Genomic DNA, 46,649 nt, shown 5'->3' with positions numbered 1-46,649 from the left:
AACCGCCGGAGCCGTCGGAGACGCTGGTCGGCTGAGCAAGCCCGGTCCGGTCAGTCCGGTCAGTCCGGCTTCGGCAGGGATCGCAGGCGTTCGATCTGGGTGCGGCTCAGGGCGTTGGCGCGGCGCATGTGGCGGGTGATGGCCCGCAGTTCGTCCTCGCTGTGGTCGTCCAGCAGGGTCCGCCAGGTGCGGCCCAGCTCGTCCCACACCGCGGTGACGCGTGCGACGCGCTCCGGCACCGGGGTGACCAGCACCCGGCGGCGATCGCCCGGGTCGGGCGTGCGGTCCACATAGCCGCCGCGTTCGAGCCGGTCCACCAGCCGGGTGGCCGAGCCCGTGGTGAGGCCGGTCAGGTCGGCGATCTGGCGGACCGTGAGCGGCTCGGGCTCGACGGTCAGCAGGCTCAGGGCCTGTACGTCGGTGGGGTGCAGGCCGAGGTGGTCGGCGACGGCCTGATTGAACAGCACGTACGCCGCGTGGTAGCGACGCGACTCCGCCGACAGCTCCTCGTACAGCCGGGCCCGTCGCGGGTCCGTCGTGTCCGTCGTGTCCGTCACGTGGCTCGCCTTCACTCATCTTCAGAAATCACTGCGCGACGCAGCAATCTATGCCTATTATCCTGCGTGACGCAGCTAATGCGCCACGCAGCAATTCTAGCCACCCGGGAGACACCCATGCTCACCGTCGCCGTCACCGGTGCCACCGGCGCCCAGGGCGGAGCCACCGCCCGTGCCGTCCTGGCCGCCGGCCACCGCGTCCGCGCCCTGACCCGCCGACCGGACTCGGCGGCCGCCGCCGAACTGCGCGCCCTCGGCGCCGAGATCCGCCACGCCGACTTCGGCGACCGCGCTTCCCTGGACGCGGCCCTCACCGGCGCGGACGCGCTCTTCGCGGTCACGACCCCCTTCGGCACCGACACGGCAACCGAGGTCCGGCAGGGCAGAACCCTCGTCGACGCCGCCGCTGCCGCCCGCCTCGGGCACCTCGTCCTCACCTCCGCCGCCCACGCCGACCGCGGCACCGGAATCCCGCACTACGAGAGCAAGCACGAGATCGAACGGCACCTGCGCGCATCCGACGTGCCCTGGACGGTGATCGCCCCGGCCGCATTCATGGACAACTACGCGGGCGGCTGGACGATGGCCGGGCTGCGCGAGGGCGTCTTCGGCTGGCCCATGCCCGCCGACCGGCCCTTCGCCCTGATCTCCGCCGCGGACATCGGCGCGTTCGCCGCGCTGGCCTTCAGCCGCCGGAAGGAATTCGTGGGCCGCCGCATCGACATCGCCTCCGACACCTGCACCCCGGAGGAGATCGCCACCGCCCTCACCACCGCCACGGGCTGCCCCATCACCCACCACGAGGTCGCCCTCGACCACGTCCGCGCCCACTCCGAGGACTTGGCCGCGATGTTCACGTACTTCACCACGACGGGCCTCGACGTCGACGTCCCGGCCCTGCGCCGGGCGTACCCGGAGGTCGGCTGGCAGACGTTCGCGCAGTGGGCGGCGGAGCAGAACTGGCCTGGACTGCTGAACGCACCCCGCCCCGTCGAACGTACGACCGCATAACGGGTTGCGTATGCAACGATGTTGCGGGTGACGGAGAGATCTCTCCGTCACTCCGACGTGACCGAGTTCAGGGGGACCAGTGCGGGAAGTGCCGTGTCACACGGTCGATCAGGAGCTGATCAGCAGTGCGCTCGCTGATGTCCGCAGTCGCGCGGACGGTCACTGGCGAGAGCTGTACTACTACGTGAGCCTTGATCTGCTCCAGCAGATGAGCGACGACCTGCTCGATCACGTCGCCGCACACAGCCAGCAGGACCCGGTGCTCAGTTCCTTCGTCGCACGCGAGGCCTTGGACACCGCTGCGGAATGCACTCTCGGAGTCCTCGGCATCGGCGCGTATCCCAAGGGCGACTTCGAGATTCCTCTGCCCATCGTCAACGATGCGCTGCTCAGCGAGAATTACGACTGCCCTCCAGGTGCCGCGCTCGCACCCACCGCGAGGACCTGGCAGGACGCCTTCGCGCTGTGCCTGGCCAGCGGCAGGATCTGGGACAGGGAACGGGCCATCGGTCTTCTTCTGCGTGACGACTACGCACCGGCCATCCGGGAGGGAGTGCCGTACAGCCTACGGAAGTCGCTCTCCGATCCGGCTGATCTCGTCTCCATGGACGCCCTGTGCGGCTACCTGACCGAAGCGCGTGGACACCTGCCCAGCGACTGGCCGACCGTGCCGCTGCGCATGCCGACCGCCGGGGAGCGCGCCGAGGCTGCTCGCCGACTGGACGCCTTGGGCGGGCTGTCGCCGGACCAGCGGCTGCTGCGCGTGCTTCTGGAGGACGATCCGGAGGCGTTCGAAGCAGCCCTTGTCGAACGGCTCGTCCAGTACCGCGAGAGTCAGCCGGCCGACGCGGCACCCCGGAGCCTGCTGCCGTTGGGCACGATCGCCCTTGTCGCGCTCGCGGTCCACGTACACGGGTGGGTGCCGAACATCAGATCCGGGTACCTCCCGCAAGCGCTGTTGCAGGCGCCACCGGGCGCTCCGCGGGCTCACGGCTGAAGGCCGTCCGTCAGGCCACCTGCCAGTCCGCCTCGACGAAGGCTCCCCACGCCGGTGCACCGATGACGAGCACGGGGCCGTCGGGGGTCTTGCTGTCGCGGACCGGGACGACGCCGGGGTGGCCGTCGGCGACCTCGACGCAGTTGTTGTCTCCCCCGTCGCTGTAGCTCGACTTGCGCCAGGTGGCGATGCTGAGGTCGGGGGTTTGCTTCATGATCGATACTCCTCCAGTACGTCCCTGATGAACGCGAGCGAGTCGGACGGGGACAACGCCATGTCCCGGAGCCGATCGTAGGACAACCGGTGCCGCAGAACCGCGTCCGGCTCCTCGACCAACTCACCATGGCTGTTGCCCTCGACGTAGGCAACACCGCTGCCGTCCTTCTGCCACAGCAGCGTGAGCGACGCCTCCATGTGGTGATGGACTCCGGCGGAGAAGGGCAGCACCTGAAGCACCATGTTCGGCCACTTCGCCACCGCCTCGATATGGAGCAACTGGTCCTCCCAGGTCTTCGGGAGAGCCGCGGGGCGCCGGAACGCGTACTCGTCCATGACGATACGGACACCTGGCGTCGGCTTCTGGCGCAGCAGGTACTGCCGTCCGAGGCGGGCCGCCACCTGCTCCTCGACCCAGTCGTCACCCTCCAGCGTTGTCTGGGGCCCAGACAACGCCTCGCGGGCGAAGTCCTCGGTCTGCAGAAGTCCAGGCACACCCGGCGCGTACTTCCACATGATCCGCGCCGTCGCCTCCAGCCCCATGAACTCCTTGCACCGATCCCTGAACGCGTCCAGCCGGGCCATCTTCCAGTGACCAACCAGCAGGTCACCGGCCTCGTAATACGCGTCCAGGTCCTCCATGACCGTCACCTTGGACAGCCGCTCCCCGGACTCCAACCGACTCAAGTAGCTCTTGTCGTACCCGGTTTCGTCGGCCACCTGCCCCAGTGACTTCCCGACCTTCTCGCGAAGCACCCGCAGCGTCTGCCCCAGCACTGTCCGCCCGGAAACCGGCTCCGCGTCAACGTTCTCGCCCACGTCACCCCTCCCCGTTGCCTGGCGCCCCAGGCAACACCGAACCTCTTCCGCAGCGTACGCCGGGGCTGTGACGATCGATGCACGAACGGTAATCACCGCTCGTCACCCCCCCTGCCTCTCATGGAGCGTCGACGTGCGCGCACGCATCGCCGAAGTCATCGAACCGCTACTGCTTCTGCTCATCCGGGCACTGCTCCCCGCCCAGGGCCGCCGCCGGGCGTCCCCGCCCCAACTGACCTACGCAGAACTGCCGTTGACCACGCAGTCCGTCCACCGGCGCGACGCCGAAGCACACCTCTTCTGGTACGACACACCCCTCGTCCGGCCCTACCTCCGCGAAGTGGAGGTGTTCGCGTGAGTGACGGACTCCGCCTCCTGCCGTGGAGCACCCCGGAGGGCAAACCCTGCTACCTCAGCACCGACGGCGACCACAGCCGCCTCTCCCTCCTCGCCGACGAAGTGGAGGCGGCCCAGGTGCGGTCGGGCGAGCAGGTGCTGGCCGGGGCGAGGGCCGTACTCGCAGACCGGGCGGCGGGGGAAACGGCCATGCGTTTCGCACTGGCGCGGGCCTCGGAATCGCTGGCGGAAGTACTCCGCGTCGCGGTCAGTCGCGGGACCCGGTCGAGCAGAGGCGGCTGACCGTTTCAGCTGCCACTCGAACGGGCGATCGCACGTCGTCTTCTCCGGTCATGTCCACCGTCGCGCCCAGCGTGATCGCGTTGCTTGTGTCGCCGCCCAGCCCAGCCCACACTTGCAGAGGAGGTACCGCCTTGACCGCTCTCACGCATGAGAGGCCCGAGATCATGTCCGAGGCTCCCGCTGAACCCCTGAACGGACCCGACCTGGACGAGGTCCTGTGGCAGGCATGGAGGGCCATGGAACTCCCCGAGGGCTACCGCGCCGAGATCATCGAGGGAGCCATCGAGGTGTCGCCCACAGGTCGCCTTTCCCACGCCCAGATCGTCAACCGCCTCCGCAACAGGTTGGTGAGGTTCTTGGGCGAGGGAGAACATGCTGCATATCAGGACACCAACGTCGTCCACGGGCTCAAGGCGTGGATCCCTGACGTCCTGATCGCGCCCGAAGACCTGGAGTCGCACGCTGACGAGGAAGGACTGGGCGTAGCCGCTTCAGCTGTCTCCCTCGTCGTGGAAGTGGCCTCCCCCGGCCACCGTGATCTGGAACGCGACCGCCTGCGAAAGCGTCGCGAATACGCCCGCGCCGTCATCCCCGTCTACGTCCTCATCGACGACTACGACGGCCAGGGCGCCGTCACCCTCTTCACCAGCCCGCGCCCCGACCAGGCCGACTGGGAGGACATCCACCGCGTCCCCTACGGCACCGAGGTCACCGTCCCCGAAGGCCCCGCCAAGGGATTCGTCATCGGTGAGGCCATCACCGGGCCCAAGCGGAACTGACCGCGCAGCGGCTCCGTAGGCTGGAGCCCATGCCGGAAGACTCTCCTCTGATCCAGAGCCTGCGGACGGCCGTCGCCGCCGCGCCCGCCGATGTGCCGCTCCGACTGCATCTGGCCGAACTCCTCCTGGGCGCAGGTCAGTCGGAGGCCGCCGTCTCGGAGGTCGCCGTCGCCCTGCAGCACGCTCCGGGTGACGCACAGGCCCGGCAGCTCATGAGCCGGGCCATGGGCCTGCCCGAGCAGCCCGCGACGCCTCCCGCGCAGGCCGGTCGTACGACGGCTGCGGAGCAGATGTCGCAGCCGCCCGCCCCGTCGGACCCGGCCGGGCAGCGCCCCGGTTTCGACTGGAGAGCTGCCGAGGAGCAGGTCGGGGACATCGTGCCGCCGCGGTTCGTCGAGGCAGAGGAGCCGGTGCGGGCGGACGGCGGCGGCGACCCCGGGGACGCCGAGGCGTGGGACGTCGAGAGGCCCGGGGCCGTGCGGCTCGCGGACGTCGGCGGGATGCAGGAGGTGAAGGACCGGCTGGAGGCCGCCTTCCTCGCGCCCCTGCGCAATCCCGAGCTGCGCAAGCTCTACGGCAAGAGCCTGCGGGGCGGCCTGCTGCTGTACGGGCCGCCGGGCTGCGGGAAGACCTTCGTCGCGCGGGCCGTCGCCGGGGAGTTGGGGGCCTCCTTCCTGTCGGTCTCCGTCAACGACGTGCTCGACATGTGGACCGGCAACTCCGAGCGCAACATGCACGAGGTCTTCCAGACCGCCCGTCGGCAGGCGCCGTGTGTCGTCTTCCTCGACGAGCTGGACGCCCTCGGCGCCAAGCGCAGCCGCAGCGCGCACGGCGGAATGCGCAACACCGTCAATCAGCTGCTGACCGAGTTGGACGGGATCGACGCGGGCGCGAACGACGGCGTGTTCGTCCTGGCCGCCACCAACGTGCCCTGGGACGTCGACAACGCGCTGCGGCGGCCCGGACGGCTGGACCGCACCCTGCTCGTGCTGCCTCCCGACGCGCCGGCCCGTGAGGCGATCCTCCGGTACCACCTGCGGGAGCGGCCGATCGAGAACGTCGACCTGGGCAAGCTCGCCAAGGCCACCGACGGACTGTCCGGTGCCGACCTGGCCCATGTGTGCGAGGCCGCGGCCGAGCGGGCGCTGCTCGACTCCGCCCGGACCGGGGCCGTACGGATGATCGGGATGAAGGACCTGCTCAGCGCCGCGAAGGAGGTCGTGCCGTCGAGCGAGCCGTGGTTCGCCGCCGCCCGGAACGTGGCGATGTTCGCCAACGAGGGCGGGATGTACGACGACCTCATCGCCTATCTGAAGAAGCGGCGCAAGCTGTGAGCACCGGGCTGCACCCCGCCCTGGAACGCGCCGACGCGCTGTACGCGCTGCGGCGGCACGGCGAGGCGAAGGCGCTGCTCGGGCAGCGGCTCGCCGAGGACCCGCAGGACGCCGACGCCTGGGTACGGCTCGCCCGCTGCCACAGGGCGACGGAGGAACCCGGCCAGGCGCTGGAGGCGGCCGAGCGGGCGCTGTCCGTCGATCCCGCGCACGTCGGGGCGCTCGTCCAGCGTGCCCATGCCCTGCAGTCCGTGGAGGGCCGCTTCCCGGAGAGCGAGCAGGTCCTGCGCGAGGTCATCCGCCTCGCCCCCGACTACTGGTACGGGTACGCGCTGCTGGGCCACTGGCTGTACCGCATCAGGATCCTGCAGTACAACCAACAGCACCGCACCGGGGTCAGCCGGCAGGTAGTGGCCGGATTCCTCCAGGAGTCGGACAAGCTGGCCCGGGAGGCCATCCGGCTGGCGCCCGAGGAGGTGTTCCCCTACGAAGCGGCGTGGGCGATCGCCCACCTGGGCGGTGACCAGGCCGTCGCCGCCCAGATGGACCAGGCCATCCTCCGCCTCGACCCCCACCACGCGGAGGCCCTGGCCCGGCGGACCAGGAAGGCCGCCGACACTCCCGGCGTCAAGGCCGCCGAGGCCGCCGCCCTCTACGCCGACGCGCTCGCCGCCGCCCCGGATTCCGCGCCCCTGCAGCAGGGCTTGGACCACGCCTCCTACCGGCTGCTGCGCGGAGTGCGCTGGATCGCCCTGCTCTGCCTCGGCTTCGCCGGGACCATGCTCGACCTGTGGACCAAGGACGGGGTCGTACCGCGCGAACTGCCCATCTCCCTCGGGCAGCGGCTCTGGTACTTCGTCCCCGTCGCCGCCCTCTGGGCCGTCGGCACGCTGCTGCGCTACCGCCGGCTGCGCACGGGCGTCCGCTACAACCTCCGCTCCGTGATCCGGCGCCGCCGCTGGCCCCGGATCGTCCTCGGCCAGGCCGCCTGGGCCATGCTGTGCGCCCTGGTGATCAGTCAGGTGCCGTGGACCGGGCGGACGGTGCCGCAGATCGTCTTCTGGGCGGGGCTGGTGCCGACGCTGGCGACGATCTGGTTCGACCGGAAGAAGACCACCTGAGCGCCGGCGGCAGGGCCAGCCGGGCGTACGCCCCGTCCCGCGCGAGGAGTTCCTCGTGCGTGCCCGTCTCCGCGAGGCGGCCGCCGTCGATGACCAGGATGCGGTCGGCGGCCGGGGCGAGGGACAGATCGTGGGTGATCATGATCGTGGTACGGCCCGACATCAGGCGGCGCAGGGGCCGGACGACCTGGCGGGCGGCGATCGCGTCGAGGCCCGCCGTCGGCTCGTCCAGGACGAGGACCGGGGCCGAGCGCAGCATCGCGCGGGCGATGGCGATGCGCTGCAGCTGGCCGCCGGAGAGGGCGGCGGTGCCGGGGGCGATGGGGGTGTCGTAGCCCTCGGGGAGCACGGTGATGAAGTCGTGGGCCGCCGCGTCCCTCGCCGCCCGCTCGATCTCGGTGTCCGTCGCCCCGGGGCGACCGCAGGCGATGTTCTCGCGGACGGTGCCGTTGAGGATCAGCGTCTGCTGCGGCAGCAGGGCGATCTGCTCGCGCAGGAAGCGCAGGGGGAGGCCGTCGAGCGGTACGCCGTCCAGGGTGATCGCGCCGGCCGAGGGGTCGTAGAAGCGGGAGAGGAGCTTCGCGAGGGTGGACTTGCCGGCGCCGCTCGCACCCGTGACGATCACCAACTCGCCGGGCCGGACGGTGAATTCGAGGTCCCGCAGACAGGCGCGCGGGGAGTCCGGGTAGTGGAAGGAGACCTGGTGGAAGCCGATCCAGCCGCGCACGGGCCATGCGGGGACGGGGGCGGCGGGGGTCGGTGACGGCGGGCTCGGCGTCGAGGATCTCGCCGATGCGGCGGGCACCGGCGGTGGCCGCGGTGAGCGTCAGGCCCAGTCGGCCGAGGTCGCGGACCGGCGGGTAGAGCCAGCCGAGGAAGGCGGCGAACGCGAGGAGCCGGCCGAGGGTCATGCGGTCGGCGGAGATCTCCCACACGCCCAGCCCGAGCACCACGAGCACGCACAGTGTCTCGACGACCTCGACGCACTGCTCGTACATCTCGCTCAGCCGCGCCCCGCGCACACTGGCCCGCATCCAGGCGCGGGCCTCGCGGTCCAGTCGCCGCTCCTCGTCGGCGCGCCGGTCGTAGGCCTGGGTGAGGACGATGTTGCCGAGCGACTCCGTCACCACCGAGGTGATCGCGCCGTCGGCGATCCGCTCGGCGCGGGAGGCCTGCTCGACACGGCCGGAGAAGCGGCGCGCGGCGAGCAGGAACAGGGGGCGAGGACGAAGGTGGCCAGCGCCAGGTCCCAGCGCAGCCAGAAGGCGGCGGCGGTGTAGAAGACGGCCGAGAACCCCGCCGACACGGCGCCCACGACGCCGGAGACCACCAGTTGCTCGATGGACTCGACGTCTCCGGTGAGCCGTTCGACCAGGTCGCCCTGGCGGTGGCGCTGGAAGAAGTGCGGGGGCAGGTCCTGGACATGACGGAAGACGGCCGCGCGCAGCCGTAGGACGAATCTCTCCGCGGTCCAGGTGGCCAGGGAGTTGCCGAGGTAGCCGACGAGCGCGGCGAGTGCGGCCACGCCGAGCCAGGCACCGGCCGGTCCCCAGAAGGCGGAGAGGCTGCCGGCCTTCAGGGCGTGGTCGGTCAGCTCGGCGAACAGCAGGATCGCGGCGGTCTCGGCGAGCGCGGCCACGATCACGCAGGCGATGATCGCCCCGAGCCATGCGCGGTCCCCACGGGTCAGCGGCCAGAACCGGCGGAAGGCCTCGCGGGCTTCTTCGGCTCCGGGGCGGGCTTGCGGTGCTTCTTCACCGGGGCGAGCTTGTGGAAAGACATGACGGTTCTCCTCTTCCTGTGAATTCCCGTGAATCCCTGTGAATTCTCGTGAATTACTGCGTCGCTTTCGACGTGGAAAACGCTATGGCATTCCAGAACCGAAAAAGGCCAATTCCGCTGAGACCTCAATTAAAGAACGCTGTGGGCAATTCACAGGGATATCGCGGAACCGCGGCGCCATTCGCATGGGCTTCACGGGGCGCCTGCCGTACTCTCTACGCATGAGCAGCGACGACACCGTACGAGCCTTCCCCGCCCGCTCCATCGAGACCTACTCCGCGCTCACCCCGGACCGGGCCGAGGCCGTGCTGGCCCTGCTCGCCGAGGCCGCCCGGGTCGACGGGCAGCAGCCGGTGTCCGAGCAGGGCCGGCTGCTGCTGCGCGGTGGTGCCCGCGAGGGTGTCTCCCATCTGCTGCTCACCATCGACGGCGAACTCGTCGGCTACGGCCAGCTGGAGGACACCGACCCGGTGGAGGCGCCGGCCGCCGAACTCGTCGTCCACCCCGCGCACCGCGGACACGGGCACGGCCGGGCGCTCGGCGCGGCGCTGCTCGCCGCCTCCGGCAAGCGGCTCAGGGTGTGGGCGCACGGCGGACATCCCGCCGCCCGGCATCTCGCCCAGGTGCTCGGCCTCACCCTGTTCCGCGAACTGCGGCAGATGCGGCGGCCGTTGACCGGCCTGGCGCTGCCCGACCCGGTGCTGCCGGAGGGCGTGACCGTACGTGCCTTCGTGCCCGGCAAGGACGACGCGGACTGGCTCGCGGTCAACGCGGCCGCCTTCGCCCACCACCCGGAGCAGGGCTCGCTCGTCCAGCGGGACCTCGACGACCGCAAGGCCCAGCCGTGGTTCGACCCGGCCGGGTTCTTCCTGGCCGAGCGGCGCGGGGAGTTGATCGGCTTCCACTGGACGAAGGTGCACGCCGAGGAGGGGCTCGGCGAGGTGTACGTCCTCGGTGTGCGGCCCGGTGAGCAGGGCGGCGGGCTCGGCAAGGCCCTCACCACGATCGGCCTGCGCCATCTGGCCGCCCAGCAGCTGCCGACCGCGATGCTCTACGTCGACGCCGACAACCAGCCGGCCGTGTCGGTGTACGAGCGGCTGGGGTTCAGCACGTACGAGACGGACCTGATGTACCGCACGGAGACCTGAGCACCGGCCGGCGCACCAGCGGCTCCCGCAGCTGCGCCGCCCCCACCACCACCGCTCCCGCCAGCACCCACGCCCACCTCTCGTGCGCCGCGGCCCACCTCGGGTCGGCCGGCGCCACGAACAGCGCCCAGCGGGCGGGCAGCAGCAGGGGCGCGAGGACGGCGCCGGCGAGCAGGGTGGTGGCGACCCCGCGGCCGGGTTCCGGCTCGTCGAAGTGGCGCAGGGCGACCGTGGCCGCGGCGACGGCGAGGACGCACGCCGTGGCGGCCTCCAGGGTGACGTCGCCGACCGGAGGCCGTCCGGATCCGGGCGCGAGGAGCAGTACGGCCGTCCACCACAGGGCGGCGACGGGCGCGACCAGGGCCGCCCGCAACGCGACACGCAGCGCCCGCCGCGCCGGGACCGGGGCCGTGGTGTGCCGGGCGGGGTCGTCCAGGAGGAAGGCGAGCCCGAGGGCGAGAGCGAGGACGGCGCCCCGCACGAGGACGAGCGTCTCCAGCGGACCGGGCCGGGCACCGGACACCCGGGCGAGCGCGACCGGCAGCAGCCCCACGGCACCTGCCGCACCGAGCGCCCGCCACGGCAGCATCCGCCAGACGGGAACGACCAGCGCCGCACCGGACCACGCCCGGGCGAACCACGACCGCATCAGCCCGCACACCGGTCGAGGCCCACTTCCTCGTGCACGCCCAGCAGTCGGCCCGCTCGGTCCGTCGTGACCCCCGGCGCCGTCAGCTCGCTCCAGTGCGTCTTCACGCGGGCGGCGACGTCTTGGAACGGGCGGTGGAAGAGACCGCGGACGACCTCGGTCTGACCGGCCGTCATGGTCAGCGGCTCGGTCCGGGAGAGGACGACGGCGGAGCCGGTGAGGCTGTCGTCGAGGCGCACGTTCCGCAGGACGGACTCGGGGTCGGGCTGCCAGGCGAGGGACAGCCACATGAGCGTGACCATCCGGCCGTCGCACAGTTCACCGGCCCTGCGCTCGTTGCCCGCCACCAGCACGCCCGCCACGGCCATGGAGAACTCCGGCACCCGGTTGCCGCCCCAGGAGGTGCCGACGGTCACCTGGTCGGGCCGGGTGGCCGGTTCGAGCGCCGCGTCGCCGGAGAGGCCGTAGCGGGCCTCCAGCCGCTGCCGTACGAGGAGCGGCCGCTCGTGCGCGCTGCCACCGGCGAGGGCCTGCACCCGGCCGGCCACCCGGGCCCAGTCGTCGACAAGGGGTGTCCACTCGGGGAAGGCGCAGTAGTGCGAGGGACCGCGCCGAAGGCACGTCTGGTCCTTCTCCGGGGTGAGCGAGGCACGGGTGCGGGCCGCCTCCGTCGCCGCCGGGACCCCACCGGTCTGCACGACCCCGGCCAGCACGGCCAGGACCGACACACCGACGAGGCCCGCCCGCACGCTCCGGGTCCGCCCGCCGGAGACCAGCACGGCCAGCAGAGCCGCGGTCAGGGCCAGCCCGGCGAGATACAGCGCGTGCCAGGCGGCCGGACGGCCCAGCAGATCGGAGGGGAAGGGATGGACGCCGGACGTGGTGACCACCGGCCTCAGCCACACCGGCCCGGTCTCCCCGCCGAACGGGAACGCCCCGCCCACGAACAGCAGCAGGAACACCACGACCAGCAGCGGCCCCGCGACGGCCGACGGGTACAGCCGGGCGAGCAGCACCCCGATCGCCCCGAACAGCAGCACCAGCAGCGGACCGGTCAGCAGCTCGGCGACCGAACCCCGGCCCACCGCACCGGACTTGAGGGCCTCCCAGGTGAACTGGGCGGTCACGGCCGCGGCGGTGAGCAGCGCGAGCGGCACGACGGACAGCACATGCGCGGCCGTACGGCGCCAGGGGGTGAGCGCCAGCACGGCGAAGTGGCGTTCGGTGTCCCGGCGCAGGGAGCGCAGGGCGGCCTGGTTCGCGGCCAGCATGGCCACGAGGCCGACGAGCAGCGGTCCGCCCTGGGTGGCGCGGTCGGCGTCCTGAAGGACGGGGTAGTCGTCCGAGGGGCGCAGCGTGCGCCATACGATCCAGGCGACGTACAGGGCGAAGGCGAGCACGACCGGGATGCTCAGCAGCAGGCGGCGGGCCTCGAAGCGGGCGAGGGCGGACACGGCCGCCCGGGAGTCCCGGGCCCCGGTGGACGCGGCGGCCGGGGCCGGTTTCCGCATGAGGGTCGCGGTCATGCCGTCACCTCCGCGAGGTCGTCGTCGAGGGTGAGCAGATAGCCGTCCTCCAGGGTGGGTTCGAGCAGGTCGGCACCCTCGGGCGGGTCGCCGACGTTGCGGAAGGCGCCCGTGCCGGTGCGCCAGCCCGCCTTCGCCCCGGGGTCGCGTGCGGTACTGCTCCACACCCGCCCGTCGGCCCGTGCGGCCAGCTCGGCGGGGGTGCCGTCGAAGCGGATGCGGCCGGCGGCCATGACCAGCACGCGGTGGCAGAGCATCGCCACGTCCTCGGTCTGGTGGGTGGACAGCAGCACCGTGCGGTCCTCGCCCGCGTCGGCGATCAACTCCCTGAAACGCAGCCGCTGTTCGGGGTCGAGGCCGACGGTCGGCTCGTCCAGCACCAGGAATCCGGGGTCGCCGACGAGGGCGGCGGCCAGCGCGACCCGCTGCCGCATCCCGCCGGACAGCTTCTTGATGCGCTTGCCGCGCACCTCGCCGAGGCCGACCTGCTCCAGGACGCGCCGCACCTCGCGGTGCCGGGCGGCGCGGTCGGTCAGCTCCTTGAGGATCGCCACGTAGTCCACGAACTCGAAGGGCGTGAAGTCCGGGTGGAAGCCGGGCGTCTGCGGCAGATAGCCGAGCGCGCGCCGCACCTCCTGGCGGCCGCGCGCGGTACCCGGGTCGTGCCCGAGCACCGTGAAGGCGCCGGTGTCGGCGGGCACGGCGGTGGCGAGCACCCGCAGCAGGGTCGTCTTGCCCGCGCCGTTGGGCCCGAGCAACCCGGTGACGCCCCGGCCCAGCCGCACCGACACGTCGTCGAGGGCGCGGGCGGCGCCGTAGCGCAGGGTGAGGCCGCAGGCGGAGACGGTGACGGTCATACGGAACCCCCAGGGGACTGGTCGAAACGGTCGCGGACGGCGAAGAGCAGACCGGCGGCGAGCGCGGCCACCCCCGCCGCCACCGCCTGGCCGACGGCGGTGAACGGGACGGGCGCACCGGCGCCGCCCTGGTACGCGTGGGCCGTCAGCAGCAGCGCGACCCAGGCCCCGCCGACGAGGGACGGCGCCAGCACCGGCCCGCATCGCGGGGTCAGCGCGAGCCCGGTCGCGGTGAGCGCGAGGGCCGGCAGCAGCCAGCCCAGCGCACCGAGCCCGTACCCGGGCAGCGCGAGGGTGGCCAGCCCGGACAGCCCGAGCACGGCGGCGAGCACGGCGATCGTGCGGATCATCAGCAGCCGGAAGCCGTGCACGGGGGAGACGACCGCGATCTCGTACGTCGGATCGAGCGCGGGACCGTACGACAGCGCGACACCGGCGAGCGGCAGCAGCGGGGCCAGGGCCAGGAAGAGCCTGTCCGAGTGGACGCCGTGGGCGGTCAGCACCGACATCACCAGCAGCAGCGACACTGCCGCCAGCCACGAGCGGCGCAGCACGGGCGTGGCGGCCAGCAGCCGTGCCGTGTGGTCCGCGACCCCGAGCCGCGTCAGCAGCCGCTCGAACAGGCCGGGGCGCGGCGCGTCCAGCTCGGCGTCCAGCCGCTCCCAGGACGTGCGAAGCGCCCCGGGGTCCCAGGCCTCGGCGAGCACCGCCCGGCACCGCGCGCACCCGGCCAGATGGGTGTCGGCGGACCACAGCAGCGGGGGCGCCAGGTCCCCGCGCGCGTAGGCCCGCAACTCGTCCTCGGCGACATGCCAGCTCATGCCCGTACCTCCCGCCTGCCGCAGCCCCGCACGACACCCGGCGAGGCCTCTCCGCTCCGGAACCCGATCAGGGACCCCCTCATGCCAGTGCCTCCCGCAGTTGCTTCCGGGCCCGCATCGCGCGGGTCTTGACCGTGCCCGGCGGTATGCCGAGCAGGACGGCCGCCTCACGGGTGGTCAGGCCGTCGACGACCGTCGCCTGGAGCACCGCCCGCAGCTCCGGCGAGAGCCGGACCAGGGCGCCCGCCAGGTCCCCGTGCTCCACTCCCGCGAGGACCCGTTCCTCGGCGGACGACTCGTCCCGGTGGCGCAGCCGGGCGAGCGCTTGGCGCAGCCGCCCGCGCGCCCCGTCGCCGCGCAGCGCGTCGACCAGCCGGCGCGACCCGATCCGCCACAGCCACCCGGCGGCGTCACCGTCCTCGTGGTAGCGGGCCCCGCCCCGCCAGATCGCGAGGAACGTCTCCTGCACGACGTCGTCGACGACCCCGGCGTCCGCGCACCGGCCCCGCAGGCGCGCGGTCAGCCAGGGCGCGTACCGCCGGTACAGCTCCTCGAAGGCGCGCCGGTCCCGGTCCGCCGCGACGGCCCGCAGCAGCTCCCCGTCGCTTCTCGTCTCGCTCACGTCTCCTCATCGGACCGGGACCCTCGATCGGTTCACGCGCCCCCGGCTCGCCCGTGGCCGCCGAGCCGGCGGACTCCTGCGGCCCTCCTCCTCCTGGCCGTCACAGGGCTACTGGTACGGGTCGGCTTCGTGGTACTACACCGACAGACCACCCGAAAGGCGCCACCGTGACCGCGCCCGCCCCCGGCCGGGACCGGCGAGGGCCTCAGGATGCATGACTTTCGCGACGTGGACTTCCGGGAGCCGCCCCGCGCTATCCCGCACGTCATGTCTTCGTAACCATTGATTCAGCCAAGCTTGCGACGCTCGGCCAATGACGCCCGCCGTGCCAGAGCCTTCGCCGCCCCCCGAGGGGCCCGCGCAGAACGGGGCCGTGACGCTCCCGCCCGCACGTTCCGACGCGCCCGTCAGCCCCACGGCGCGGAAGAATGGACTCATGAGCCAGCAAGACACCCAGGCATCTGTCCAGCACGCGCAGCCTCCCGTGGGCTCCATCGCGGCACACCGCCCCCACACGGTCGCCGCCACCGTCTCCGACCTGGAACCCGACATCGACGCGGACCTGGACGCGTACGAGGACGCGCAGGGCGACGGCACGTCCCTGCCCCAGGGGCGTTTCCTCGACCGCGAGCGCAGCTGGCTCGCCTTCAACGCACGCGTCCTGGAGCTGGCCGAAGATCCGAACACACCGCTGCTGGAGCGCGCGAACTTCCTCGCGATCTTCGCCAGCAACCTGGACGAGTTCTTCATGGTCCGGGTCGCCGGTCTGAAGCGCCGTATCGCCACCGGTGTCGCGACGCGCTCCGCCTCCGGGCTGCAGCCGCGCGAGGTGCTGGAGATGATCTGGGCCCGCTCGCGCGAGCTGATGGCCCGGCACGCCGCCTGCTACCACGAGGACGTCGCCCCCGCACTCGCGGAGGAGGGCATCCACCTGGTCCGCTGGCAGGAGCTGAACGACAAGGAGCAGGCCCGCCTGTTCACCCTGTTCCGGCACCAGATCTTCCCGGTCCTCACCCCGCTGGCCGTGGACCCCGCGCACCCCTTCCCGTACATCTCCGGCCTCTCCCTGAACCTGGCCGTCGTCGTACGCAACCCCGTCAGCGGCCACAAGCACTTCGCCCGCGTGAAGGTGCCGCCGCTGCTGTCCCGCTTCCTGGAGAGCAGCCCCGGCCGGTACGTCCCCATCGAGGACGTCATCGCGGCGCACCTGGAAGAGCTGTTCCCGGGCATGGAGGTCCTGGAGCACCACACCTTCCGCCTCACCCGCAACGAGGACCTGGAAGTGGAGGAGGACGACGCCGAGAACCTGCTCCAGGCCCTGGAGAAGGAACTCATGCGGCGCCGCTTCGGCCCGCCGGTGCGCCTGGAGGTCGAGGAGTCCATCGACCGCGAGGTCCTCGACCTGCTGGTCCGCGAGCTGAAGATCTCCGAGGCCGAGGTGTACCCGCTGCCCGGCCCGCTGGACCTCACCGGCCTGTTCCGCATCCACGGCCTGGACCGGCCGGAGCTGAAGTACCCGAAGTTCATCGCGGGCACCCACCGCGACCTGGCCGAGGTCGAGTCGGCGTCGGCGCCGGACATCTTCGCCGCCCTGCGCCAGCGGGACGTGCTCCTGCACCACCCGTACGACTCCTTCTCGACGTCCGTGCAGGCCTTCATCGAGCAGGCGGCCGAGGACCCGGACGTCCTCGCGATCAAGCAGACCCTGTACCGGACCTCCGGCGACTCGCCGATAGTCAACGCGCTCATAGACGCCGCCGAGGCCGGCAAGCAGGTCCTGGTCCTGGTCGAGATCAAGGCCCGCTTCGACGAGCACGCCAACATCAAGTGGGCGAAGAAGCTGGAGGAGGCCGGCTGCCACGTCGTCTACGGCCTGGTCGGCCTGAAGACGCACTGCAAGCTGTCCCTGGTGGTCCGCCAGGAGGGCGAGACCCTGCGCCGCTACAGCCACGTCGGCACCGGCAACTACCACCCGAAGACGGCACGCCTGTACGAGGACCTGGGCCTGCTCACGGCCGACCCCCAGGTCGGCGCCGACCTCTCCGACCTGTTCAACCGCCTGTCCGGCTACTCGCGCCGCGAGACCTACCGCCGCCTGCTGGTGGCCCCCAAGTCCCTGCGCGACGGCCTGATCGCGCGGATCGACAAGGAGGTCCAGCACCATCGCGCGGGCCGTCCGGCCTTCGTCCGCATCAAGGTCAACTCGATGGTCGACGAGGCGATCATCGACGCCCTCTACCGCGCGTCCGAGGCGGGCGTGCCGGTGGACGTGTGGGTGCGCGGCATCTGCGCGCTCCGTCCCGGCGTCCCCGGCCTGTCCGAGAACATCCGGGTCCGCTCGGTCCTCGGCCGCTTCCTCGAGCACTCCCGCGTGTTCGCCTTCGGCAACGGCGGCGAGCCCGAGGTGTGGATCGGCAGCGCCGACATGATGCACCGCAACCTCGACCGCCGGATAGAGGCCCTGGTCCGCGTCGTCGACCCGGCGCACCGGTCGGCCCTGAACCGGCTGCTCGACACCGGCATGTCCGACTCGACCTCCTCCTGGCACCTCGGCCCCGACGGCGAGTGGATCCGGCACGCGACGGACGCGGACGGACAGCCCCTGCGCAACGTCCAGGAGATGCTCATAGACGCCCGGAGGCGCCGGCGTGGCACAGCAACACCTTGACCCGACGGACCCCACGGCCCAGGTGGCGACGGGGGACGCTCTCGCGGCGTACCTGCGCGCCCAGGCCACGGAGTTCCTCCGCGCCCTGCGCCTGCGCCGTGAGACCGGCGGCGCGGGCGGCGGCGCCGCCGCGCGCGATCGGTCGAACGCGGGGGAGAACGGGGCGGAGCAGTCCGTCGACGCGGCCCGCGCCCTGCGCCGCTCGGCCCGCCGCATCAGCGGCAGCCTGCACACCTTCCGACCGCTGCTCGACCCCGACTGGTCCGAGGAGATGCGCCCCGAACTGGCCTGGCTCTCCGGCACGTTGGGTCTGGAGCACGCGTACGAGGCACGCCTGGAACGGCTGTTGCTGGCGCTGCACCGGCTGTCGGGGGCGGCGGTGCTCCCGTCCCAGGCGATCGACTCGGCGACCGCCGTGGCCGCGGGCGGCCGTGCCACCGGGGCGGCACCACTGCGCACACCGCCGGAAGGCGGCGGCCCTGCCGGTCCTTCGGCCGCCCCGGAGCGCGGCAACCTCACCGTGGGCGCGGCCAAGGCGGGCGCCCTGCTCGACCGCCAGCTGACGCTGGCCCGGACCCGGGCCCACTCGACCGCTCTGCAGGCCCTGGGGTCGAGCCGCTTCCACGCCGTCGCCGACAAGGTCGCCGTACTGGCCAGCGAGGTCCCCCTCACCCCCGGCGCCCCGACCACCGATCTGCGCCCCCTGGCAGCCGCTGCGGAGGAACGGCTGACAGACGCGATCGCAGGTCTCCCGCTGGTCACCGCGGGCCTCCCGTACAACGCGGAGGCCCTGGTCCACGGCCTGTCCCCGGACCCGTCCCCCCACCCCCAGGACGGCCCCTGGCACCAGGTCCGGCTGCTGCTGCGCCTGCACCGCTACGCGCAGGAGGTGCTGCACGAGGGCACCTCCCCCGTGGACGTACGCCTGCTGGCGGCCGGCCAGGCCCTGAACCGGCACCGGGACGCCTCGGAGGCGGCAGCGGCGGCGGCCCAGGCCGCCCGTACGCCCCGCATCGCCCCGGCGACGGCGTACGCGCTCGGTGTGCTCCACGCCGATCAGCGGCACGAGGTGGAGGCGGCCAGGTTCGCCTTCCAGCAGGCCTGGCAGAAGCGGACCGTCAGCACACCCTGAGTTCCCACGAGGAGGCGGTGTGAGCGACATTCTGGTGCGGGCGGCCGGCTGCGTACTGTGGCGCCGCTCGCCCATCGCCGGTGACCTGGAGATATGTCTGATCCATCGGCCGAAGTACGACGACTGGTCGCATCCGAAGGGCAAGCTCAAGCGCGGTGAGGAACCGCTCGCGGGCGCCCTTCGGGAGGTCGCCGAGGAGACCGGGTACACGGCCGAGCCCGGCGAGGAGCTGCCGACCGTGCGGTATTTCGCGGGCGGCCGACCGAAGCAGGTGCGCTACTGGGCGGCCGAGGCGGTCTGCGGCCGCTTCACCCCGAACGCCGAGGTGGACCGGATCCTGTGGCTCTCCCCCGCCGCCGCCCGCGCCCGCCTCACCCAGCCCCGCGACCGGGACCTGGTGGAGGACGTCGTTCACAGACTGGCGGTGTGAACCTCCGCGTCCGTGCGGGCCTGGCTGCGGGCTCTGCGGGCGGGGCCCCGCCAACCGCAGCTGCACCGGGCCAGGCAGAAGCGGCCCTGCTCGATCGTCGTCGTGAGATGTTCCTGCCCGGACCGGGCACGCTCCGGCCCGTCCTGCTGCGCAGCGCTGACTACCACCCTGACAACGTTACCCATCCCGCGCCGAAAGGGCTCATACGGCGCCCGTACGGCGCTCATACGGCTGCCCCCGCCCCGTCCTCGCCCCTTGGCGACGCGTGACGGCGCCCCCTACCCGTCGTTAACCGATCGACAGGGGGCCCGTGACGGACGTACCGGCTGGGGGTAGGCAGGCGATGGATCGGCGGCAGCACAGGAACGCGGGCAGGACGGTCGTCGCGGTCGGCATCATGCTCGGCCTCGGGGCGGGTGCCACGGGGTGTTCCGGCACCGGGGCCGCCGCCGAGGACGTCAAGGGCGGGGGAGATCCGGTCGCCGTACTGCACCGGGCCGCCGACACACTGGGCGGCGCGGGCAGTTCCAAGGCCACCACCTCCATGGAGATGGCCACGGGCGGCACCCGGGTCACCATCCGCGGCCAGGGTGTCTACGACTTCCGGCACCGGCTCGGCCGGCTCTCGGTCGTCCTGCCCGAGGATCCGGCAGGCACCTTCGAGCATCAGCCGATCACCGAACTCCTCGCCCCCGGCGCCCTGTTCATGAAGAACCGGGGCGCGGGCGTGCCCGCCGACAAGTGGGTGCGGGTGGACACCGCCACGCTGTCCGACGGCAACCTGGTCACCGGCGGCGCGACCGATCCGTACGCGGCGGCCGAGGTGCTGCGCGGGACGCGGACGGCGACGTACGTCGGCAGGACCGAGGTCGGCGGGACCGTGGTGCGGCACTACCGGGGCACGGCGGATCTGCGCAGCGCGGCCCGCCATGCCTCCGCCGAGAACAGGGAACCGCTGGCCGCGGCGGCGAAAGGGTTCGCCACGGCCGAGGTTCCGTTCGACGCCTACCTCGACGACCAGGGCCGCATCCGCAAGCTCAGACAGCGCTTCAGCTTCGTCAACGGCCGGCAGCAGACCCCCGTGGCGGTCGCCTCGACGACCCTGCTGTACGCCTACGGCGCCCCCACCGACGTACGGCTGCCGCGCCCGTCGGACATCTACGCGGGCCGCATCGCCGAGGGCGACCATCCGGACGACGCGCACTAGTCCGGGGCACCACCCCGTAAGTAGCCCGTCCGTGCCATGCGCGGTGTGTAGAGCGCTGCCTACTCTAGGAAGTGGGTGACGGTGGAGAAGAGGTGAGGCAAGTGGCTCCGGTCGGCGGTACGGCGGTGCAGGACCACGTGGCCCTCGCCGAGATCGAGCTGTGCGGAGAGCTGATCATCGCGGCCTCGGCGGCCGAGGACCGGCTCAGCCTGGAGAGCATCGACGAGGTCCTGCGGGTGGCCGAAGAACGGGAATCCTGAGCGGCGCGGCCAGGACCTGATGGCTTCGGCGAGGTCAGGACCGCAGCAGTCGGCCGATCGCCTTCGTCGCCTCGTCCACCTTCATGTCGATCTCGTCGCCGCCCTTGACCGCCGCGTCGGCCACGCAGTGCCGCAGGTGCTCCTCCAGCAACTGCAGCGCGAAGGACTGCAGCGCCTTGGTGGAGGCGGAGACCTGGGTGAGTATGTCGATGCAGTACGTGTCCTCGTCGACCATCCGTTGCAGCCCGCGGATCTGCCCCTCGATCCGGCGCAGCCGCTTGAGGTGCTCGTCCTTCTGCTTGTGGTAACCGTGCGTCGCGTGCGCGGGCTCACTCGCGGTCTCGGAGGGTGCCGTGGCGCCGGCCTCGGTCGTCGTCATCGCGGGCCTCCAACTCGGGATCTCGGGACGGGCTTCCGGAGAAGCTTTTGGACAAACTTCTGGACATACGGGCTCGCGCTGTTGCGATCACAATTTCGATCACAATTGGTCACACATACCCCTGGTGGGTATATGGTAACCAACTTTGCGGGGTAAGGAGCCCTTGGTACGCCCCCGTGCTGATCACTCTGCCCGATGGGCGACACTGGGATGCGGCCCATTAGCCGTGGCCGGATGATGCGCCTAGCATCAGCCTGACCGAAACCGAAGCACCCCGAGGACCCCACGTGCGCTTTCGTCTGACCCCCAGGGAGACGAGCTTCTACGACATGTTCGCCGCATCCGCGGACAACATCGTCACCGGCTCGAAACTCCTGATGGAACTGCTCGGGGCGGACGCACCTGCCCGGGCCGAGATCGCAGAGCGTATGCGGGCCGCGGAACACGCAGGTGACGACGCCACGCACGCGATCTTCCACCAGCTGAACTCCTCGTTCATCACGCCGTTCGACCGCGAGGACATCTACTCCCTCGCATCCTCCCTCGACGACATCATGGACTTCATGGAGGAGGCCGTCGACCTGGTGGTCCTCTACAACGTCGAGGAACTGCCGAAGGGCGTCGAGCAGCAGATCGAGGTGCTGGCCCGGGCGGCCGAGCTGACGGCCGAGGCCATGCCGCACCTGCGCACCCTGGACAACCTCACCGAGTACTGGATCGAGGTCAACCGCCTGGAGAACCAGGCCGACCAGATCCACCGCAAGCTGCTGGCCCACCTCTTCAACGGCAAGTACGACGCGATCGAGGTGCTCAAGCTCAAGCAGATCGTGGACGTCCTGGAAGAGGCGGCGGACGCGTTCGAGCACGTGGCGAACACGGTGGAGACCATCGCCGTCAAGGAGTCCTGAGGCGTCGATGGACACCTTCGCCCTGGTGCTGACCATCGCGGTCGCGCTCATCTTCACGTACACGAACGGCTTCCACGACTCGGCGAACGCGATCGCGACGTCGGTGTCGACGCGGGCGCTGACCCCGCGGGCGGCGCTCGCCATGGCGGCGGTGATGAACCTCGCCGGTGCCTTCATCGGCTCGGGGGTCGCCAAGACGGTCAGCGAAGGCCTGATCGCCACGCCCGAGGGCTCCACGGGGATGGGCATCCTCTTCGCGGCACTCATCGGCGCGATCGCCTGGAACCTGTTGACCTGGTACTTCGGCCTCCCGTCCTCCTCCTCCCACGCCCTGTTCGGCGGCCTGGTGGGCGCGGCTCTGGCGGGCGGTACGGCGGTCCACTGGAACGGCGTCGTCGACAAGATCATCATCCCGATGTTCCTGTCCCCGGTGGTCGGTCTGGTCGGCGGCTATCTGGTCATGCTGGCGATCATGTGGATGTTCCGCCGCTCCAACCCGCACAAGGCCAAGCGGGGATTCCGTATAGCGCAGACGGTCTCGGCGGCCGGCATGGCCCTGGGCCACGGTCTCCAGGACGCCCAGAAGACCATGGGTGTGGTCGTCATGGCACTGGTGATTTCCGGCCACGAGACGTTCGGCGACCCGATCCCGGTCTGGGTGAAGATCGTCTCGGCGATCATGCTGTCGCTGGGCACCTACGCGGGCGGCTGGCGCATCATGCGCACCCTGGGCCGCAAGATCATCGAACTGGATCCCCCGCAGGGCTTCGCGGCCGAGGCCACCGGCGCCTCGATCATGTTCGGCACGGCGTTCCTCTTCAAGGCGCCGATCTCCACGACCCACGTCATCACCTCGGCGATCATGGGTGTGGGCGCGACCAAGCGCCTCAACGCGGTCCGCTGGGGCGTGGCCAAGAACATCGTGCTCGGCTGGTTCATCACGATGCCGGCCGCCGCACTGGTCGCCGCGCTGGCCTTCGGCCTGGTGAAGCTGACCGTGCTGTAAGCCGCCCTTCCCTCCTCTCTCTTCCTTCCCACCCGCCCACCCGTCCCGGCCGGCTGAAAACCCGGCCAAGGGGGTGGGCGTCGTGCGTCCCGGTGTTTGTTTCGTGCCGCGACACGGGCCTGCGCAACAACCAGTCGACCCAGAAGCCTTGTTCTCGCGGCCAGTCGGCACTGGAGACGACGGCGCACGGCGACCCGCGTCGGCCGCGGTGCGGACGCAAGCACCATGGCCGTCCCGTCGATCACAGAGGAGTTGCAAGGTTCATGCACGTCAACAAGCATCTCGCTGCTGTTGCGGCAACCGTCACCCTGCTCTGCGGGGGTCTGGTGAGCGCTCCGAGCGCCGCCGCGGCAACGCACCCGGCAGTCTCAGCCGCATCCTCGGGTGTGTGGTGCGGCGCCTGGGATCCGAACCCGGCCAACACCACCAACAAACGACTCGTGGCCGGGAGCCAGAACACCAACCCGGATGGCTCGTGGGTGGGTCTGTACGAGGGCGAGTACCGCGGGACAACCTACATGTGGGCCTATCTTGGCAACGCCCACGTGGGAGCCACGGTGGACCTCGCCTGGCAGTATCGCGGCAACGGCGTCATGTACACATGCGGCGATGCGAGCGGCAGTGACCACGCGACGGTGTGGTCGGGAACGAATCAGACGTGGACCTCCGGGGTACCAGTGAGCTCCGTCAAGGACTATCTCATCGAGCAGTAACAACAGTCCCCTCCGCCCCGGTCGACGTCGTGGGCGGGTGGGCAAAAGGGGAACCCGACCCCAGCCCAGCACAGCGGACACGCAAGGGGCCCGCCCCCGGGAGCCAGGGGCGGGCCCTCTTGCATCCTCGCGGTGGCACCGCCATGCAGCACCGCGAGGGGTCTTGTGACAGGCGCGTCGGCTCAGCCGAAGCGGCCGGAGATGTAGTCCTCCGTCGCCTGCACCGACGGGTTGGAGAAGATCCGCTCGGTGTCGTCGATCTCGATCAGCCGGCCCGGCTGACCGACCGCGGCCAGGTTGAAGAACGCCGTACGGTCCGACACACGCGCGGCCTGCTGCATGTTGTGCGTCACGATGACGATCGTGAAGCGCTCCTTCAGCTCACCGATCAGGTCCTCGATGGCGAGGGTGGAGATCGGGTCCAGGGCGGAGCACGGCTCGTCCATCAGCAGGACCTTGGGCTCGACCGCGATCGCGCGGGCGATGCACAGACGCTGCTGCTGGCCGCCCGACAGGCCGGAGCCCGGCTTGTTCAGGCGGTCCTTGACCTCGTTCCAGAGGTTCGCGCCCTTGAGTGACTTCTCGACGATGTCGTTCAGCTGGCTCTTCTTGTAGCTGCCGTTCAGGCGCAGGCCCGCCGCGACGTTGTCGAAGATCGACATCGTGGGGAACGGGTTCGGGCGCTGGAAGACCATGCCCACCTCGCGCCGCACCGACACCGGGTCGACGCCCGCGCCGTAGAGGTCCTCGTCGTCCAGCAGCACCTTGCCCTCGACACGACCACCGGGGGTGACCTCGTGCATACGGTTCAGGGTGCGCAGGAACGTCGACTTGCCGCAGCCGGAGGGGCCGATGAACGCCGTCACCGAGCGCGGCTCGACGGTCATCGAGATGTCCTCGATCGCCTTGTGGGAGCCGTAGTAGGCGGTGAGTCCGCTTACGTCGATTCGCTTGGCCATGTCTACTTCACTTCCAGAAATTCAAGCTCGGTCGCTGTGTGGCTCCGCCCGGCGGAGCCGGAAATAGTCGCCTCAGCGACCGGTCTTCGGTGCCTTCCAGCGGGCGATGCCGCGGGCCACCAGGTTGAGGATCATCACGAAGGCGATCAGCGTGAGGGACGCCGCCCACGCGCGGTCGTAGGCCGCCGTCGAACCCGAGCTGTTCGCGTACTGCTGGTAGATGTACAGCGGCAGCGCCTGCTGGGCACCCGAGAACGGGTTGTTGTTGATGAAGGAGTTGCCCCACACCAGCAGCAGGATCGGCGCGGTCTCGCCGGCGATACGGGCGATCGCCAGCATGATGCCCGTGGTGATGCCGCCGATGGAGGTCGGCAGGACCACCTTGAGGATGGTGCGCCACTTGGGCACGCCGAGCGCCAGGGACGCCTCGCGCAGCTCGTTCGGGACGAGCTTGAGCATCTCCTCCGTGGAACGGACGACGACCGGCATCATCAGGATGGCCAGGGCCAGCGAGCCCGCGAAGCCGAAGGGCTGCATGTCGAGCATCAGCATGAGGCTGAGGATGAACAGACCCGCCACGATGGAGGGGACACCGGTCATCACGTCGACGAAGAAGGTCACCGCGCGGGCGAGCTTGCCGCGCCCGTACTCCACCAGGTAGACGGCGGTGAGCACACCGATCGGGGCGCCGATCAGGGTGGCGAGGCCGACCTGCTCCAGGCTGCCGATGATCGCGTGGTAGATGCCGCCGCCCGGCTCGGAGTCGGCGACGATGCCCATGGAGTGGGTGAGGAAGTACGGGTCGAGGACCTTCACACCGCGCTTGACGGTGGTCCAGATCAGCGAGACCAGCGGGATGACCGCGATCAGGAAGGCCACCCAGACCAGAGAGGTGGCGACACGGTCCTTGGCCTGCCGCTTGCCCTCGACCATCGTCGCGATGACGAAGGTGCCGAGGACGTACAGGATCGCGGCGATCAGGCCCCACTCGACCTTGCTGCTGAGGCCGGCGCCCAGGCCGATGCCCGCGGCGACCACGACGGAGCCGCCGGCGATCGCCCACGGCGACCACTTCGGCAGGTGACCGCTGCGCAGCGAGTTGGGGCGCTTGTCGGTGACGGCTGCGGTGCTCATGCGTTGGCCCCCGAGTACTCCTTGCGGCGGGCGATGATCGCACGGGCCGCGCCGTTGACCAGCAGGGTGATGACGAACAGGATCAGACCGGAGGCGATGAGCGCGTCACGGCCCTGTTCCGTCGCCTCGCCGAACTTGCTGGCGATGTTCTGGGCGAAGGTGCCGCCGCCCGGGTTGAGCAGGCTGGCGTGGATGTCGAAGTCCGGGGAGAGCACGGTGGCGACGGCCATCGTCTCGCCGAGGGCGCGGCCGAGGCCGAGCATGGAGGCGGAGATCACGCCGGAGCGGCCGAAGGGCAGCACTGCCATGCGGATCACCTCCCAGCGCGTGGCGCCGAGGGCGAGGGCGGCTTCCTCGTGCATCTGCGGGACCTGGCGGAAGACCTCGCGGCTCACGTTGGTGATGATCGGCAGGATCATGATCGCGAGCAGGATGCCGACGGTGAGCATCGAGCGCGGCGCGCCACCGTCCCAGGAGAAGATGCCGGTCCAGCCGAAGTAGTCGTTCAGCCAGCCGAAGAGGCCGTTCATGTGCGGTACGAGTACCAGGGCGCCCCAGAGGCCGTAGACGATGGACGGCACGGCGGCGAGCAGGTCGACCACGTACGCGACGGGACCGCTCATCCTGCGCGGGGCGTAGTGGGTGAGGAACAGCGCGATCGCGACCGCGATCGGCACGGCCAGGGCCATGGCGATGACGGAGGAGACCACCGTGCCGAAGGCCAGGACCGCGATGCCGAACACCGGCGGGTCGATGTTGGTGTTCCACTCGAAGCTGGTCAGGAAGTTCCCGTGGTCCTTGCTGATCGCGAGCGACGCGCGATAGGTGAGGAAGACCGCGATCGCGGCCATGATCACCAGCAGCAGGATGCCGGAGCCACGGGACAGGCCCAGGAAGATGCGGTCACCGGGGCGGGAGGTGGAACGCGCGGCGCCCCTCTTCCCGGCGGCGGCCGGCTGGGGCGTAGGGGGAGATGCGTCAGTTGTCTTGGTCGATATGTCCATCAGGGATTCTCCGGTCTGCGGAGCCGCTCACCCGGTCGGGGTGGGCGGCTCGTGGCGGCGGTGCACCGGACGGTGCGGCCCGGCCCGCGGAAAGGCCGTGGGTACCGGGCCGCACTCTCGGATCAGGTCAGCTCAGGCCCGCGATGGTGGTGCGGACCTTGCTGATGATCTCGTCGGGCATCGGCGCGTAGCTGATGCCGCTCAGGATCTTCTGGCCGTCTTCGGAGGCCATGTAGTTGAGGAAGGACTTGACGGTGGGCAGGGTGTCGGCCTTGTTGCCCTTGTCGCAGACGATCTCGTAGGTGACCAGGGTGATCGGGTAGGCGCCGTCAGCCTTGGTGTTGTAGTCCAGCTTCAGCGACAGGTCCTTGCCGGTGCCGACGACCTTGGCGGCGGCGATGGCCTTGGTGGCGCTGTCGGTGCTCGGGGCGACCGGCTTGGAGGCACCGGTGTTGATGCTCACGGCCTTGACGCCGTCACCGACGTAGGACAGCTCGAAGTAGCCGATGGCACCGTTGGTCTGCTTGACCTGCTGGGCCACACCGGAGGACTGGGCGGCGGACTGGCCACCGCTGGCCTGCCAGGTCTTGCCACCCGAGTACTTCCAGTTGTCGGGGGTGGCGGCCTTCAGGTACTTGGTGAAGTTGTCCGTGGTGCCGGAGTCGTCCGAGCGGTGGAAGGCCTGGATCTTCAGGTCGGGAAGCTTGACGCCCTTGTTGAGCGCGGCGATCGCCGGGTCGTTCCAGTTCTTGATCTTGCCGTCGAAGATCTTGGCAAGGGTCGGGGCGTCCAGGACCAGGTTGTCCACGCCGTTCACGTTGAAACCGATGGCGATCGGACCGCCGACCATCGGAAGGTCGATGCCCTGGCCGCCCTTGCAGACGCTCTTGGAGGCGGTGACCTCCTCCGGCTTCAGCGCGGAGTCGGAACCGGCCCACGGGATCTGGCCCTGCGTGAACGAGGTCACACCGGCACCGGAACCGCCGGCCTTGTAGTTGATCTGCACGCCACAGGCCTGGGAGAAGTTCTTGACCCAGGCGTCGATCGCGTTCTTCTGCGCGGAAGAGCCGTCCGACAGCAGCTGACCCTTGGCGCTGTCGCACTTGATCGAGGAGGCGTTGGCGGAGCCGGACGGGGCGCCCGACGCCTTGGAACCGCTGCCGTTGTCGTCGGAGCCGCACGCCGTCAGGGCCAGGGCGCCGGAGACGGCGATCGCACCGAGCGAAAGGGCGCGCAGCCGGTTCTTGCGCTGAAGCTTCACTTTCGGGAGTTCCTTCCAGGAGCCGCCGCTGACGGCGGCGTGCGAAGTATCGAGGGTTTCGTGAGCGCATATGTGGCCGCGCTCCGCACCTTGCACGGCCGAAATTAGGCAGAAGAGGTGAAGCCGCCGATGGCCAGAAGTTAACGAAAGGTGAACCCCTGCCGTCGGCCCGGTAAGGTCACGGAATGCTTACGGGGAGAGCACATGGAGGTTCCGACGACTGGGTTACACAGACACGTCTTCGACGTTCGCCTACCTGTGTGCGAACCGGGCGAACCAATGTGCCCCTCACCGTCATCTCACCCCAGGAAAGGCCAAGGGGGCCTGGGGAGAGGTGACAGACGACGATGGGCATGGAACGACGTACGTTCATCGCGGGCGGCACGGCGGCATTGGCCGCGACTGCACTGACCGGCTGCAGCACGGGCTCGGGCAGGTCCACAATGTCGGCCGCCACGGGCTCATCGTCCCTCACGTCCCTCAAGACCACCAGCGCGAACGCCGCCGTGAACTGGGCGGGCCTCGCCCATGACCTGGACGGCACCCTGGTCAGGCCCGGCGACGCGGCCTGGACGACGGCCCACCAGCTGTACAACACCCGCTTCGACGGCCTGAAGCCCGCCGCCGTGGCCTACGCGGCGCACGCCGACGACATCCGCACGACCCTCGCCTACGCCCACGCCCACGACATCCGGGTCTCCATACGCAACGGCGGCCACTCCTACGCGGGCTACTCCTCCGGCGACAACCGCCTGATCCTCGACGTCTCCCGGCTGAACCGGATACGGGTCAGCGGCGGGCAGGCAGTGGTCGGCGCCGGCTCCAAGCTGATCGACGTCTACCGGGCGCTGGCCGCGAAGGGCGTGACCATACCCGCCGGCTCCTGCCCCACCGTCGGCGTCTCCGGCCTGGTGCTCGGCGGCGGCCATGGCGTCGCCTCCCGCGCCTACGGCCTGACCTGCGACAGCCTCACCCAGGCGACCATGATCACGGCGGACGGCACCCAGGTCACCGCGAACGCCACCTCCCACTCCGACCTCTTCTGGGCGCTGCGCGGCGCGGGCAACGGCAACTTCGGCGTCGTCACCGAGCTGCAGTTCAAGACCCACCCCGCGCCGCAGGCGGTGACGGCGTACCTGACGTGGCCGTGGGCGAAGGCGGCCGCGGTGCTGAAGGCCTGGCAGGAGTGGGGCCCGAGCCAGCCGGACGAGATCTGGTCCTCCCTCCATCTGGCCTGCACGCCCGGTGGCACCCCCAGCATCTCCGTGGCCTGCTTCTCCCTCGGCACCTACGGCGAGCTGCAGAACGCCGTGGACCGCCTGGCCCACGCCGCCGGCGCGGGCGCCTCCTCCGTCACCCTGCGCCGCCGGGGCTACGAGGAGGCGATGGAGATCTACGCCGGCTGCTCCTCCCTCTCCTCCGACGCCCAGTGCCACCTTCCGGGCTCCACCCCCGGCCGCTCCCCGCAGGGCCGCCTGGGCCGGGAGACGTACGCGGCCCGCTCCGACTTCTTCGACCGCTCGCTGTCGGCGGCCGGCATCCAGACGGTGCTGCGGCAGATCACCTCGGTGCGCGGCGGCGCGGGCAGCATCGCGTTCACGGCCCTGGGCGGCGCGGTCAACCGCGTCTCGCCCACGGCCACGGCCTTCGTCCACCGCCGCTCGCGGATGCTGGCCCAGTACATAGCGTCCTGGGGCGCGGGGGCCTCCGGCGGATCGGCCCAGTCCTGGCTGACGTCGGCACACGACGCGATGAAGCCGTACGCCTCCGGCGCGGCGTACCAGAACTACACCGACCCGACGCTGAAGAACTGGCGGTCGGCGTACTACGGCGACGCGGCGTCCCGTCTCGGCAAGGTGAAGAAGCAGTACGACCCGCAGAGGTTCTTCTCGTACGCGCAGGGGTTGTAGGACGCGGCGGGGGGGGCGGCGCGGCGGAGTCCCGACCGGGCTACGCCGCCAGGTCCCGCTCCTTCGACTCCACCGGCGTACGGGCGCCGGGGAGCACCGCTTCCTCGCTCGCCCCGCCGGCCGACCGCCGGCGTACGAGCCACCCCGCCCGAGGAGACCGCTCCACCGCCCTGATGAGGGGCGTGAGCAGGGCCATGGCCGGCGGGGACAGCAGCAGCGCCACGGCCGTACCGAGCGCGAAACCGCCGACGACGTCCGTCGGATAGTGCACGCCCATGTAGACCCGGCAGAACCCCTCCAGCAGGGCGAGCCCTATGCCGGCGATGCCGAAGCGGCGGTTGGCGACGAACAGCCCCACACCGAGCGCCATGGTGATGGTCGCGTGGTCGCTGACGAAGGAGAAGTCGGTCTTGCCGGAGACGAGGACGTCCAGCCCCTGGTGATCGACGAAGGGGCGGGGGCGTTCCACGAAGCCCCGGATCGGAACGTTGATCAGTACGGCGATGCCGGCCGCGAGCGGCGCCCACACCAGCGCGGCGACGGAGGACGCGGCGTCCTCGCCGCCCCGGCGCCGCACGGACCACCAGCACCACAGCACCAACAGGACCATGGCGAGCAGCAGTCCGTACTCACCGACGAACTCCATGACGCGGTCGAACCAGTGCGGGGCGTCCTTGGCCAGGCCGTTGAGGTCGTAGAGCAGTTCGACGTCGGGGTTCGATCCGGATTCGGCGAGTACAGCCATGGTGCTGTGGCCCCTTCGTCGTCTACCGGACGCACCTCGTGTGCGCCGCTCCTACCCCCGTGGTTCGTAGATCCGCATCCGCTGCACTGCCCGCACTGACGTCCGCTCGGCTACGTCAACAGGAACGCACGACTCCCATCAATACGTTCCACTCTCCACTGAAAGATCACGCAGACGTTATCGAAGAGAGACTCATCATCGCAGCTCAGGGGGTGGGTTCACGCTCGGTTCACACCGAAGTGGGGAGCGCTTTCGCGCCATCGGCGGTGACCCGGGTGGCACCGAAGTAGTCGGCGGAGTCGATGGGGTCGAACCGGATGACGGCCCCGGTGCGCGGCGCGTCGATCATGTACCCGCCGCCCACGTAGATGCCCACGTGGTGGATGGCCCGCGAGTCGCCGAGGTCGGTGGAGAAGAACACCAGATCACCGGGCAGGAGCTGATCCCGCGAGGGATGCGGCCCGGCGTTGTACTGGTCGTTGGCCACACGCGGCAGACTGATCCCGACTTTGGCGTACGCGGCCTGGGTCAGCCCCGAGCAGTCGAACCGCCCACCCTGCTCGGCCGTACCCTCGCCACCCCACAGATAGGGCGTACCGAGCTTGCTCTGCGCGAAGCCGATGGCGCCGGCGGCCTGTTGAGTGGGCTCGAGCCGGCTGGCGGGCGCGGCGAAGCTCTGCGCGAGGCTCTGGATCCGCTTGACGTAGTTCTGCGTCTCGCTTATCCCCGGGACCCCGCCGGCCCTTATGACGCGGTAGGCACCGGCGTTGTACGCGGCGAGCATGTTGTCGGAGACGTCACCGGGGACGTCCTTCACGTACTTCGCCAGCTCGCAGTCGTACGAAGCGGCCGACGGAATGGCGTCGGCCGGATCCCAGATGTCCCGCTTGCCGTCCCCGTTGCCGTCGATGCCGTGCGTGGCCCAGGTGCTGGGGATGAACTGGGCGATGCCGCGTGCGTCGGCCGGACTGACGACGGTCGGGTTCCAGCCACTCTCCTGGTACAGCTGGGCGGCGAGCAGGGCCGGGGTGAGCGCCGGGCAGAGGTTGCCCCACTTCTGCACGAGCGTCTTGTAGGCGGCGGGCACGGCCCCCTTCGCCAGCCCCCGGCCTCCCGAGGTGACGTCGTTGAGGAGGTTCCCCGCGACGACGTACACCCCGACGACGAGCAGCATGACGAAGCTCAGTCCGGCCCCCACGAGGGCACCACCGACGACCCACGCCTTACGCACCGTCAACCGCCCCTCGCCATCGGCCAGTCCACCCGCAGCAGTCTAAGAGCGGACCGGCCCCGGCACGAGAACGTCTGCCGGCCCCGAAGTCGTATTTCCGTGCCGCGGCACGGCTCCCCGCCCACGCCCGCTCCCTGACGGAGGATCAGCCGGGGCCCACCCGCCGCGCCTCAGGGACGCGGCGTCCCATCACAGGGACGCGGCGTCTCACCTCAGGGATGCGCCCATCGGGCCTCAAGGATTCGCCGGCACGCCTCGACGGTTGCCCGGCACGCCTCTGGGCCCCCGGCACGCCTCAGGAGCCGGCCGTCGCGTCCTTGTACAGCTCCGCCGCCCCGCCGCCCAACGCCACGCTGTACGACACGTCGTCGGTCGAGCCGCCCTCGTCATGGCCGCCGAGAACGCCGACGACCTGTTCGTCGCCGTTGATCCAGGGGCTGCCGCTGGTGCCGCTGGCGAAGGAGGGGCAGTCGATGCGCTGCTGGGTGCTGCTGTGCGCGACCGGCTTGTTGGTGCAGCTGATGGGGGCCTCGCGGGAGTCGGGGTAGCCGACGACGGTCACGGCGGTGGCACCGGTGGCCGTACCGGTCGTGAACCGGTTGGCGCCCACCACTTCCTCGATCCGCCTGCCACCGAGGGCGTCGACCGTGGCGAAGGCCAGATCGCTGTCCTCGTCCTGGTCCTTGGCCCACCCGTCGGGCAGATAGCGCTGCCCCACCTTCCACACCCCGTACGGCGCGTGCCCGTCCCGGTAGCCCGGCACGAAGAGCAGCTTGTCGTCGGCGTCGCTCACACAGTGCGCGGCGGTGGCGATGAGGTCGCCCCGGGGGCTGTGCACGACCGAGGCCGTGCAGTAGTGACCGCCGGTCGGCTTGCCTGCCCGGTCCGCGTAGAAGAGCGCGCCGACCCGCACCGTCTGCCGTGTCGCAGCGGCGTCGGCGGTGACCCCCAAGGGGCCCGGCCCGTCATCGGCGGCCGCCACGGACGCCGAGGTCACGGCGAGCATCACCACGACGCCCAGCATCGCAGGACGCGAGGTGACCATGATGCGTGAGATGCGCTCCATCAGTCTTCACTCTGTCCCACCAAGGTGAGAAACCCGCTCCGACTTAGCTGAGATTTTCCTGTGAAACCTCCCTACGGGCCTCTGACTCGACCAACTGCAGCACGGCGCCGGGCGACCTCCTACCGCGCCACCGCTTCACCACCTTCGCCCCCCTTCACTCCCCATCACTCCCCATCACGCTGTGACCATGCACGATGACGTGACGTGACAGCCCCGAGCGGTCAGGCGACCGGCTCCAGCCCCCACTTCACCCCGGTCATCTCCTCCGACAGCGTCCACAGGCGCCGCGCCGCCTCCGGGTCGCTCGCCGCCGCGCTGCGGCCGACCAGCGTGGGCGCGCCGCGCATCTCGGCGAGGCCGGCGGGGCCGACGTAGGACGCCCCGGGCAGGTCCTGGCTCGCGGCGTAGAGGGTGGGCAGGGCGCCCGCCCTGTCGCTCTGCGCGAAGACCTTGTTGCCGACCGCCATGAACGCCCTGGCCAGGGGGTTCGCATGGTGGCTCTGGAGGTTGGTGGCCGCGTAGCCGGGGTGCGCGGCGAGGGCGCGGACGGGCGATCCGGCCTCGGTGAGGCGGCGCTGCAGCTCCAGGGTGAAGAGGAGGTTGGCCAGCTTGGACTGGGCGTAGGCGCGGGTCGGGTTGTAGCGGCCGCGCAGGTTCACGTCCCCGAAGTGGATCACCCCGTCACCCGCGCGATGGAGGCCGGAGGCGACCGTCACCACCCGGTCGGTGATCCGCGGCAGCAGCAGGTTGGTCAGCGTGAAGTGCCCGAGGTGGTTCGTGCCGAACTGCATCTCGAAGCCCTGTTCGGTGCGCCGCTCCGGCAGCATCATCACGCCCGCGTTGTTGATGAGCAGGTCCAGCGGGCGGTCCCAGCCGTCCGCGAACTCCCGTACCGAGTCCAGGTCGGCCAGGTCCAGACGGCGCACCTCGGTGCTGCCGCCCACCGTCGCCGCGGCGGCGCCGCCCCGCGCGAGGTCCCGTACGGCGAACACCACATGCGCTCCGGCCCTGGCCAGTTCCTGCGCGGTGACGAGGCCGAGGCCGCTGTTGGCGCCGGTGATCACGGCCGTACGGCCGGTCAGGTCGGGCAGATGGGTCGCGTTCCACTTGTCAGTCATGGCATTCAATGTAGGCATCGACAACAATGATGTCAATGACAACAATGGCGGCGTCGACAACTATATAGACAGCGTCAACATCGAGATACGATGGTCCGCATGTCGCGCATGTCCCCCCCGTCACCGAGCCGCCCCTACCACCACGGAGACCTGCGCGCCGCCCTGCTCAAGAGCGCCGAACGCACCCTGCGCGAGAAGGGGGTCGGCGCGCTCTCGCTGCGCGAGCTGGCCCGGGACATCGGTGTGAGCCACGCGGCCCCCGGCCGGCACTTCAAGGACAAGCAGGCCCTGATAGACGCGCTCGCGCTGGACGGATACGAGCGCCTGAACCAGGCCCTGGCCGCCGCGACCGAACCTGCGGACCAGTCCTTCGAGGAGCGGATGGCAGCGCTCGCACGGGCCTACCTCGGCTTCGCCGTCGACAACCCCGAGCTGCTGGAGCTGATGTTCGCCCGCAAGCACGACCCCGACAGCTCCGTCCCGCTCGCCGCGGCCGTCGACCAGTCCTTCGGCTCCCTGACCCGGTTGGTCGCGGACGCCCAGGAGCAGGGCGAGATCGTCGCGGGCGACCCCGAGCGGATCACGATGGTCGCCGCCGCCAGCCTGCACGGCCTCGCCGCCCTCATCGCCAGCTGCGCGCTGGACGCCGAGGAGGCCCTGAGCGGCCTGGACGGACACGTCCATCTGCTGCTGCACGGCCTCCGGCCGCGGTAACACGCCGCGGGCACAGATCAGTTACGCGCGTAGCCGCACCCTGCGGCCGTGCCGTGCGCAGGGTCAAGCCATGCCCAGCGCAGAGCCAGCGCACAGTTATTGATCAGTAAGTTCCCCACCTTCTTGAGTAACGCGGAAGTCAGAATTCCGAAAGCCCCTTGTTGTCGCGTACTCAACAAGCGAGGGTCGGACCCGGGCCGCCGCCCCCACCGGTCACCCCACCGGTGGTCCCCCGCACCCGCAGGCCTCTGTCCACCCCACTTCCAGGAGGCTGTACCTTGCGTACGACCACCCACAACTCCCCCCACATACGCGGCAGACGGTCCCGGATCGGCTCAGCCGCCGTCGGCGCCGCCGCACTCGTCGTCGCCGGACTCGGCACCGCCGCCCACGCCAGCGCGGACACCGCCGCCACGAGCCACAAGGTGAGCGCCAAGGCCGTCGCCGCCCAGGTCGCCAAGGCCCATGTGCGCTACGAGAAGGCATGCGACGCCACCCCGAAGAAGGGCTACGCCGCCTGCGACGCCCTGCGCGTCACCGGCGGCACCACCGCCTTCATGGAGAAGCAGGCCGCGCTCAAGGGCGTCGCGCCGAAGACCGTCGAGCCGAAGGCCGCCGCCGACTCCCCGACCGGCTACGGCCCGAGCGACATCCAGTCCGCCTACGGCCTGGCCGACGCCGCCTCCTCGAACGGCTCGGGCGAGACCGTCGCCATCGTCGACGCCTACGACGACCCGAACGCCGAGGCCGACCTCGCGACCTACCGGTCGCAGTACGGCCTGCCGGACTGCACCTCCGACAACGGCTGCTTCCAGAAGGTCGGCCAGACCGGCTCCACGACCTCCCTCCCCTCCGCCGACAGCGGCTGGGCCGGTGAGATCTCCCTCGACCTCGACATGGTCAGCGCGACCTGCCCGAACTGCAACATCCTGCTGGTCGAGGCGAAGTCGGCGTCCGACGCCAACCTGGGCACCGCGGTGAACGAGGCCGTCAAGCTCGGCGCCAAGTTCGTCTCCAACAGCTACGGCGGCTCGGAGTCCTCCTCCGACACGTCGTACGACTCCAAGTACTACAACCACCCGGGCGTGGCCATCACCGCCAGCGCGGGCGATGAGGCCTACGGCGCCGAGTACCCGGCCGCCTCGAAGTACGTGACCGCCGTCGGCGGCACCGCCCTGAAGACCTCCTCGGACAGCCGCGGCTGGACCGAGAGCGTCTGGAAGACCTCCAGCACCGAGGGCACCGGCTCCGGCTGCTCCGCCTACGACGCCAAGCCGACCTGGCAGACCGACACCGGCTGCGCCAAGCGCATGATCGCCGACGTCTCGGCGGTCGCCGACCCGGCCACCGGCGTCTCCGTCTACGACACCTACGGCTCCGACGGCACCGGCTGGAACACCTACGGCGGCACCAGCGCCTCCTCGCCGATCATCGCTTCGGTCTACGCCCTCGCCGGCACCCCCGGCAGCAGCGACTACCCGGCCCAGTACCCGTACGGCGCGGCCGGCACCTCCGCCCTGAACGACGTCACCAGCGGCAACAACGGCACCTGCTCGACGTCGTACTTCTGCACCGCGGGCTCCGGCTACGACGGTCCGACCGGCTGGGGCACCCCGCAGGGCACGAGCGCCTTCGGCGCGAGCTGAGCCCACGAGCAGCGGATGACCACCCCGTCGGGTCACGGGGCGCCGCCCGAGTGAGGGGGACGTGGGGTCCCCTCGGCGGCACGGAAAGGGAAGCGGGTCACGGCAGCCGGCCGCGGCCCGCTCTCCCTGTCCAACTCCCGTGCACCGCCTGTGAGTCGCGTCAAGCGGACGGAATGCTTCGGTAAGGCGGACGCCAGGATTCCAGAGCCCCCCTGGTTGTCACGTACTCAACAAGTCACAGTCTTCGTCGTACCGCCGCACGCACCCGCACAGCCCTGTTCCCACCCCCCACCCGGAAACCAGGAGCTGCTCACATGCGTACGACTCCCACACGCCGGCGCCGCCTCGGCACCACCTTCGCGGCCACCGCCGCACTCGCCTTCGCCGGATTCGGCGCCGCGGCCCACGCCGACGCGGCGGCGCCCTCCTCCGCCCGGACGACCTGGACCGCGACCCCCTGCGCCATCCCCAAGCACAAGGGCGAACTCGCCTGCGACTCCTTCCGGGTGACGGGCGGCCTCACCGCGTTCCAGAAGCAGCGGGCCGCGAGAACCGGCGTCACCCCGAAGGCCGCCGACGCCGCCACCCCCTCCGGCTACGGCCCCTCCGACCTCCGGTCGGCCTACGGCCTGACCTCCGCCGCATCCGCCAAGGGCGCCGGCGAGACCATCGCCATCGTCGACGCCTACGACGACCCGAACGCGGCGGCCGACCTCGCGCAGTACCGCTCGTACTACGGCCTGCCCGCCTGCACCACGTCCAACGGCTGCTTCAAGAAGGTCGGCCAGACCGGCTCCACCACCTCCCTGCCCTCCGCCGACAGCGGCTGGGCCGAGGAGGAGTCCCTCGACCTCGACATGGCCTCCGCGATCTGCCCGAACTGCAGCATCCTGCTCGTCGAGGCCAAGTCCGCGACGATGGCCAACCTCGGCACCGCGGTCAACGAGGCGGCGACGCTGGGCGCGAAGTACATCTCCAACAGCTACGGCGGCTCGGAGTCCTCGTCGGACACCTCGTACGACTCCTCCTACTTCAACCACCCGGGCGTGGCCATCACCGTCTCCGCCGGTGACGGGGGCTACGGAGCCGAGTACCCGGCCGCCTCGAAGTACGTGACCGCCGTCGGCGGCACCGCCCTGTCCACGTCCTCCACCACGACCCGCGGCTGGACCGAGACGGTCTGGAAGACCAGCAGCACCGAGGGAACCGGCTCGGGCTGCTCGGCGTACGACGCCAAACCGACCTGGCAGACCGACACCGGCTGCTCCAGGCGCACCGTCTCGGACGTGGCCGCGGTGGCCGACCCGGCGACCGGCGTCTCCGTCTACGACTCCTACGGAGTGACGGCCGGCTGGTACACCTTCGGCGGCACCAGCGCCAGCTCGCCCATCATCGCCGGCGTCTACGCCCTCGCCGGCACCCCGTCAAGCGGCAGCTACCCGGCCAAGTTCCCCTACACCGCGGCCGGCACCTCCGCCCTGAACGACGTCACCAGCGGCAACAACGGCACCTGCGCCACCAGCTACCTGTGCACCGCCCGGTCGGGCTACGACGGCCCGACCGGCTGGGGCACCCCGCAGGGCACGTCGGCCTTCACCGGCTGACCGCACCCGCTGCTCCGCACGTCAAGGGCCCTGGCGGGCCGTACCGCCGGGGCCCTTGGCCATTTCGCGTACCCCGCCCATGAGAACATCGTCTCGAAGCCTCACCCGACCGGCCGTCAGAAACCGTGCCAGGTCGTGAAGGTGAACAACGACAGAACCACACGACAGGTTCCGGTCGGACCTCGTTGCCCGGCGTGACCTGCCGTGATACATAGAGTGACCGTGCGAGCCATTCGTACGAAACCCGCCAGTCAATGACGTCAAGTCGACATACGTCGGCGGCGTTGTCGGCGACAATGAGGCCTGACCTCTGCACACCGCAGGGGCCGGACGGAACTACCCACCAGGGGCGGTGACTTACATGCTCTTTGCGGCCGACAAGGGAGACATCAACACCATCATCGGCGGGATCGCTCCGGACTGGGGCCCCTTCGGCAGCCTGGGCAACGAGGCGAAGGTGATGATCGAGGTGGTGATGGCGGTGGCCATCCTCCTCTGCCTCGGCATCGCGGTATGGGGCGCGGCCAAACAGCGCATCGGCGCCACGGCCCTGCGCGACACCTTCAGCGCGGAGCAGGGCAAGGGCCTCATCATCGCCGGCCTGACCGGAGTCTTCATCATCGGCTCCCTCGGCACCCTGTTCACCATCGTGTACGGCATGGCGGTCTAGCCCCACCTTCCCCTTCCGGCTGAGGTTGCGTCTCCCTGATGTCCCTGATGTCGAGTCACCACACCGCGCCCACGCGGGAACCAGCACGGCTACCGTCGTATGCCTACGAGGGTGAGGGAGCGCGCACATCATGAACCCCGGAGACGAACAGGCCTACAGCGACTACGGCGGCGACACGGGCCACACCCGCACCCGCCTCCCCGAGGGCGACCCCTACGGCGGCGCACCCCGCCGCGGCCCCCGCCGCTCCTCCTCCCGCGGCCTGGTCACCGTGGTCGGCGTGGTGGTCCTCCTCATCGCGGCCATCGCATTCGCCAACAGAGGCGACCACTCCTCCACCACCGACTCGACCTCGAAGAACGACAAGCCGGCCGCTGCTCCCACAGCAGCCAGCGGCACACGGCCCGTGGACACCAAGTCCGCCGGAGTACCTGCCGGATTCGCCCACACGGAGCAAGGAGTGCAGTCGGCGGCCTCGAACTATGCCGTGGCGCTGGGATCCACAGGCATGTTCAAGAAGGACAGCCGCGACAACCTCCTGCACCTCCTCTACACCTCCGCGGCGGTGACCCGCCTCCAGGGCGCGATGGACCAGGCCTACTCAACCGACTTCCTCGCGAAGATGGGCCTCGACGCTGCAGGCAACGCGCCCAAGGGCAGTACGTTCGTCTCCCGGGTGGTGCCGGTGGGCACGACGGTGCAGAGCTACACAGACGCAGACGCCAAGGTGGCGGTGTGGTACGTGGGGCTCATCGGCATGGCCGACAGCGCCTCGACCGACCCGGTCACCTCGTCCTGGAAGACATGGACGTTCGATCTGCAGTGGTCCGACGGCGACTGGAAGATTGCCTCCGACACACAGCAGAACGGCCCCGCACCGGTACCCGGCGACGACAAGGCCGCCACCTCCGACGAGATCAGCAAGGCCATCGAAGAGTACGGAGGGTTCACGTATGCCCGGTAGCCCGCGACGTGCGCTCAAGCTCGCCGGAGCAGTGACAGCCGTACAGACCACAGCCGTACTGCTGGCCACCCGCGCCTTCGCTGCGCCCTCGCCCACTCCCACCGGCAACCCGTCGCCCTCACCGTCGAAGAGCAGGTACAACTGCGACGTCATCTCCGGCGAGGCCAAGAAGTACTGCGAACGCGGCAACAGCTCTAGCGGATCCGGCGGTGCCAACGTCCCGGACAGCACCCTCGACCCGCTGTCCTCGCTGGCCAAGGGCTGCGCCGAGGCCGCCTCCTGGACCATCGACAAGCTCAGCAAGGCCGTGAAGGAGACCGCGAACGTCGACTTCACGAATCCGAAGTTCCTGCAGCAGTACGCCATCGTCTTCGCCGCGTCCACGATCCTCACGCTCCTGCTCTGGCTCCTGGCCGTGGCCAAGCGCGCCGTCCGCGGCGTACCGCTCACGACCGCCATCTCGGAAGCCGTCGGCTTCCTGTGGCTCACCGTGCTCGCCTCCGCCTTCACCCCGCTGATCCTGTACACCGTCGTCTCCGCGACGGACGGCGTGACCGACGTCCTCGCCCAGGCCACCGGCGACCAGGCGGACACGTTCTTCGGCACCTTCTCCGGCGCCCTCGGCAAAGGCACCGACATCGGCGGCGGCCCGATCATGCTGATCGTCGTCTCCCTGGTCAGCATCCTCGCCGCCGGCGTCCTCTGGCTGGAACTGGTCATCCGCGCCGCACTCCTCTACGTCGGCGCCCTCCTCGGCACCGTCGTCTACGCCGGCCTCGTCGACAAGAACCTCTGGGGCCACGTACGCCGCTGGGCGGGCATCATGATCGCGGTCATTCTCATCAAACCCGTCATCGTGATCGTCCTCGGACTCGCCGGCGCCCTCTCCTCCGGCAACGGCCCCGACGCCTTCTCCGCCGTCGTCTCCGGCCTCGCCATCATCCTGCTCGCCATCTTCGCCAGCGCGATGATCTACCGCTTCGTCCCCGGCTTCGGCGACGAGATCGCGGGCAGCAGAAACAACCGCATCATGCAGGGCGCCGAGAGCAAGGCCGCCGCCGTCATCAGCTCTCCCGCCACCCTCGTCGCCCAGGGCATCAAGACCCACAGCACCCGCGCCGACAGCAACGCGGGCGCCGGCGGACAGAGCAGCAGCGCACCCCGCCCGGCCAACCCCGCCTCCGGCGGCGTCGCCGCCCACAGCAGCCGTACCCCCGCCGGGGGCGGCGGAGCCGTCCCCTCCGCCACGCCCGCGCCCCGCGCGCCCAGCCCGGCCAACACCCCGCACGCAGGCAACACCCGCAACATCAACCGCACGGGAGGTGAAGGGCGTTGACGACCGAGTCCCACCTGTCCCATCCGATCACGCCCCGCCGTACGTATCTCATCGGCCGCGCCCGGCCGAACGCGATCGTCGGCCGGAACCGCGAGTCCGGCGAGATCGCGCTGATCATCGCCGGCGCGTTCCTCGGCATGATGTGCGGCCTCCTCGTCCCGGTCCTCTCCCTGCGGATCGTGCTGCTGACGGGCTTCCCGCTGATCGCGCTCGCCGCGGTCTACGTGCCGTACAAACGCCGCACCTTCTACAAGTGGTTCGAGATCAACCGCAGCTACAAGCGGGCCGTCAAGGGCGGCAACGCCGTCTACCGCTCCGGCGTCGTCGAGGCCGGCACCCGGATCGACGGACGGGAGGTCGAGATCGGCCCACCGCCCGGCATCGGGCGCATCGCCTGGCTCGCCGCCCCCTTCGGACCCGACGAGATCGCCGTACTGCTGCACGCCGACCGCAAGACCGTCACCGCCGCCATCGAGATCGAGGGTCCCGGCGTCGGCCTGCGCGACTCCGAGGACCAGGAGGCCCTGGTCGACCGGTTCGGCACCCTGCTGAAGCACGTCGCCAACGGCGACGGGTTCGTGACCCGGCTGCAGATGCTCGCCCGCACCCTGCCCGCCGACCCCGACGCACACGCCAAGGACGTCGCCCTGCGCGGCGACGACCGCTCCCTCGGCTGGCTCCAGCAGTCCTACGACCAGCTGCAGTCCATGGTGTCCACCAGCAGCGAGCAGCACCGCGCCTACCTCGTCGCCTGTATGCACTACAACCGCGAACTGGCCGCCGAAGCCCACGCCATGGCCCGCGCCATGCGCGCCCAGGGCGGCAAGGTCGACCGGGACGCCGGGCTCGCCGTCGTCATGGCCCGTGAGCTGACCGACATCTGCTCACGGCTGCAGGAAGCCGACATCCGGGTACGGCAGCCCCTCGGTCAGGGACGGCTGGCCTCCCTCATCCACTCCATGTACGACCCCGACCACCCCATCGACCACATCCAGGCGATGACCAAGCGCAACGCCTGGCCGGCCGAGCTGGACGCCATGGAGCCCACCTATCTGCAGGCCAAGACCCGGGAGTCGTACACCCGCGCGCCCTGGTGCCACGCCACCGCCTGGGTGAAGGAGTGGCCGATGACCCCCGTCGGCGTCAACTTCCTCGCACCGCTCCTCGTCCACACCCCGGACGTCATCCGAACGGTCGCCGTCACGATGGATCTCGAACCCACCGAGGTAGCCATCGAACGCATGCTGACCGAAAAGACCAACGACGAGGCCGAGGCCTCCCGCGCCGCCAAGATGAACCGCACCGTCGACCCGCGCGACATCGCCGCCCACAACCGCCTCGACCAGCGCGGTGAGGACCTCGCCAGCGGCGCGGCCGGCGTCAACCTCGTCGGCTACATCACCGTCTCCTCCCGCACCCCCGAGGCCCTCGCCCGCGACAAGCGCACGATAAGGGCCTCCGCCGGCAAGTCGTACCTCAAGCTGGAGTGGTGCGACCGAGAGCACCACCGCGCCTTCGTGAACACACTTCCCTTCGCCACCGGCATCCGACGGTAGGGGCTGATTCACCGATGCGGGATCCGCTGTCCGTCCTCACCGAAGCCTTCACCTCCTTCCTGTTCGGGAAGGTCGAGACGACCCGACTGCCGGTACGCACCTCCACGGGCCAGGCCCAGGCGGTCTACCTGCCCACCGCCGCGCCCGGCCTCGGCGACTCCGGCGTCATCATCGGCCGCGAGGTGTACTCCGGCAAGGGCTACATCTACGACCCCTTCCAGCTGTACGGCCAGCAACTCCCCGCCCCGCACTGGCTGGTCCTCGGCGAGTCCGGCAACGGCAAGTCGGCCCTGGAGAAGACGTACGTCCTGCGCCAGCTGCGCTTCAAGGACCGCCAGGTCGTCGTCCTGGACGCGCAGGGCGAGGACGGGGTCGGCGAATGGAACCTCATCGCCGAGGAGCTGGGGATAACACCCATCCGGCTCGACCCGACGGCCGCCCTGGACCACGGGATCCGTCTCAATCCGCTGGACCCGGCCATCACGACCACGGGCCAGCTGGCGCTGCTGCGCACGATCATCGAGGTCGCGATGGGACACGGCCTCGACGAACGCGCCGGCTTCGCCCTGAAGGTCGCCCACTCCTACGTCAACGAGTCGATCCTCGACCGCCAGCCCGTCCTCTCCGACATCGTCGAGCAGCTACGGCACCCCGAGCCGGAGTCCGCCGAGACGATGAACGTCGCCATAGACGACGTACGGGCCTGGGGCCTGGACGTCGCCCTGGTGCTGGACCGCCTCGTCGACGGTGACCTGCGCGGCATGTTCGACGGCCCGACCACGGTCGGCATCGACCTCGACGCCCCCCTGATCGTCTTCGACCTCTCCCACATCGACCGCAACTCCATCGCCATGCCCATCCTCATGGCGATCGTCGGCGTGTGGCTGGAGCACACCTGGATCCGCCCCGACCGGAAGAAGCGCATCTTCCTGGTCGAGGAGGCCTGGCACATCATCAACAGCCCTTTCGTGGCCCAGCTGTTCCAGCGCCTGCTCAAGTTCGGCCGCCGGCTCGGCCTGTCCTTCGTCGCGGTCGTCCACCACCTCTCCGACGTCGTCGACGGAGCCGCGGCCAAGGAGGCGGCGGCGATCCTGAAGATGGCCTCCACCCGCACCATCTACGCCCAGAAGGCGGACGAGGCACGGGGCACCGGCCGAGTGCTGGGTTTGCCGAGGTGGGCGGTGGAAATCATCCCGACGCTGACGCCCGGCATCGCCGTCTGGGACGTCAACGGCAACGTCCAGGTGGTCAAACACCTGGTCACCGAGACGGAACGCCCACTGGTCTTCACCGACCGCGCGATGACCGAGTCCTCCAGCGACCTCACGGCCGACGACGCCCTGCGCGCCGCCGAACTGGAGGCCGAGCAGCGGGCGGCGGCCTTCGTGGAACAGCACCTGGGCGACTCCGAATCCACGGTGGCGTAGCGGCACAGGCAGGGGAGGAACGGGTGAGACCGGACGCTCGCGAACGCCGCGAGGACCGCCGGGCGGGCCAGGGCGGCATCCCCGACGGCCTCCTGGTCGGCATACTCGCGTTCCTCATCGGCATGACCGTGCTGGTGTGGACGGCGACGGGCCTCGCGGCCCTGTTCGCCAAGGGCACCTGGCCCACGGCCGTCACCTTCACCCGCACCCCCCTGGCCATGCGCCATCTGATCGGCGCACCCCACGACATCGGCGGCGCCTGGCCGGACACCCCGTCGACCCAGCTGTCCGGCTGGGGCCTGTTCTGGGGCCTGTTCATCGGCCAGCTGATGGTCCTGCTCGTCCTGGCCGTCTTCGTGATGGGAACGGTGGCGCGCTGGCGAGCGGGAAGGGCCGCACGACGGGCGACGGCGGCCGCGAAGACCGCGCGGACGACGGCCGTCGAGGGAACCCCCCTGCCGACTGAGCCCGTCACGACCGCCGCTCCACCGATGGAACAGACCGAGCAGCGGTACGAGGTGCCCTTGCCGCGCACCGAGCCGGTGCCCGCGCTGGCGGTGCCCCTCAAGGAGACGGCACCGCCCGCAAGCCCCGCCGCACACCTCACGGCCGACGCCGAACGAGCGGGCGGGTGGGAAAGAATCCTCATCGCCCCCAGGGAGAGCCGCCGGACGACCGCGGCCCGGGCCGTACGCGACGCCGAAGGCCCCACCCTGGTCGTGACGTCCAACCCCGCCCTCTGGGACGAGACGAAGGACGCGAGAGCCAAACTCGGCCCCACCCTCCTCTACGACCCCACCCACCTCTGCGACACCCCGGCCCGCCTCCACTGGTCCCCCATCGCCGGCTGCGAGGACAAACAGACCTCACTGGACCGAGCCACGGCCCTTCTCGCCCCCGTACGCCCCACAGCCAAGCTCGACCAAGCGGTGGCGGACACGGCGACCACACTCCTGCGCAGCTACCTGCACGCCGCCGCCCTGGACAGCCGCACCGTCCGGCACGTCCACCGCTGGTCCCAGGGCACCCAGGTCCAGGACGCCGTACGCACCCTGCGCACCCACCCCAAGGCCGCCCCCGGCGCCGCCGGCGAACTCGAGGCCGCGCTCACCGGGCACCCCGACCGCCGGGACATCGCACAGGAGTTGACCAGCCGCGCCCTGTCCGCCCTGTCCACGGTCAACATCCGTGAAGCCTGCACACCAAACCGAACTGATGCGCTCGCCCTGGATTCCTTCGTCGCCGAAGGGGGCACGCTTTATGTGGTCGGTGAATCCATCGAGGACCCCAAGAGCAATCCCGGCGCGATGCCGCTGCTGACGGCCCTCGTCTCAAGCGTGGTCGAGCGCGGCCGGCGCATGGCCGAACGGTCATCCTCCGGTCGGCTCGACCCACCACTCACCCTGGTCCTGGACGACGTCGCGGCCGTCGCCCCGCTCCCCCAGCTCCCGGATCTGCTCACCGCGGGCACCGGCCAGGGCCTGCCGACCCTCGCCCTGCTCCGCTCCCGCGAACAGGCCCGCTCGCGCTGGCCGCACCGCGAACTGCCGGTCTAGGACGGCCACTCCAGGACGAACTCCAACTCGTCCTGCGACTCGTCCTTGAAGAACGGCACGACCACCCCGCTCGGCACGAACCCCGCCTTGCGGTACGCACCCTGGGCCCGCTCGTTCTCCTCGTGCACCAGCAGCCGTACCCGCTGCGCGCCCCGCTCCCGCGCCCAGGCCACACCGACGTCGAACAGCTCCTTGATCAGCCCGTTCCCACGGTGCTCGGGCCGGACGTACACCCCGACGACATGCCCCTGCCGGCGCTCGATGACATGGCCCGCCCAGTCCTTCGTCCCGGGCTCCTCGACAAGGACGGTGACCGAGCCGACCCAGCTTCCGTCGGGCGCCTCGGCGATGAACTGCCGCGCCGCAGTGGCCCCCTCACCCGACCCCACGGCTCTGTCCTGCCAGAACGCGTCGGCCTTGGCCGCGGCGTCCTCGTAGTCCTCCAGGAAGGCGAGGGGCGCGGCCGGATCCCGCAGCGCCTCCAGCCGCAGTTGCCTCACTCGGTGCCAGTCGTCCGGTCGTATGGCGCGGATGACATAGTCACCGCCGGTCGGGAAGTCCATGGGGTCACCGTAGTGCCGACCGTTCCCAGCGGCATCCCATATTGTGGACGCCATGACAACTCTGCCACAACGACCGAATACCGCTGTACTGGTCATCGACGTACAGAACGGCGTGGTCGTACCGGGATCGCCGTATCGCGAGACCGTCATCGCCAACATCGACACCCTGATCGGCAAGGCCCGCGCGGGGAACGTGCCGGTGGTCTGGATCCAGCACCAGGACGAGGAACTGCTGCCCGGCACCGAGGACTGGGAGTACGTCCCGGAACTGCGGCGACTCGACACCGAGCCCCTCGTCGCCAAGAGCTACCGGGACTCCTTCGAAGCCACCGAGCTGGAGTCCGTGCTGGCAGAGCGCGGGGTGGGCCGGCTCGTCGTGACGGGCGCCCAGACCGATTTCTGTGTGCGTTCGACCCTGCACGGCGCCCTGGCGCGAGGCTACGACGCGACGCTGGTGGCCGACGCCCACACCACACAGGACCTCACCGCGCACGGTGCACCCGCCCCGGAGCAGGTCATCGCCCACACGAACCTCTACTGGAGCGGCCAGCACGCACCCGGCCGCCGGGGCGGGACGATGAACACGGCGGACATCACCTTCTGA

Annotated in this window: 46 protein-coding genes and 1 pseudogene; 27 read left to right on the top strand and 20 right to left on the bottom strand. The window is 70.6% G+C overall.

The window, feature by feature from the left end:
• Positions 1-59: 59 nt before the first annotated feature.
• Complete coding sequence (locus tag AQI95_RS10015) at positions 60-557, bottom strand: MarR family winged helix-turn-helix transcriptional regulator (protein WP_067120560.1); 498 nt, start codon at positions 555-557, stop codon at positions 60-62.
• 117 nt (positions 558-674) lie between these two features.
• Between AQI95_RS10015 and AQI95_RS10010 the strand changes: the two genes are divergently transcribed.
• Together AQI95_RS10010 and AQI95_RS10005 are read left to right on the top strand one after the other, a co-directional pair.
• Complete coding sequence (locus AQI95_RS10010; RefSeq protein WP_067120559.1) at positions 675-1,568, top strand: NmrA/HSCARG family protein; 894 nt, start codon at positions 675-677, stop codon at positions 1,566-1,568.
• A 208-nt stretch (positions 1,569-1,776) separates the two neighbouring features.
• Positions 1,777-2,565, top strand: a complete 789-nt coding sequence (locus tag AQI95_RS10005) for an immunity 49 family protein (protein ID WP_244188695.1) — start codon at positions 1,777-1,779, stop codon at positions 2,563-2,565.
• Positions 2,566-2,575: 10 nt separating this feature from the next.
• Here the strand turns inward: AQI95_RS10005 and AQI95_RS10000 are convergent, their stop codons facing one another.
• Together AQI95_RS10000 and AQI95_RS09995 are read right to left on the bottom strand one after the other, a co-directional pair.
• Complete coding sequence (locus AQI95_RS10000; RefSeq protein ID WP_067120555.1) at positions 2,576-2,779, bottom strand: DUF397 domain-containing protein; 204 nt, start codon at positions 2,777-2,779, stop codon at positions 2,576-2,578.
• Positions 2,776-3,600 (bottom strand): helix-turn-helix domain-containing protein, encoded by an 825-nt coding sequence (locus tag AQI95_RS09995; RefSeq protein WP_067120553.1) that lies wholly within the window; start codon positions 3,598-3,600, stop codon positions 2,776-2,778. The genes AQI95_RS10000 and AQI95_RS09995 overlap by 4 nt, the downstream gene beginning before the upstream one ends.
• A gap of 133 nt (positions 3,601-3,733) precedes the next feature.
• On the opposite strand from AQI95_RS09995, the gene AQI95_RS09990 reads away from it, so the two are divergent.
• The 5 genes from AQI95_RS09990 to AQI95_RS09970 all read left to right on the top strand — a co-directional run bounded on the left by AQI95_RS09990 (position 3,734) and on the right by AQI95_RS09970 (position 7,473).
• Positions 3,734-3,958, top strand: coding sequence for a hypothetical protein (locus AQI95_RS09990; protein ID WP_067120551.1), 225 nt, complete (start codon positions 3,734-3,736; stop codon positions 3,956-3,958).
• Positions 3,955-4,239, top strand: a complete 285-nt coding sequence (locus AQI95_RS09985) for a hypothetical protein (protein WP_067120549.1) — start codon at positions 3,955-3,957, stop codon at positions 4,237-4,239. Before AQI95_RS09990 ends, AQI95_RS09985 begins: the two co-directional genes overlap by 4 nt.
• Positions 4,240-4,370: 131 nt before the next feature.
• Positions 4,371-5,018 carry a Uma2 family endonuclease gene (locus AQI95_RS09980; protein ID WP_067120546.1) on the top strand — a complete coding sequence of 216 codons (648 nt, stop codon included), beginning with the start codon at positions 4,371-4,373 and terminating at the stop codon, positions 5,016-5,018.
• Positions 5,019-5,047: 29 nt separating this feature from the next.
• On the top strand, positions 5,048-6,352 hold the full coding sequence (locus AQI95_RS09975) for an ATP-binding protein (protein ID WP_067120544.1): 1,305 nt from the start codon (positions 5,048-5,050) through the stop codon (positions 6,350-6,352).
• Positions 6,349-7,473 (top strand): tetratricopeptide repeat protein, encoded by a 1,125-nt coding sequence (locus AQI95_RS09970; protein ID WP_067120543.1) that lies wholly within the window; start codon positions 6,349-6,351, stop codon positions 7,471-7,473. The genes AQI95_RS09975 and AQI95_RS09970 overlap by 4 nt, the downstream gene beginning before the upstream one ends.
• Here the strand turns inward: AQI95_RS09970 and AQI95_RS09965 are convergent.
• Positions 7,367-9,163: pseudogene (locus AQI95_RS09965) on the bottom strand (ABC transporter ATP-binding protein). The gene AQI95_RS09970 and the pseudogene AQI95_RS09965 sit on opposite strands and share 107 nt — an antisense overlap.
• A 313-nt stretch (positions 9,164-9,476) precedes the next feature.
• On the opposite strand from AQI95_RS09965, the gene mshD reads away from it, so the two are divergent.
• Entirely contained in the window at positions 9,477-10,403 is a 927-nt protein-coding gene (mshD, locus tag AQI95_RS09960) for a mycothiol synthase (protein WP_067121495.1), read from the top strand.
• On the opposite strand, the gene AQI95_RS09955 is transcribed toward mshD, so the two are convergent.
• The 5 genes from AQI95_RS09955 to AQI95_RS09935 form a co-directional block, all read right to left on the bottom strand.
• Positions 10,360-11,052 (bottom strand): ABC transporter, encoded by a 693-nt coding sequence (locus AQI95_RS09955; protein WP_067121499.1) that lies wholly within the window; start codon positions 11,050-11,052, stop codon positions 10,360-10,362. The two genes, mshD and AQI95_RS09955, sit on opposite strands and share 44 nt — an antisense overlap.
• Positions 11,052-12,578 (bottom strand): ABC transporter, encoded by a 1,527-nt coding sequence (locus tag AQI95_RS09950; protein ID WP_067120541.1) that lies wholly within the window; start codon positions 12,576-12,578, stop codon positions 11,052-11,054. Before AQI95_RS09950 ends, AQI95_RS09955 begins: the two co-directional genes overlap by 1 nt.
• Complete coding sequence (locus AQI95_RS09945; protein WP_067120539.1) at positions 12,575-13,435, bottom strand: ABC transporter ATP-binding protein; 861 nt, start codon at positions 13,433-13,435, stop codon at positions 12,575-12,577. The genes AQI95_RS09950 and AQI95_RS09945 overlap by 4 nt, the downstream gene beginning before the upstream one ends.
• Positions 13,432-14,256, bottom strand: coding sequence for a cupin domain-containing protein (locus AQI95_RS09940; protein WP_067120537.1), 825 nt, complete (start codon positions 14,254-14,256; stop codon positions 13,432-13,434). The genes AQI95_RS09945 and AQI95_RS09940 overlap by 4 nt, the downstream gene beginning before the upstream one ends.
• A gap of 79 nt (positions 14,257-14,335) precedes the next feature.
• Positions 14,336-14,878, bottom strand: a complete 543-nt coding sequence (locus tag AQI95_RS09935) for an RNA polymerase sigma factor (protein ID WP_067120535.1) — start codon at positions 14,876-14,878, stop codon at positions 14,336-14,338.
• A 313-nt stretch (positions 14,879-15,191) separates the two neighbouring features.
• Here AQI95_RS09935 and AQI95_RS09930 point away from each other — a divergent pair, with 313 nt between their 5' ends.
• Genes AQI95_RS09930 through AQI95_RS09920 form a run of 3 tightly spaced genes read left to right on the top strand, consistent with a single transcriptional unit; the run spans position 15,192 to position 19,108 of the window.
• Positions 15,192-17,546 carry an RNA degradosome polyphosphate kinase gene (locus AQI95_RS09930; RefSeq protein WP_107121595.1) on the top strand — a complete coding sequence of 785 codons (2,355 nt, stop codon included), beginning with the start codon at positions 15,192-15,194 and terminating at the stop codon, positions 17,544-17,546.
• Complete coding sequence (locus AQI95_RS09925) at positions 17,527-18,678, top strand: CHAD domain-containing protein (protein ID WP_067120531.1); 1,152 nt, start codon at positions 17,527-17,529, stop codon at positions 18,676-18,678. The genes AQI95_RS09930 and AQI95_RS09925 overlap by 20 nt, the downstream gene beginning before the upstream one ends.
• A 19-nt stretch (positions 18,679-18,697) precedes the next feature.
• Positions 18,698-19,108, top strand: coding sequence for an NUDIX hydrolase (locus AQI95_RS09920; protein WP_067120529.1), 411 nt, complete (start codon positions 18,698-18,700; stop codon positions 19,106-19,108).
• Here AQI95_RS09920 and AQI95_RS48890 read toward each other — a convergent pair.
• Positions 19,090-19,293: a hypothetical protein gene (locus AQI95_RS48890; RefSeq protein ID WP_244188694.1), complete on the bottom strand. Its 204-nt coding sequence runs from the start codon at positions 19,291-19,293 to the stop codon at positions 19,090-19,092. The two genes, AQI95_RS09920 and AQI95_RS48890, sit on opposite strands and share 19 nt — an antisense overlap.
• Before the next feature lie 158 nt (positions 19,294-19,451).
• Between AQI95_RS48890 and AQI95_RS09910 the strand changes: the two genes are divergently transcribed.
• The gene (locus AQI95_RS09910; RefSeq protein ID WP_067120525.1) at positions 19,452-20,315 is read left to right on the top strand and encodes an SCO4651 family lipoprotein; all 864 of its coding nucleotides are present in this window, start codon (positions 19,452-19,454) and stop codon (positions 20,313-20,315) included.
• A 92-nt stretch (positions 20,316-20,407) separates the two neighbouring features.
• On the top strand, positions 20,408-20,575 hold the full coding sequence (locus AQI95_RS47280; RefSeq protein WP_159056495.1) for a hypothetical protein: 168 nt from the start codon (positions 20,408-20,410) through the stop codon (positions 20,573-20,575).
• A gap of 34 nt (positions 20,576-20,609) precedes the next feature.
• Here the strand turns inward: AQI95_RS47280 and AQI95_RS09905 are convergent, their stop codons facing one another.
• Positions 20,610-20,954: a metal-sensitive transcriptional regulator gene (locus tag AQI95_RS09905; RefSeq protein ID WP_067120523.1), complete on the bottom strand. Its 345-nt coding sequence runs from the start codon at positions 20,952-20,954 to the stop codon at positions 20,610-20,612.
• 287 nt (positions 20,955-21,241) lie between these two features.
• Here AQI95_RS09905 and AQI95_RS09900 point away from each other — a divergent pair, with 287 nt between their 5' ends.
• The 3 genes from AQI95_RS09900 to AQI95_RS09890 all read left to right on the top strand — a co-directional run bounded on the left by AQI95_RS09900 (position 21,242) and on the right by AQI95_RS09890 (position 23,581).
• The gene (locus AQI95_RS09900) at positions 21,242-21,862 is read left to right on the top strand and encodes a DUF47 domain-containing protein (RefSeq protein ID WP_067120521.1); all 621 of its coding nucleotides are present in this window, start codon (positions 21,242-21,244) and stop codon (positions 21,860-21,862) included.
• Between the two features lie 7 nt (positions 21,863-21,869).
• On the top strand, positions 21,870-22,868 hold the full coding sequence (locus AQI95_RS09895; RefSeq protein ID WP_067120519.1) for an inorganic phosphate transporter: 999 nt from the start codon (positions 21,870-21,872) through the stop codon (positions 22,866-22,868).
• 263 nt (positions 22,869-23,131) lie between these two features.
• Positions 23,132-23,581, top strand: a complete 450-nt coding sequence (locus AQI95_RS09890) for a hypothetical protein (RefSeq protein ID WP_067120517.1) — start codon at positions 23,132-23,134, stop codon at positions 23,579-23,581.
• A 182-nt stretch (positions 23,582-23,763) separates the two neighbouring features.
• Here AQI95_RS09890 and pstB read toward each other — a convergent pair whose 3' ends face one another.
• The 4 genes from pstB to pstS all read right to left on the bottom strand — a co-directional run bounded on the left by pstB (position 23,764) and on the right by pstS (position 27,939).
• Positions 23,764-24,540 carry a phosphate ABC transporter ATP-binding protein PstB gene (gene pstB / locus AQI95_RS09885; RefSeq protein ID WP_067120515.1) on the bottom strand — a complete coding sequence of 259 codons (777 nt, stop codon included), beginning with the start codon at positions 24,538-24,540 and terminating at the stop codon, positions 23,764-23,766.
• Between the two features lie 72 nt (positions 24,541-24,612).
• Positions 24,613-25,674 (bottom strand): phosphate ABC transporter permease PstA, encoded by a 1,062-nt coding sequence (pstA, locus tag AQI95_RS09880; protein ID WP_067120513.1) that lies wholly within the window; start codon positions 25,672-25,674, stop codon positions 24,613-24,615.
• Positions 25,671-26,678: a phosphate ABC transporter permease subunit PstC gene (pstC, locus tag AQI95_RS09875; RefSeq protein WP_067120511.1), complete on the bottom strand. Its 1,008-nt coding sequence runs from the start codon at positions 26,676-26,678 to the stop codon at positions 25,671-25,673. The genes pstA and pstC overlap by 4 nt, the downstream gene beginning before the upstream one ends.
• Positions 26,679-26,805: 127 nt before the next feature.
• The gene (gene pstS, locus AQI95_RS09870) at positions 26,806-27,939 is read right to left on the bottom strand and encodes a phosphate ABC transporter substrate-binding protein PstS (protein ID WP_067120509.1); all 1,134 of its coding nucleotides are present in this window, start codon (positions 27,937-27,939) and stop codon (positions 26,806-26,808) included.
• 353 nt (positions 27,940-28,292) lie between these two features.
• Between pstS and AQI95_RS09865 the strand changes: the two genes are divergently transcribed.
• Entirely contained in the window at positions 28,293-29,849 is a 1,557-nt protein-coding gene (locus tag AQI95_RS09865; RefSeq protein WP_067121494.1) for an FAD-binding oxidoreductase, read from the top strand.
• Between the two features lie 40 nt (positions 29,850-29,889).
• On the opposite strand, the gene AQI95_RS09860 is transcribed toward AQI95_RS09865, so the two are convergent.
• The 4 genes from AQI95_RS09860 to AQI95_RS09845 all read right to left on the bottom strand — a co-directional run bounded on the left by AQI95_RS09860 (position 29,890) and on the right by AQI95_RS09845 (position 34,009).
• Positions 29,890-30,594 (bottom strand): phosphatase PAP2 family protein, encoded by a 705-nt coding sequence (locus AQI95_RS09860; protein ID WP_067120507.1) that lies wholly within the window; start codon positions 30,592-30,594, stop codon positions 29,890-29,892.
• Positions 30,595-30,823: 229 nt separating this feature from the next.
• A complete protein-coding gene (locus tag AQI95_RS09855; RefSeq protein WP_279617000.1) occupies positions 30,824-31,831 on the bottom strand; it encodes a C40 family peptidase in 1,008 nt (335 codons plus the stop codon).
• A gap of 289 nt (positions 31,832-32,120) precedes the next feature.
• Positions 32,121-32,891 (bottom strand): trypsin-like serine peptidase, encoded by a 771-nt coding sequence (locus AQI95_RS09850; protein ID WP_067120505.1) that lies wholly within the window; start codon positions 32,889-32,891, stop codon positions 32,121-32,123.
• A 221-nt stretch (positions 32,892-33,112) separates the two neighbouring features.
• Positions 33,113-34,009, bottom strand: a complete 897-nt coding sequence (locus AQI95_RS09845) for an oxidoreductase (protein ID WP_208614119.1) — start codon at positions 34,007-34,009, stop codon at positions 33,113-33,115.
• A 99-nt stretch (positions 34,010-34,108) separates the two neighbouring features.
• Between AQI95_RS09845 and AQI95_RS09840 the strand changes: the two genes are divergently transcribed.
• From AQI95_RS09840 to AQI95_RS09800, 9 genes are all read left to right on the top strand, one after another.
• Entirely contained in the window at positions 34,109-34,723 is a 615-nt protein-coding gene (locus AQI95_RS09840; protein WP_067121492.1) for a TetR/AcrR family transcriptional regulator, read from the top strand.
• Between the two features lie 278 nt (positions 34,724-35,001).
• Complete coding sequence (locus AQI95_RS09835) at positions 35,002-36,369, top strand: S53 family peptidase (protein ID WP_067120501.1); 1,368 nt, start codon at positions 35,002-35,004, stop codon at positions 36,367-36,369.
• A 314-nt stretch (positions 36,370-36,683) separates the two neighbouring features.
• A complete protein-coding gene (locus tag AQI95_RS09830) occupies positions 36,684-37,973 on the top strand; it encodes a S53 family peptidase (protein ID WP_067120499.1) in 1,290 nt (429 codons plus the stop codon).
• A 361-nt stretch (positions 37,974-38,334) separates the two neighbouring features.
• Positions 38,335-38,643, top strand: a complete 309-nt coding sequence (locus tag AQI95_RS09825; protein WP_014673544.1) for a hypothetical protein — start codon at positions 38,335-38,337, stop codon at positions 38,641-38,643.
• Between the two features lie 130 nt (positions 38,644-38,773).
• The gene (locus AQI95_RS09820) at positions 38,774-39,607 is read left to right on the top strand and encodes a DUF8175 domain-containg protein (RefSeq protein ID WP_067120497.1); all 834 of its coding nucleotides are present in this window, start codon (positions 38,774-38,776) and stop codon (positions 39,605-39,607) included.
• Positions 39,597-40,943 carry a hypothetical protein gene (locus AQI95_RS09815; RefSeq protein ID WP_067120495.1) on the top strand — a complete coding sequence of 449 codons (1,347 nt, stop codon included), beginning with the start codon at positions 39,597-39,599 and terminating at the stop codon, positions 40,941-40,943. Before AQI95_RS09820 ends, AQI95_RS09815 begins: the two co-directional genes overlap by 11 nt.
• Entirely contained in the window at positions 40,940-42,499 is a 1,560-nt protein-coding gene (locus AQI95_RS09810) for an SCO6880 family protein (RefSeq protein ID WP_067120493.1), read from the top strand. Before AQI95_RS09815 ends, AQI95_RS09810 begins: the two co-directional genes overlap by 4 nt.
• A gap of 14 nt (positions 42,500-42,513) precedes the next feature.
• A complete protein-coding gene (locus tag AQI95_RS09805; protein WP_067120491.1) occupies positions 42,514-43,926 on the top strand; it encodes an ATP-binding protein in 1,413 nt (470 codons plus the stop codon).
• A gap of 23 nt (positions 43,927-43,949) precedes the next feature.
• The gene (locus AQI95_RS09800; protein WP_067120489.1) at positions 43,950-45,482 is read left to right on the top strand and encodes a type IV secretory system conjugative DNA transfer family protein; all 1,533 of its coding nucleotides are present in this window, start codon (positions 43,950-43,952) and stop codon (positions 45,480-45,482) included.
• On the opposite strand, the gene AQI95_RS09795 is transcribed toward AQI95_RS09800, so the two are convergent.
• Positions 45,479-46,045: a GNAT family N-acetyltransferase gene (locus AQI95_RS09795; RefSeq protein ID WP_079071173.1), complete on the bottom strand. Its 567-nt coding sequence runs from the start codon at positions 46,043-46,045 to the stop codon at positions 45,479-45,481. The two genes, AQI95_RS09800 and AQI95_RS09795, sit on opposite strands and share 4 nt — an antisense overlap.
• A 52-nt stretch (positions 46,046-46,097) precedes the next feature.
• Between AQI95_RS09795 and AQI95_RS09790 the strand changes: the two genes are divergently transcribed.
• The gene (locus AQI95_RS09790; RefSeq protein ID WP_067120487.1) at positions 46,098-46,649 is read left to right on the top strand and encodes a cysteine hydrolase family protein; all 552 of its coding nucleotides are present in this window, start codon (positions 46,098-46,100) and stop codon (positions 46,647-46,649) included.

It is taken from the genome of Streptomyces yokosukanensis, assembly GCF_001514035.1.
GTDB lineage: Bacteria > Actinomycetota > Actinomycetes > Streptomycetales > Streptomycetaceae > Streptomyces > Streptomyces yokosukanensis.
The sequence above is the reverse complement of the archived record's forward strand: the minus strand, read 5'-3'. Positions and strand labels throughout refer to the sequence as shown.

Bases quoted from the DNA above. Each gene is read 5' to 3' on its own strand.
- AQI95_RS10010 (WP_067120559.1), top strand. From the start codon at position 675: ATGCTCACCGTCGCCGTCACCGGTGCCACCGGCGCCCAGGGCGGAGCC.
- AQI95_RS10005 (WP_244188695.1), top strand. From the start codon at position 1,777: ATGAGCGACGACCTGCTCGATCACGTCGCCGCACACAGCCAGCAGGAC.
- AQI95_RS10000 (WP_067120555.1), bottom strand. From the start codon at position 2,779: ATGAAGCAAACCCCCGACCTCAGCATCGCCACCTGGCGCAAGTCGAGC.
- AQI95_RS09975 (WP_067120544.1), top strand. From the start codon at position 5,048: ATGCCGGAAGACTCTCCTCTGATCCAGAGCCTGCGGACGGCCGTCGCC.
- mshD (WP_067121495.1), top strand. From the start codon at position 9,477: ATGAGCAGCGACGACACCGTACGAGCCTTCCCCGCCCGCTCCATCGAG.
- AQI95_RS09955 (WP_067121499.1), bottom strand. From the start codon at position 11,052: ATGCGGTCGTGGTTCGCCCGGGCGTGGTCCGGTGCGGCGCTGGTCGTT.
- AQI95_RS09950 (WP_067120541.1), bottom strand. From the start codon at position 12,578: ATGACCGCGACCCTCATGCGGAAACCGGCCCCGGCCGCCGCGTCCACC.
- AQI95_RS09945 (WP_067120539.1), bottom strand. From the start codon at position 13,435: ATGACCGTCACCGTCTCCGCCTGCGGCCTCACCCTGCGCTACGGCGCC.
- AQI95_RS09940 (WP_067120537.1), bottom strand. From the start codon at position 14,256: ATGAGCTGGCATGTCGCCGAGGACGAGTTGCGGGCCTACGCGCGCGGG.
- AQI95_RS09930 (WP_107121595.1), top strand. From the start codon at position 15,192: ATGACGCCCGCCGTGCCAGAGCCTTCGCCGCCCCCCGAGGGGCCCGCG.
- AQI95_RS48890 (WP_244188694.1), bottom strand. From the start codon at position 19,293: ATGGGTAACGTTGTCAGGGTGGTAGTCAGCGCTGCGCAGCAGGACGGG.
- AQI95_RS09910 (WP_067120525.1), top strand. From the start codon at position 19,452: ATGGATCGGCGGCAGCACAGGAACGCGGGCAGGACGGTCGTCGCGGTC.
- AQI95_RS09905 (WP_067120523.1), bottom strand. From the start codon at position 20,954: ATGACGACGACCGAGGCCGGCGCCACGGCACCCTCCGAGACCGCGAGT.
- AQI95_RS09895 (WP_067120519.1), top strand. From the start codon at position 21,870: ATGGACACCTTCGCCCTGGTGCTGACCATCGCGGTCGCGCTCATCTTC.
- AQI95_RS09890 (WP_067120517.1), top strand. From the start codon at position 23,132: ATGCACGTCAACAAGCATCTCGCTGCTGTTGCGGCAACCGTCACCCTG.
- pstB (WP_067120515.1), bottom strand. From the start codon at position 24,540: ATGGCCAAGCGAATCGACGTAAGCGGACTCACCGCCTACTACGGCTCC.
- pstA (WP_067120513.1), bottom strand. From the start codon at position 25,674: ATGAGCACCGCAGCCGTCACCGACAAGCGCCCCAACTCGCTGCGCAGC.
- pstC (WP_067120511.1), bottom strand. From the start codon at position 26,678: ATGGACATATCGACCAAGACAACTGACGCATCTCCCCCTACGCCCCAG.
- AQI95_RS09865 (WP_067121494.1), top strand. From the start codon at position 28,293: ATGGAACGACGTACGTTCATCGCGGGCGGCACGGCGGCATTGGCCGCG.
- AQI95_RS09860 (WP_067120507.1), bottom strand. From the start codon at position 30,594: ATGGCTGTACTCGCCGAATCCGGATCGAACCCCGACGTCGAACTGCTC.
- AQI95_RS09850 (WP_067120505.1), bottom strand. From the start codon at position 32,891: ATGGAGCGCATCTCACGCATCATGGTCACCTCGCGTCCTGCGATGCTG.
- AQI95_RS09845 (WP_208614119.1), bottom strand. From the start codon at position 34,009: ATGACTGACAAGTGGAACGCGACCCATCTGCCCGACCTGACCGGCCGT.
- AQI95_RS09840 (WP_067121492.1), top strand. From the start codon at position 34,109: ATGTCGCGCATGTCCCCCCCGTCACCGAGCCGCCCCTACCACCACGGA.
- AQI95_RS09830 (WP_067120499.1), top strand. From the start codon at position 36,684: ATGCGTACGACTCCCACACGCCGGCGCCGCCTCGGCACCACCTTCGCG.
- AQI95_RS09825 (WP_014673544.1), top strand. From the start codon at position 38,335: ATGCTCTTTGCGGCCGACAAGGGAGACATCAACACCATCATCGGCGGG.
- AQI95_RS09820 (WP_067120497.1), top strand. From the start codon at position 38,774: ATGAACCCCGGAGACGAACAGGCCTACAGCGACTACGGCGGCGACACG.
- AQI95_RS09815 (WP_067120495.1), top strand. From the start codon at position 39,597: ATGCCCGGTAGCCCGCGACGTGCGCTCAAGCTCGCCGGAGCAGTGACA.
- AQI95_RS09805 (WP_067120491.1), top strand. From the start codon at position 42,514: ATGCGGGATCCGCTGTCCGTCCTCACCGAAGCCTTCACCTCCTTCCTG.
- AQI95_RS09795 (WP_079071173.1), bottom strand. From the start codon at position 46,045: ATGGACTTCCCGACCGGCGGTGACTATGTCATCCGCGCCATACGACCG.
- AQI95_RS09790 (WP_067120487.1), top strand. From the start codon at position 46,098: ATGACAACTCTGCCACAACGACCGAATACCGCTGTACTGGTCATCGAC.